This is a genomic window from Prosthecobacter sp., assembly GCF_044227185.1.
In the GTDB taxonomy this organism is placed as follows: Bacteria; Verrucomicrobiota; Verrucomicrobiia; order Verrucomicrobiales; family Verrucomicrobiaceae; genus Prosthecobacter.
In genome coordinates this window covers 227557-285227 of the sequence record NZ_JBGAFO010000004.1, presented here as the reverse complement: position 1 = coordinate 285227, position 57671 = coordinate 227557, and the positions used below count along the sequence as shown (strand labels likewise).

General features: G+C 61.8%; 39 protein-coding genes (2 of these 39 only partly in view). 36 read left to right on the top strand and 3 right to left on the bottom strand.

The genetic code is table 11. The annotated features are described in order from the left end of the window. The 21 genes from ACILSQ_RS11760 to ACILSQ_RS11660 form a co-directional block, all read left to right on the top strand. Window positions 1–2882, top strand: the 3' portion of a protein-coding gene (locus ACILSQ_RS11760; RefSeq protein ID WP_395743822.1) for a S41 family peptidase. Its footprint begins 436 nt before the window's first position; the window shows 2882 of its 3318 coding nt (coding positions 437–3318); its start codon lies off the left edge, out of view; the stop codon is at window positions 2880–2882. Beyond that, entirely contained in the window at window positions 2879–3541 is a 663-nt protein-coding gene (locus tag ACILSQ_RS11755) for a basic secretory protein-like protein (RefSeq protein WP_395743821.1), read from the top strand. The genes ACILSQ_RS11760 and ACILSQ_RS11755 overlap by 4 nt, the downstream gene beginning before the upstream one ends. Before the next feature lie 14 nt (window positions 3542–3555). Continuing rightward, window positions 3556–4140, top strand: a complete 585-nt coding sequence (locus tag ACILSQ_RS11750; protein WP_395743820.1) for a MarC family protein — start codon at window positions 3556–3558, stop codon at window positions 4138–4140. Window positions 4141–4143: 3 nt separating this feature from the next. Continuing rightward, entirely contained in the window at window positions 4144–5175 is a 1032-nt protein-coding gene (locus ACILSQ_RS11745) for an alkaline phosphatase family protein (RefSeq protein WP_395743819.1), read from the top strand. After that, entirely contained in the window at window positions 5175–5798 is a 624-nt protein-coding gene (locus tag ACILSQ_RS11740) for a trimeric intracellular cation channel family protein (RefSeq protein ID WP_395743818.1), read from the top strand. The genes ACILSQ_RS11745 and ACILSQ_RS11740 overlap by 1 nt, the downstream gene beginning before the upstream one ends. Window positions 5799–5828: 30 nt before the next feature. Beyond that, window positions 5829–6878 carry a 6-bladed beta-propeller gene (locus ACILSQ_RS11735; protein ID WP_395743817.1) on the top strand — a complete coding sequence of 350 codons (1050 nt, stop codon included), beginning with the start codon at window positions 5829–5831 and terminating at the stop codon, window positions 6876–6878. A 36-nt stretch (window positions 6879–6914) separates the two neighbouring features. Then, window positions 6915–8297 carry a DUF1501 domain-containing protein gene (locus ACILSQ_RS11730; RefSeq protein WP_395743816.1) on the top strand — a complete coding sequence of 461 codons (1383 nt, stop codon included), beginning with the start codon at window positions 6915–6917 and terminating at the stop codon, window positions 8295–8297. A gap of 10 nt (window positions 8298–8307) precedes the next feature. Next, on the top strand, window positions 8308–9987 hold the full coding sequence (locus ACILSQ_RS11725; protein WP_395743815.1) for a GDSL-type esterase/lipase family protein: 1680 nt from the start codon (window positions 8308–8310) through the stop codon (window positions 9985–9987). A 93-nt stretch (window positions 9988–10080) separates the two neighbouring features. After that, a complete protein-coding gene (locus ACILSQ_RS11720; protein WP_395743814.1) occupies window positions 10081–10668 on the top strand; it encodes an RNA polymerase sigma factor in 588 nt (195 codons plus the stop codon). Further along, the gene (locus ACILSQ_RS11715; protein ID WP_395743813.1) at window positions 10665–10943 is read left to right on the top strand and encodes a hypothetical protein; all 279 of its coding nucleotides are present in this window, start codon (window positions 10665–10667) and stop codon (window positions 10941–10943) included. The genes ACILSQ_RS11720 and ACILSQ_RS11715 overlap by 4 nt, the downstream gene beginning before the upstream one ends. After that, window positions 10940–11308, top strand: coding sequence for a hypothetical protein (locus ACILSQ_RS11710; RefSeq protein ID WP_395743812.1), 369 nt, complete (start codon window positions 10940–10942; stop codon window positions 11306–11308). Before ACILSQ_RS11715 ends, ACILSQ_RS11710 begins: the two co-directional genes overlap by 4 nt. Further along, entirely contained in the window at window positions 11305–14121 is a 2817-nt protein-coding gene (locus tag ACILSQ_RS11705; protein ID WP_395743811.1) for a DUF1549 domain-containing protein, read from the top strand. Before ACILSQ_RS11710 ends, ACILSQ_RS11705 begins: the two co-directional genes overlap by 4 nt. Before the next feature lie 4 nt (window positions 14122–14125). Next, window positions 14126–15472, top strand: a complete 1347-nt coding sequence (locus ACILSQ_RS11700; protein ID WP_395743810.1) for a DUF1501 domain-containing protein — start codon at window positions 14126–14128, stop codon at window positions 15470–15472. Window positions 15473–15514: 42 nt separating this feature from the next. Beyond that, the gene (locus ACILSQ_RS11695; protein WP_395743809.1) at window positions 15515–16165 is read left to right on the top strand and encodes a GntR family transcriptional regulator; all 651 of its coding nucleotides are present in this window, start codon (window positions 15515–15517) and stop codon (window positions 16163–16165) included. Continuing rightward, complete coding sequence (locus ACILSQ_RS11690; protein ID WP_395743808.1) at window positions 16144–18603, top strand: DUF1553 domain-containing protein; 2460 nt, start codon at window positions 16144–16146, stop codon at window positions 18601–18603. The genes ACILSQ_RS11695 and ACILSQ_RS11690 overlap by 22 nt, the downstream gene beginning before the upstream one ends. Continuing rightward, window positions 18600–20000 carry a DUF1501 domain-containing protein gene (locus ACILSQ_RS11685; protein WP_395743807.1) on the top strand — a complete coding sequence of 467 codons (1401 nt, stop codon included), beginning with the start codon at window positions 18600–18602 and terminating at the stop codon, window positions 19998–20000. The genes ACILSQ_RS11690 and ACILSQ_RS11685 overlap by 4 nt, the downstream gene beginning before the upstream one ends. Beyond that, entirely contained in the window at window positions 19997–23965 is a 3969-nt protein-coding gene (locus ACILSQ_RS11680) for a DUF1592 domain-containing protein (protein ID WP_395743806.1), read from the top strand. The genes ACILSQ_RS11685 and ACILSQ_RS11680 overlap by 4 nt, the downstream gene beginning before the upstream one ends. A gap of 7 nt (window positions 23966–23972) precedes the next feature. Further along, on the top strand, window positions 23973–25304 hold the full coding sequence (locus tag ACILSQ_RS11675; RefSeq protein WP_395743805.1) for a DUF1552 domain-containing protein: 1332 nt from the start codon (window positions 23973–23975) through the stop codon (window positions 25302–25304). A gap of 40 nt (window positions 25305–25344) precedes the next feature. Further along, window positions 25345–27156 carry a GMC oxidoreductase gene (locus tag ACILSQ_RS11670; RefSeq protein WP_395743804.1) on the top strand — a complete coding sequence of 604 codons (1812 nt, stop codon included), beginning with the start codon at window positions 25345–25347 and terminating at the stop codon, window positions 27154–27156. 2 nt (window positions 27157–27158) lie between these two features. After that, entirely contained in the window at window positions 27159–27806 is a 648-nt protein-coding gene (locus ACILSQ_RS11665) for a gluconate 2-dehydrogenase subunit 3 family protein (RefSeq protein WP_395743803.1), read from the top strand. Between the two features lie 22 nt (window positions 27807–27828). Next, window positions 27829–28497: an SGNH/GDSL hydrolase family protein gene (locus tag ACILSQ_RS11660; RefSeq protein ID WP_395743802.1), complete on the top strand. Its 669-nt coding sequence runs from the start codon at window positions 27829–27831 to the stop codon at window positions 28495–28497. A 190-nt stretch (window positions 28498–28687) separates the two neighbouring features. Here ACILSQ_RS11660 and ACILSQ_RS11655 read toward each other — a convergent pair whose 3' ends face one another. Then, window positions 28688–29863, bottom strand: a complete 1176-nt coding sequence (locus tag ACILSQ_RS11655) for a hypothetical protein (protein ID WP_395743801.1) — start codon at window positions 29861–29863, stop codon at window positions 28688–28690. Between the two features lie 104 nt (window positions 29864–29967). Here ACILSQ_RS11655 and ACILSQ_RS11650 point away from each other — a divergent pair, with 104 nt between their 5' ends. The 10 genes from ACILSQ_RS11650 to ACILSQ_RS11605 all read left to right on the top strand — a co-directional run bounded on the left by ACILSQ_RS11650 (window position 29968) and on the right by ACILSQ_RS11605 (window position 45674). After that, window positions 29968–33117: a PSD1 and planctomycete cytochrome C domain-containing protein gene (locus tag ACILSQ_RS11650; RefSeq protein ID WP_395743800.1), complete on the top strand. Its 3150-nt coding sequence runs from the start codon at window positions 29968–29970 to the stop codon at window positions 33115–33117. Between the two features lie 386 nt (window positions 33118–33503). Further along, entirely contained in the window at window positions 33504–34907 is a 1404-nt protein-coding gene (locus tag ACILSQ_RS11645; RefSeq protein ID WP_395743799.1) for a DUF1501 domain-containing protein, read from the top strand. An 82-nt stretch (window positions 34908–34989) separates the two neighbouring features. Further along, on the top strand, window positions 34990–36174 hold the full coding sequence (locus tag ACILSQ_RS11640; RefSeq protein ID WP_395743798.1) for a sialidase family protein: 1185 nt from the start codon (window positions 34990–34992) through the stop codon (window positions 36172–36174). Window positions 36175–36195: 21 nt separating this feature from the next. Beyond that, window positions 36196–37446 (top strand): hypothetical protein, encoded by a 1251-nt coding sequence (locus tag ACILSQ_RS11635; RefSeq protein ID WP_395743797.1) that lies wholly within the window; start codon window positions 36196–36198, stop codon window positions 37444–37446. A gap of 37 nt (window positions 37447–37483) precedes the next feature. Continuing rightward, complete coding sequence (locus ACILSQ_RS11630) at window positions 37484–38491, top strand: Gfo/Idh/MocA family protein (RefSeq protein ID WP_395743796.1); 1008 nt, start codon at window positions 37484–37486, stop codon at window positions 38489–38491. Beyond that, complete coding sequence (locus ACILSQ_RS11625) at window positions 38488–39525, top strand: alkaline phosphatase D family protein (protein ID WP_395743795.1); 1038 nt, start codon at window positions 38488–38490, stop codon at window positions 39523–39525. Before ACILSQ_RS11630 ends, ACILSQ_RS11625 begins: the two co-directional genes overlap by 4 nt. A gap of 3 nt (window positions 39526–39528) precedes the next feature. Continuing rightward, window positions 39529–41643, top strand: coding sequence for a PSD1 and planctomycete cytochrome C domain-containing protein (locus tag ACILSQ_RS11620; RefSeq protein WP_395743794.1), 2115 nt, complete (start codon window positions 39529–39531; stop codon window positions 41641–41643). A gap of 57 nt (window positions 41644–41700) precedes the next feature. Further along, window positions 41701–43038 (top strand): DUF1501 domain-containing protein, encoded by a 1338-nt coding sequence (locus tag ACILSQ_RS11615; RefSeq protein WP_395743793.1) that lies wholly within the window; start codon window positions 41701–41703, stop codon window positions 43036–43038. A gap of 5 nt (window positions 43039–43043) precedes the next feature. Beyond that, on the top strand, window positions 43044–44525 hold the full coding sequence (locus ACILSQ_RS11610; RefSeq protein ID WP_395743792.1) for a DUF1501 domain-containing protein: 1482 nt from the start codon (window positions 43044–43046) through the stop codon (window positions 44523–44525). Window positions 44526–44543: 18 nt separating this feature from the next. Next, window positions 44544–45674 carry a lactonase family protein gene (locus tag ACILSQ_RS11605; RefSeq protein WP_395743791.1) on the top strand — a complete coding sequence of 377 codons (1131 nt, stop codon included), beginning with the start codon at window positions 44544–44546 and terminating at the stop codon, window positions 45672–45674. A gap of 323 nt (window positions 45675–45997) precedes the next feature. On the opposite strand, the gene ACILSQ_RS11600 is transcribed toward ACILSQ_RS11605, so the two are convergent. Next, on the bottom strand, window positions 45998–48721 hold the full coding sequence (locus tag ACILSQ_RS11600; protein ID WP_395743790.1) for a PQQ-binding-like beta-propeller repeat protein: 2724 nt from the start codon (window positions 48719–48721) through the stop codon (window positions 45998–46000). Between the two features lie 120 nt (window positions 48722–48841). Between ACILSQ_RS11600 and ACILSQ_RS11595 the strand changes: the two genes are divergently transcribed. Then, window positions 48842–50278, top strand: a complete 1437-nt coding sequence (locus tag ACILSQ_RS11595; protein WP_395743789.1) for a Gfo/Idh/MocA family protein — start codon at window positions 48842–48844, stop codon at window positions 50276–50278. Between the two features lie 301 nt (window positions 50279–50579). On the opposite strand, the gene ACILSQ_RS11590 is transcribed toward ACILSQ_RS11595, so the two are convergent. After that, window positions 50580–52481 carry an alpha/beta hydrolase family protein gene (locus ACILSQ_RS11590; RefSeq protein WP_395743788.1) on the bottom strand — a complete coding sequence of 634 codons (1902 nt, stop codon included), beginning with the start codon at window positions 52479–52481 and terminating at the stop codon, window positions 50580–50582. Window positions 52482–52560: 79 nt separating this feature from the next. Between ACILSQ_RS11590 and ACILSQ_RS11585 the strand changes: the two genes are divergently transcribed. The 4 genes in view from ACILSQ_RS11585 to ACILSQ_RS11570 are tightly spaced (at most 32 nt apart) and all read left to right on the top strand, a layout consistent with a single transcriptional unit that may run on beyond the window. After that, window positions 52561–53472: an aminotransferase class IV gene (locus ACILSQ_RS11585; protein ID WP_395743787.1), complete on the top strand. Its 912-nt coding sequence runs from the start codon at window positions 52561–52563 to the stop codon at window positions 53470–53472. Window positions 53473–53475: 3 nt separating this feature from the next. Beyond that, on the top strand, window positions 53476–54462 hold the full coding sequence (locus ACILSQ_RS11580; protein WP_395743786.1) for a galactose oxidase: 987 nt from the start codon (window positions 53476–53478) through the stop codon (window positions 54460–54462). 32 nt (window positions 54463–54494) lie between these two features. Next, window positions 54495–55922 (top strand): hypothetical protein, encoded by a 1428-nt coding sequence (locus ACILSQ_RS11575; RefSeq protein ID WP_395743785.1) that lies wholly within the window; start codon window positions 54495–54497, stop codon window positions 55920–55922. A gap of 6 nt (window positions 55923–55928) precedes the next feature. Then, window positions 55929–57671: the 5' portion of a DUF1549 and DUF1553 domain-containing protein gene (locus ACILSQ_RS11570; RefSeq protein WP_395743784.1), read on the top strand. It continues 333 nt past the right edge of the window; the window shows 1743 of its 2076 coding nt (coding positions 1–1743); it begins with the start codon at window positions 55929–55931; its stop codon lies beyond the right edge, outside the window.

Genomic DNA, 57671 nt, shown 5'->3' with positions numbered 1-57671 from the left:
GTGAGCGGAAGGCGGAGCAAGTGCTGTTTGATGACTATGGCTTTGACGGTGTGATCTCGCGGGACGGGCAGAAGGTGCTCTTCATGCGCGAGGGCTCCGAGGCGTGGTGGCGCCAGGGGTACAAGGGATCCCGAGGAGGGCAGATCTGGCTTTTCAATCGCACGGATGGCAGCTTCGAGCAGATCATCAGCGATGAAAACGAGAATCGCTGGCCGCTGTGGCAGCCGGACGGCAAAGGCTTTTACTTCGTGAAGAACGGCAACCTGTGGCAGCATAATTTCGGCAGTGGAAAGGCGGCCCAGATCACTCATTTCAAAGATGATCTGGTCGTCTTTCCCTGCATTTCCAGGGATGGCGGGACGCTGGTCTTCCGGGTGCGTTTTGATTTGTACCGCTGGCACCCTGGCGAGCAGGACCCGATGAAGATCGAGATCGAAGCCGCGCAGGATGCGCCCTCGGACATCACGCGTGTCGTGCTCGAAAAGGCCACGGACATCAGCGTGACGCGCGACGGCATGCAGATGGCCTTCATCGCCGGCGGGGATGTGTGGGTGATGGACACCGAGCTCAAGGAGCCGCGCCGCGTTACGCAAACGGCCGAGGAGGAGCGCGATGTGCTCTTTGCGCCGGATGGGAGAAGGCTTGTTTTCATCAGCGAAGCCCAGGGGCAGACGGACCTGTGGCAGGCCACGCCGGCAAATGTACAAAAAGCCTGGTGGGAAAGCAGTGGGTTCACATTGAAAAAGCTCACGGATGATGCGCAGGCGGAGCGGCACCCGAAATTCACGCGCGATGGCAGGAAGCTCGCATGGGTGCGTGAACGTGGCGACCTCTGGATCGCCGATGCGGATGGGAAGAATGCGAAACGAATCATCGAATCGTGGAATGCGCCGAATTACGAGTTTTCGCCGGACGGGACCTGGATTGTCTATTCGCGCGCGGACGAGTGGTTCAACTCGGACATCTGGCTCGTGCCAGCCGATGGCTCGCGGCCGCCGTTCAATCTGTCACGGCATCCTGACAATGACACGCGGCCCGTGTGGTCGCCGGATGGAAGGATGATCGCGTGGACCGGCAACCGGGAGCTGGACGAGTCGGACATCTTTTATGTGAACCTGCTGGCGGAAGATGACGAAAAGACCAGGCGCGAGCGCACGCTGGCCAGGGTGCGCGAGAAGTACAAGAGAGTGGCAAAGCCGGAGCCCAAGAAGGAGGAGCCTAGAACCAACGACAAGTTGCCGGAGCCCGTGAAGAAGCCTGCCGACGACAAGGCCGTGGTGGCGAAGCCCGAGGAAAAAAAGCCGGGCGCAAACTCGCCTCAGGAAAAGAAGCCTGAACCGCCGAAGCCGTTGGAGAGAAAGCCGGAGCCGCTGAAGATCGACTTTGCCGACATTCATGACCGCATTCACCGCATTAAAATCACCAACACGGTGGAGCACTCGCTGGTGTGGTCGCCGGATTCAAAAAGGCTGGTCTTTCAGTCGCAGTTTGAAGAGAGGAAATCGACGCGGAGCGTGGAGTTTCCAGAGGGCTTGATTCCCAAAACACTCAGCCCTGCAGCGCTGACCAACATGGAGTGGCTGAGGACGGATGACCAGATCGTGGGTCTGCTGGATGGCAAGCCCGCGAGCCTTTCCGGCAAAGGCGGCGAGCCAAAGACCTTCGCCTTCCGGGCGCAGCAAAGCTACTCACGGGCTGAAAAGCAGCGGGCCGTCTTTGACCAATGCTGGCAGACGATGCGTGATTCCTTTTATGACGAACGCCATGGGAATCGAGACTGGGATGCCGTGCGCGCCAAGTATCGCGACATGGCGGGGGAGGCGCCTGACATGAACGGCGCGGGTGAATGCGTGTGGCTCATGCTTGGCGAGCTGAACGGCTCGCATCTCGGCTTTACCTGGAATTCCGGCAGCACGCCGCCTGCGGCCTGGCGGGATGAAACTGCGCATCTGGGCCTGCGCTTTGATGCCACGTTTGCCGGCCCAGGCTGGAAGGTGCGGGATGTCATCGCCAAGTCACCCGCGAGCCACAAGAGCAGCCGGGTGGAAGCCGGGGAGATCGTTTTGAAGGTGGACGGACAGCAGGTGATGCCTGACACGGATGTGAGCCGTGTGCTGAACGGACCCATGGACCGCGACATCGTGCTAACCGTGAAAAATGGAGACAAGCAGCGCGAGGTGACGCTGCGCCCGATCAGCTTCATCACCGCACGAAAGCTGCTGTATGATGCATGGATTCATGAAAGCCGCCGTGCCGTGGAGCAGGCCTCAAACAACACGCTGGGCTACCTTCATATCAGCGCCATGGACGACGCCAGCTTCCAGAAGTTTCAGGAGGAGCTGTATGATGCGGGCGCAGGCCGGGACGGCCTGATCATTGATGTGCGCGAAAATGGCGGCGGCTCCACGACGGATCATCTGCTCACCGCACTGCAGCAGCCGCGCCATGCCATTGCCATGCCGCGCGGCAGCAGCACGCCCGGCTACCCGCAGGACCGCATGATCTACGCCACCTGGCAGAAGCCGGTGGTCGTGCTGTGCAACCAGAACAGCTACAGCAACGCGGAGGTCTTCAGCCATGCCATCAAAACGCTGAAGCGCGGCCAGCTCGTCGGTGTGCAGACTGCTGGGGGCGTGATCAGCACGGGCTCGGCGGCAATCATGGACGTGGGCACTCTGCGCCTGCCGTTTCGCGGCTGGTACGTTCTTGAATCCGGCCAGGACATGGAGCTCAATGGTGCGCGGCCCGATCACGTCGTCTGGCCGCAACCGGGCGACAAAAAGGACCGACAGCTCGACAAGGCGGTCGAAGTGCTCAAGCAGGACGTCGCCGCGTGGAAGAAGCGTCCGCAGCCAAAACTCATCAAAGCCTCCGAACGATGAAACTCATTCCATTCCTGCTGCTGAGCCTTGCCCTTGGATTGCATGCGGAACCTCGCACGGTGGTCAAGATCGCCACCGAGGGCGCCACCGCGCTGGTGGACACGAACGACGCGCCCGATTTGAAGGAGTGGGGCAGCAAGGCGGGGACCTTGTGCGTGGAATGGTTTCCCAAAATTGCCGCCTTGCTGCCGAGCGAGGGTTTTACCGCCCCAAAGGAGGTCACGCTTTATTTTGACCCAAAAATGAAGGGGGTGGCGCATGCGGCCGGGGGGAGGATCACGATCTCCGCCGCCTTTGTGCGAACGCACCTCAATGACTGGGGCATGGTGGTGCATGAACTCACCCATGTGGTCCAGGACTATCCGCTTGGAGGGCCGGGCTGGCTGGTCGAAGGCATCGCGGACTACATCCGCATCGTCCATTTTGAGCCGCAGGCGCCGAGGCCAAAGCTTGATCTGGCGAAGGCCAGCTACAAGGATGCCTACAAAACCGCGGCAATGTTTTTGGAATGGATCGAGCTGCATCATACCGCGGGCGTGGTGGTGAAACTGAACGCCGCGCTCCGCGGAGGCACGTATCAAGAAGAGTTGTGGAGCAGTCTCACCGGGAAGACGGTGGACGAGCTCTGGGCCTTGTTTATGAAATCGCTGCAGCCCTGATCCTGATTCCGACCATGGACACCCTTTCCGCCACCCTGCTGCTGATCACCATCATGGACCCGCTGGGGAACGTGGCCACCTTTGTATCCGGTCTGCGCCCTGTGCCACCGGAGCGGCGGCTGCGTGTGATCGCCCGCGAGCTCGTCATCGCGCTGGTGATTCTGGTCGTGTTTTTGTTCATCGGCCCATGGCTGCTGGGTCTGCTGCATCTGAAGCAGGAGGCTCTCTTCATCAGCGGCGGCATCGTGCTCTTTTTGATCGCGCTGAAGATGATCTTTCCACCCTCGCGCCGCGATGCCGAGGAGGCGGTCATCGAGCCCTTCATCGTGCCGCTGGCCACGCCTATGATCGCCGGGCCGTCCGTGCTGGCCACGCTGCTGGTGCTGGTCAGCGCGCATCCGGAGCAGCTCTGGCGCTGGCTCGCCGCGCTGCTCATCGCCTGGTGCGTCACGGCGGCGGTGCTGCTGTGCGCGCCGGCCATCGCCCGCGTGCTCAAAGAAAAGGGCTCCATGGCCGTCGAGCGGCTGATGGGCATGCTGCTGGTCATGGTGGCCGTGCAGATGCTGCTCAACGGCATCGAGCAATACACGAAGCATTAAGTCATGACCTCCCTCATCAAATCCTCCGCAGCCCTTCTCCTGCTTTGTCTGGTCACTCCCCGTCTGCTGCATGCGCAGGGGCCTGGGAAAGACGGCGCTTTTGGCGGCAGACGTGTGCTGTTCATCGGCGTGGACGGCTGCCGCGCGGACGCACTGGCCGCGGCCATGGAGCGAGGCATGGCCCCACAGTTGAAGATGCTGTGCGAATCCGAGCAGGGGCTCTTCACCCGAAAATTTTATGCGGGCGGCGAGATGGACAAGCCCACTCACCAGCCCACCGTCAGCGGGCCGGGCTGGAGCAGCCTGCTCACCGGCGTGTGGGCGGACAGGCATGGGGTGCAGAACAACCGCTTTATCGGCGGCCGCTTTCAAAGCTACTCGCACTTCATGCGCCACCTCAAGGAGGTGCAGCCGCAGGCCTTCTGCGCATCATTCGCCGACTGGCCGCCGATTCATGACTACATCGCGGATGGCTCGCGCATCAACGGCGCTGAGTTTCTGGATGTGAAATTCACCCGCACACCGGATGCCAGCCGCCATTTTGTGGACAATCCTGAAACCGACATCGAGGTGCGCGAGGCGGCCCTCAAAACCCTGCGGGAGAGGAACCCGGACGCCATGTTTGTGTACTTCGGCCAGGTGGATGAGTATGGGCACGGGGCGGTCGATTCGCGGGCCAATTTTTCACCGGACAGCACGCTGTATCTCAATGCCATCAGCCATGTGGATTCGCACATCGGTGAACTCCTGCGTGCGATGCGCGCCCGCCCCAAGTTTGCGGAAGAGGACTGGCTGGTGCTCATCACGACGGATCACGGCGGCCGCGGCAACAGCCATGGCGGAGACAGCGACGAGGAGCGCAACATCTGGCTGGCAGCCCACGGAAAGGGCCTGACGAAAGAGAAGCTGCTCAATGAGGCCACACCGCAAACCGCGCTTGTGCCGATGATCTACGCACATCTGGGCATCACGCCGAAGCCGGAATGGAACCCTGAGCCGCCTGCGGCACCACCGTCTGAACCACCCGCCAAATAATGCCGTCCTGGATCGAATATTTTGCCGTCGCCGTGTGTGCCATCTCCGGCGTGCTGGCTGCTGAAGGGAAGCGGATGGACCTCTTTGGCGTGATGGTTCTTGCCCTGGTGACAGCGGTGGGCGGCGGCACCATCCGTGATTTGTGCCTCGGAGCGCAGCCGGTGTTTTGGATCCAGCAGCCGCTGCATGTGTGGACGGCCCTCGGCGCGGCGGTGGTGACGTTTGTGCTGGTGCGCTTCACGCACATGCCGGGAAAGGCGCTCGCGATTGCGGATGCGTTTGGACTGGCGCTGTTTGGCATTGCGGGAACGGAAAAGGCGCTGGCCTTTGGCACGCCGGGGGTGGTGGCGGTGCTGCTCGGCGTGGTCACCGGAGTGGCCGGCGGCATCATGCGCGATGTGCTGCGCAGCGAGGTGCCCTGGGTGTTTCAGGCGGAGGTGGACTTGTACGCCACGGCGGTGTCCGTGGGAGCGCTGGTGTTTGTGCTGCTGCGGCAGTGGTTTCCGGCTTCGGAAAGCGACCGCTACATCGGCATGGCGGTCATTCTGGTGCTGCGGCTCGCGGCCATGCGCTGGAAGCTGCGCCTGCCCACGTTTTGGACGCGGACGCAGGATTCCCGATAGTTGGGCGGCCGCCGCGGTGTTTCAGAAGGCATGAACCGCCGCCATTTCATCACCACGACCGCCGCCACCGCCATTGCCGCACCCTTTGTGCGAGCGCAGAGCAAGACCTCGCTCAATGGGACAGTCATTGGTCATGGCGAACATCGCTACCGGGTGGATCTGGAATGGTGCAAGGCAAAGCGTGAGGCTCATCCCGTGAAAAACTGCCATGAGATGGTCATGGATGCGCAGAAGCGGCTGATCATGATCACGGATGAGGCGAAGAACAACATCCTCATTTTCGACAAGGAGGGAAAAGTGCTGGATGCCTGGACACTGAAGCTGCGCGGCGGCCACGGTCTGAGCCTGGACACACGCGATGGCAAAGAATACCTCCTGCTCTGCGATCCTGCCGGCGGCCGCGTGGTCAAAACAACTCTGACCGGCGAAGTGCTGCTGGAGCTTCCCCACGCGAAAGAATGCGGCGCGTATGATGCCGTCACCAAATACGCACCCACCGAAGCCGTGGCGGGGCCCACTGGCGACATTTATGTGGCGGACGGCTACGGCTCCCAGTTCATCCTGCAGTTTGATGCCGCGGGCAAATTCATCCGCAAATTTGGCGGCAACAGCACGCAGGCGATGAATGCGGGCAAGTTCATGCAGGCGCATGGGGTCACGATCGACTCACGCGGAGGTGCGCCCCTGGTGCTTTGCACGGAGCGCATCCGCAATGAGTTCCACTGGTATCAACTGGATGGGACCTATTCGCACTCTGTGTATCTCCCAGGTGCCTGCATGAGCCGGCCCGTCATCGCTGGAGATATGCTCCTTTCCGGCGTGTGCTTTGGCATGAAGCCCAATGACTACCGCATGTGGCGCGAGCGCGGATTCATCATCATTCTGGACAAGAACAACCGCGTCATTTCAGCTCCGGGCGGCCAGCAGCCGAAATATGAAGGCGATCAGCTCACCCTCCTGCTGCAGGACCAGCCTGTCTTCCGGAATGTGCATGATGTCTGCGTGGACGACGCGGGTGATTTGTACGGATGCCAGTGGAATGCGGACCAAGTCTATCCCTACAAGCTCCACCGTGTGTGATAGAGCCTCACGGGCTGGGCGTAGTTGATGGAGCCCATGCAGCCCATTCCTACAACCCCTGGCTTCAAGCGCCGCGAATGGCTCCGCGTTGGCGGACTGGGCTGTCTGGGGCTGTCGCTGCCACCCTTGCTGCACGCGAGGACAGCCAGCAAGGAGGCATCATTTGGCCGGGCGAAGAGCTGCATCATCTTGTTTCTCAGCGGCGGGCCCCCGCAGCATGAGACGTTTGATCCGAAGCCGGACGCTCCGCTGGAGATCCGCGGTGATTTTAAATCCATCCGCAGCTCGGTGCCGGGAATTCATGTATCCGAGACGCTGCCGCGCACGGCAAAGGTGATGCAGCACCTCGCGGTGATCCGGTCCATGACCACGGGGATCAATTCGCATTCGACCAGCGGCAGCTTCATGCTCACGGGGTATGCGCCGCAGTCGAAAGCTGAAAATGTGCCGGCGAGCGCGAATGACTGGCCGAGCATTGCGTCCGCTGTTGGCGCCTTGAGACCCAGCGGGCTGTCGCCCCTGTCATCGGTGGTGCTGCCGGAACGTCTAGAAAACAACGGCAACATCGTGTGGCCTGGCCAGAACGGCGGCTTCATGGGAGCGCCGTGGCATCCGCAGCTCATCAAGTGCAATCCCAGTGCCGAGCGTCTGCGCATCGAAGGCATGAGTCTGACCGAAGGCATGACGGATCTGCGTTTTTCCGAGCGGGGCAGCCTGCTCCGGCAACTGGACCTGCAATTCCGCCGCTCGCTGACGAATCCTCTCATGGAGGAGGCTGATGCGATGCAGCAGCGCGCCTTTGATTTGATTCACTCCGAGACCAGCCGCGCAGCGCTGGAAATCGAGCGCGAACCGGCAGCGATGCGGGATCGCTACGGCAGGCATCGATTTGGCCAAAGCGTGCTGCTGGCGCGGCGCCTGGTGGAGGCCGGGGTGCGGCTGGTGCAGGTGAACTGGCCGCGTGAGCCTGGTGATGAGACTGCAGGCAGCCCGCTGTGGGACACGCACCAGCGCAACGGGCCGCGCGTGCGCGAGGTTTTATGTCCGCAGTTTGACCTGGCGTACTCCACGCTCATTGAAGATCTGCATTCGCGTGGTTTGCTGGATGAAACACTCGTGGTCGTCATGGGCGAGTTTGGTCGTTCGCCTGTCATCAACAAAAATGGTGGTCGTGACCACTGGGGCAATGTTTTCTCCGTCGCCATGGCCGGAGCAGGCATCGCGGGTGGTCAGATTATCGGAGCGAGTGACAAGATCGGTGGTTCTCCGGCAGACCGGCCTGTGCGCCCGCCGGACCTTGCCGCGACGATTTTCCACCTGCTGGGCATTCATCCCAATCACGAATTCATGGACGCAGTGCAGCGCCCGCGCACTGTCACAGACGGCGGCGTGCCGCTGCGCGAACTTGTCGGCGTCTAATCTCATTCTCATGCGTCATATCATCCTCTCCCTTCTTTTCACCATCACCGCACTGGCTGCGGAACTTCCCAAAGAACAGCGCATCGTCTTTCTCGGCGACAGCATCACGCAGGGAGGGGCCTACGTTGAGTTCATTGAAGCCGCACTGATCGCCCAGCATCCGGAGGTGAAGAAGGAGATCATTCCACTGGGACTCAGCAGTGAAACGGTGAGCGGCCTGAGTGAAGAGGGGCATGCTGGCGGCAAATTCCCACGTCCGGACCTTCACGAACGTCTCGACCGCGTTTTGGAAAAAGCGAAGCCGGAGCTGGTCTTTGCCTGCTACGGCATGAATGACGGCATTTATCTGCCACTCGGCGCGGTGCGCACGAAGGCCTTTCAGGACGGCATGAAGAAGCTGCATGAAAAAGTCACCGCCACCGGCGCGCGCATGGTGCATCTCACCCCGCCGGTGTTTGATCCGGTGCCGATCAAGGCGCGTGTGGTGCCCGGCGATCAGGTGAAGCCGGGCCAGTTTTACCAGGGCTATAATGAAGTGCTCGACTTTTACAGCGACTGGCTGCTCGACATGCGCAAGCAGGGCTGGGAAGTGCTGGACATCCACGGCCCCATGAACGCCGCCATCGCTGAAAAGCGGAAGACCGATCCCGAGTTCACCTTCTCCAAAGACGGCGTGCATCCCGGCCCGGAGGGGCATCTCGTCATGGCCCATGCCGTGCTCGATGCCTGGGGCCTCAAGGTGAAGCCGGATGGCACTCCCGATCACCCCAATGGTGCCGCCATTCTCGCGCTCGTTAAAAAGAAGCACGCCATCCTGCGCCCCGCATGGCTCAGCTACGTGGGGCACAAGCGTCCGGGCAATCCTCCCGGTTTGCCCATTGAAGAAGCCAAATCCAAGGCTGCCGAGCTCGATGCCCAGGCGCGCAAGTTCGCCACCAGCAAGGAAATCGTATTCCCGAATCAGACCGGCGAATGGAATGGCTATCCCAAGCACGAGCTTACCATCGCCGGCAAATCCGTGACCATCGTCGCGCCGAAAACCGCCGCCCCTGGCCGCCCGTGGGTCTGGCATGGCGAGTTCTTCGGCCACAAGCCCGCACCAGACATCGCCCTGCTCGGCAAAGGCTTCCACATCGTTTACATGAAGATCAACGACATGCTCGGCTGCCCGGATGCCGTGAAGCTGTGGAACCAGTGCTACGCCGAGCTCACCACAAACTATGGTCTGAGCAAGAAACCCTCCCTCGTCGGCCTCAGCCGCGGCGGCTTGTACTGCTACAACTGGGCCATCGCCAATCCCGACAAAGTTTCCTGCATCTACGCCGACGCTCCCGTCTGCGACTTCAAGAGCTGGCCCGGCGGCAAGGGCAAAGGCAAAGGCGATTCGAAAAACTGGGCGCTCGTGCCCAAGCTCTGGGGCTTCAAGGACGAAGCCGAAGCCCTCGCCTACAAGGGCAACCCCGTGGACAGTCTGGAACCGCTGGCAAAAAACAAAGTGCCTCTCCTCCACGTCTTTGGCGATGCTGACGATGTGGTGCCCTGGGACGAAAACACCGGCTTGATCGAAACGCGTTACAAGGCGCTGGGCGGCAGCATCACCCTGATCCGCAAGCCCGGTGTGGGGCATCATCCCCACGGGCTGGAGGACTCGACGCCGATTGTCGATTTCATCGCGAAAAACGCGAAGTGACGTCCTGCAAAGATTTTTTTCGGAAGCTGTAACCGCCCCGCATCCTGCCCGTAGAAGCCGGGAAAGGATGTGTCATCGTGATTCCCAGCTTCCATGATTTTGACCGACAGCGAATCCCGCGCCTGCATGGCAGCGTGGCTGCGATGCAGCGACGAGGGCTCGGCGCGGGCGCTCGTGGAGTCGTTCTATCCCTTCGTGGCCGCTTTGATCCGCCGTCACGTGGCGGATGCTGGCTGCGTGGAGGATCTGGCGCAGCAGACCTTTACGCGCTGCTTTGCCAAGGCCGCGCAATGGGACGCGTCCAAGCCGCTGGAGCCCTGGCTGGCGCGCATCGCCATCAATCAATGCCGCGACCACTATCGCGCACGCCGTGTGCGCCCCGAGCTCCGCTGGAGCGATCTCAGCGAGGGGGAGCAGGAGGCCATGGAGGCCACCCTCACTGCGGCGGAGCCGAAGTCGGAGGCGCTGAACGACGAATCCCGCTCCCTCATGCTGCGCTTGCTGGACACGCTGAGCGCGGACGACCGCATGGTGCTCAGCCTCCTGCACCTGGAAGACAAATCGACCGACGAAATCGCCACCCTCACCGGCTGGAGCCGCACGCTGGTAAAAGTGCGCGCCTTCCGCGCCCGCCGCAAACTGCGCGCGGCCTTTGAACAACTCGAAGCCTCCCACCCATGAACGATACTGACCAACGTCTCGAACAGCTCGCCGCCCGTGCGCGAAACGCGGCTGATCCGCCGCTCACGGAGATGCCCTTCGGATTTGCCACACGGGTGATCGCCGCCGCAGCCCCGGCTTCGGACGCCTCCGCACTGTGGTCGCGGTTCTCGCTCGCCGCACTCCCGGTGGCCACCGTGGCCACTGCCGTCTGTCTCTGGTGGTCGGCCAGCACCATGAGCGCAGACGCGCAGGATCTGGTGCAGGTCTTCATCCAAACCCCGCTCTTTCCATGAAAAAACGCTATATCATCTTGTCGCTCTTTGGACTGTTCGTCCTCGGCGCTCTTTTTGGCATCGGGCTCGCGCTGCCTTTTGCGAAGAAGCTCATCAGCGAAGACCACTTTGTCCAGCAGCGCATGAAGGAGGAGGCCAAGCGCCTCAAGCTCACGCCGGATCAGGTGGAGAAATCGAAACCGATCTATGACCAGCTCAGGCAGGATCTGGCGAAGATCAAAAGCGACACGCTAATGGCGATCGCTCAAGCATCGATCCGACAGTCCACCGATCTTGCCGAACTGCTAACACCCGACCAGATCGAGGAGTTCAAAAAGCTCGGCGACGAGCGCCGGGTAAAATTTGAGAAATTCATGAAGCCATGAAAGCCCGCCTCTTCCTCCTGCTCTCAGCACTCCTCGCCTCGGCATTTGCACAGGATGCCGGAATGCAGCAAAAGCTCGAACAAGGATTCACCACCTTCGACCATGACCATGACGCGGCCCTGAGCGCCGCCGAATTCAACACGCTCAGCGAATACTCGCCCAAGCTGAAGGGCAAACCCCAGGTAGTGGATTACCTGTTTCACACGCTCGATGCCAACCGCGACCGCAAGCTCTCGCATGACGAGTACATGAACATCGTCGCTATCAGCGGCGGGGCAAAACCCTCACCGGAGAAGCCCGCGATCACGGAAGCACCATCCAGCGCGGAGCAGATCGCGTTTTTCGAAAAGAAGATCCGCCCCGTGCTCGCGGAGAAATGCTACAAGTGCCACGCGGAGAACTCCGAAAAAATCAAAGGCGGCTTCGTGCTCGACACCCGCGAAGGCATCCGCCGCGGCGGCGACAGCGGGCCCGGCGTCGTACCTGGAAATCTCGCGAAGAGCCTCGTCATCGAGTCTCTGCATTACACCAACAAGGACATGCAGATGCCGCCGGAAAAGAGCGGCGGAAAACTGCCGGACTCGGTCATCGCTGATTTCGAGCAGTGGGTGCGCATGGGTGCGCCGGATCCGCGCGATGGCGCCGCCAGCGTGGTGAAATCCGAATGGGACACCGAGAAGGCGAAGAATCACTGGGCGTATCAGCCGGTGAAGGCATCCGCCGTGCCTGCCGTGAAGGACGATGCCTGGGCGAGAAGCGACATCGACCGCTTCGTGCTCGCAGGCTTGGAGGCAAAGGGTCTCAAGCCCGTGGGAGATGCGCAGCCGGAGGCGCTGCTGCGTCGCGTCTGCTTTGATCTGACGGGCCTTCCTCCCACCATGGAGCAGGTGGATTTTTTTCTGGCGAACCATGACGTACGGAGCTTTGAAAAAGTGGTGGATGCCCTGCTGCAGTCGCCCCGCTTTGGCGAGCGCTGGGGGCGTCACTGGCTGGATGTGGCACGCTATGCGGAGTCCACCGGCAAGGATGTGAACTGCCTGCTGCCTCATGCATGGCGCTACCGCGACTATGTCATCGAGTCCTTCAACCAGGACAAGCCCTTCAATGAATTCATCCGTGAGCAGATGGCCGGAGACCTGATGCAGGCCAAGGACAGCCGGGACCGTGCGATGAAGCAGATCGCCACGGGCTTCCTCGCCATCGGCGCGCGCAGTCTCAATGAGCGCAACCCGAAGCAGTATGCGCTCGACACCACCGATGAGCAGATTGACACCATGTCGCAGGCGGTGCTCGGCCTCACCGTGGCCTGTGCGCGCTGCCATGATCACAAGTTTGATCCCATCGCGCAGCGCGACTACTACGCGCTCGCGGGCATCTTTCTGAGCACGGAGACCTTGTACGGCACCTCGCCCAATTTCCAAAACCTCAAGTCCACCCCGCTGATCGAACTGCCCACGGACTGCGGGCTGCCACGCATGCCGCTGGTGCTCAGCCCGGAGCGGCGTGCGGAGATCGAAAAGGACCTCACCAAGACCGAGCGCTACGGCACGCTGCAGTTTTATACCACCGCCGCCAAAGGCCTCTTCGGCGGCAAAGGTTTCAACGTGAACAACGACCCGCAGAAGCTGGTGATGTTTGTGGGCATCAATGCGAAGATCGGTGAGTGCAAAACGGAGCTGGCCTCCTACGACAGCGATGGCCGTCAGAAGCTGCTCGCCATGGGCGTGCGCGACTATCCCGCCACTCCTTCCGGCGGACCACCCGCGAAGCCGAAGTCCGTGGAGGAGATCTTTCAAGTGATCGCGGGCCGTCCTGCGCAGTTCAGCTCGATCAATGACAGTCCTCTCTTTGCCCGCGGCGATGTGGACAAAGCCGGCGCCAAAGTGCCGCGTGGTTTTGTGGATGTGATCACCACCAGGGCGCCTGCGATGCCATCGCGGGAAAGCGGCCGCCGTGAAATGGCCGACTGGCTCGTGGCTGAGACCAATCCGCTCACCGCGCGGGTGTTTGCCAACCGTGTGTGGTACTGGCTGTTTGGCCGGGGCATCGTCTCCACCGTCGATAATTTTGGCACCATGGGCCAGCCGCCGTCCGATCCGGCGTTGCTGGATCATCTGGCGCTGCGGCTGAAGAGCGGCTCTTGGTCGGTGAAGTCACTGATCAAGGAGATCGTCATGAGCCATGCGTATCAGCTCGCCGCTACGCATGATGCAAAGAATTTCGAGGCGGATCCTGAAAACACCCTCGTATGGCGCATGAATCCGCGCCGTCTGGAGGCCGAATGCATCCGGGACGCGATGCTGGCCGTCAGCGGCGGTTTGAACACCGAGGCGCCCGTGGGCTCTGCCGTCGCCCGCTGTGGTGACGGGGCGATCGGCGGCTTTCCCATCAAGAGCCTGCGCGCACCGCTGACGGACGAGTCCTTTCTCACCGCCGGCGGTGACATGCGCAGCGTCTATCTGCCGGTGCCGCGCAATGCCGTACCAGACGCCCTCACCGTGTTTGACTTTGCCGAGCCCAGCTCTGTGAATGGCAGCCGCGATGTCACGACGGTGCCATCGCAGGCGCTGTATCTTTTGAACAACGACTTTGTGGCGAAGCAGGCCGGTCGCCTGGCCGAAAAACTCCGCGCCTTGCCTGAGAACATGCGCATCACCGCCGCCTTCAAGCTCGCCTTTGCACGCGTGCCCACGGCTGGCGAGACCAGGGCGGCGCAGCACTTCTTCGCTGATTACCCGAGGCTCGAGAGTGATGTGCTCACGAGTTTCTGCCGTGCGCTGCTCGGCAGTGCTGAATTTCGCTCCATTGACTGACGCCATGAACACACGACGTGAATTTCTCCAAACCAGCGGTGTCGGCTTCGGCTGGCTCGCATTCCAGGCACTGGCACAGGCGGAGGCCGGTGCCCCGCTGGCCGTCAAGCAGCCGCATTTCAATGCCACCGCAAAGCGTGTGATCTTCCTCTGCATGCGCGGTGCGCCCTCGCACGTGGACACCTTTGATTACAAGCCGAAGCTCACCGCTGTGTCCGGCAAGGATGGCCGCGCACCGGGCACGAAGCTGCAGGGCTCCCAGTGGAAGTTTTCGCCGCAGGGGAAAAGCGGCCTTCCCATCAGCGAGTTGTTTCCGCATCTCTCCAAACGTGCGGACGATCTCTGCCTCATCAATTCCATGCACACCGAGCTGCCAGCGCATGCTCAGTCATTTTTAAAGCTGCACACGGGCAATGCTCAGTTCGTGCGCCCCTCTCTCGGAGCCTGGGCGCTTTATGGCCTTGGCTCGGTAAATGAAAATCTCCCGGGCTTTGTCACCATCGCGCCGCCGTCCTTGTTCGGCGGTGCGCAGAACTACGGCAGCGCCTTCCTGCCGGCGATTTACCAGGGCACACGCGTTGGTGTCGATGCCCGGCCGGTGGCAAATGCGCAGATGCGCAACATCGCGCCGCCCGTCGGCAACGTCGCACAGCGTAAGGAGATCGAGCTCGTGCAGGCGCTGAATCGTGAAAAGCTTCTGCGTGACCAGGTCAATCCCGAGGTCGAAGGCGCCATCGAGTCCTTCGAGCTCGCGTTCAAGATGCAGAGCGAGATGCCCAAGGTGATGGACCTCTCGAAAGAGACGAAGCAGACCCTCACCGCCTACGGCATTGGCGAGGGCAATGCCACCGACGACTTCGGCCGCAAGTGCCTCCTCGCACGCCGCATGGTGGAGGCGGGCGTGCGTTTCGTCGAGGTCACGCACAGCGACTGGGATCATCATTTCAAAATCTCCAAAGACCTGCCCGCCACGTGTGAGGCGGTGGATCAGCCGATTGCCGCGCTGCTAGCGGACCTGGCCTCACGCGGCATGCTCAAGGACACCCTCGTCGTCTGGTCCGGTGAATTTGGCCGCACTCCACACGGCCAGGGCGCGGATGGTCGCGACCATAACAGCAAAGGCTTCACCGCCTGGATGGCCGGCGGCGGCGTCAAAGGCGGCATGCGCTACGGCAGCACGGATGATCTCGGCTACGAGGCCGTGGAGGACAAAATGCACACCCACGACTTCCACGCCACCATCCTGCACCTGCTCGGTCTGGATCATGAACGGCTCACCTACCGCTACGCAGGCCGCGACTTCCGCCTCACCGATGTGAAAGGCAGCGTGGCCAAGAAAATCATTGCCTGAGAAAGAAGGATTCATCCGGCCCGTATTGAAACGGTATACCGAATGGATCTCGTCACTTCTACCGCTTCCCGCTCCGACTCAACCGCCACCCGGTTGCGCACGGAAATTCTCAACGGCACCTCTGCGCCGGGCGCCCTGCTCGCCGAATCCGCCGTGGCAAAGCGGCTCGGCGTCAGCCGCGTGCCTGTACGGGAGGCCCTGTTCGCCTTGGAGAGAGAGGGCCTCGTCGAGTTCAGTCCCACCGGCCGCGCCTTTGTCAAAGACCTGACGCCGCAGGACTTCGAAGAGCTCTTCGTCCTGCGTCTCACCCTGGAGCCGCTCGCTTCCCGCCTTGCCGCCCCGGCTCTTAAAGAGGACGTTTCAAAGCTCGAAAAGAACCTCGCCGCCACCCGCCGTGCGCGCTCCGTGCAGGAGGTGACGCTGCTGGACCTGGAGTTTCACCAGATCATTCTCGAAGCCTCGGGCAATGCGCGCCTGCTGAAGCTGTGGCGTTCCCTGCGCGGCGAGCTGGAGCTCTGGCTCGGACGTTTGCACCGCAGCCATCAGCTTCAGACCCGGGAGACCCTCAAGGAGACCGTGGAGGCGCACCAGTCCATCATTGAAAGCTTCCAGTCGCAAGGTGCCGCCGCCTGCGAGCGTCTCATGCGTGAGCACATCCTCGGCTGGCGTGAATGGCTGCCGCTTTTCTCATGAACCGCGTCTTCCAGTGTCTCGGCATCGTCACGCTCGCGCTTTCATCCGTGCGTGCGGAGGAGGGCATGGCCTTCTTCGAGGCCAGGGTGCTCCCTTTGCTGCAAAGCCGCTGCTATGAGTGCCATTCGCACGAGAATAAAATCAAAGGCGGCCTCGCGCTCGATTTGAAATCCGGCTGGCAAACCGGCGGCGACAACGGCCCGGCCCTTGTACCCGGAGACCTCGCCCGCAGCCATCTCATTCAGGCCGTGCGCTACACCACCCCTGAAATGGAAATGCCTCCAAAAGGGAAGCTGCCCGCCGCCGAAGTCGAGATCTTGGAGAAGTGGGTCGCCATGGGGGCGCCCGATTCCCGCGTGAAACAAACGACCGCCAAATCTGCGCGCGTGATCGACATCGAAGAGGGCAAGAAATTCTGGGCCTTTCGTCCAGTGCAGGATGAAAAAGCTCCTGCTGTGAAACACACAGACTGGCCGCTGGGGCCGGTGGATCGCTTCATCCTGTCCAGGCTCGAAGCGAGCAATCTCACTCCAGCACCAGATGCGGACCCCCACACCTGGCTGCGCCGTGTCTCGCTCGATCTCACCGGCCTCCCACCTACACCGCAGGACTTGGCGCTCTTTGATGCCTCGCCCGCATCCCGTGCGGCTGCGGTGGATCGCCTGCTGCAGTCCAGCGCCTTCGGCGAACGCTGGGCGCGCCACTGGCTGGACCTCGTCGGTTACGCAGACCAGATCGGCACCTCGAACAATGTCTTCGCCGAGCACGCCTGGCGCTATCGCGACTACGTCATCAACGCCTTCAATTCTGACAAGCCTTTCGACAGCTTTATTCGCGAGCAGGTCGCCGGTGACTTGCTTCCCGCTTCATCACCCCAGGAACGTGCTGCAAACATCACCGCCACCGGTTTCCTGGTGCTGGGCGATGTCGAAATCGTCGCCGTGGACAAACTCAAGATGGAAAATGACCTCGTGGATCAGCAGGTCAGCAAAATCGGCACCGCCTTTCTCGGCATGACGCTCGGCTGCGTACGCTGCCACGATCACAAGTTCGATCCCATCGCGCAGACCGACTACTACGCCATCGCCGGCATGTTCCGCAGCACCGACGCCACGTATAAAACCGACAACGGCGTCTGGAGCAGCGTTCACAAAACAGAACTCCCGGAGACTGCGGAGCAAAAAGCCGCACGCGAGCAGCTCTTCTCCGCGAATGAGGCCAAAATCCATCAATGGGAAAACGAGCGCGACAGCACCAGCAAGGACAAATCCGCGCTGGAGCAGTCGCTCGCCAGCGCAACGAAGGAGGCGAAGCCCGATCTCGAAAAGAAGCGTGATGAAATCGCGGCACGCATCAAGACACTCAACGGCCAGATCGAGCACGCGAAGTTCTTTGCTCCCGTCGCTCCTAAGGCCTTCGCCGTGCATGATCGCGAACAGCCTGCCGACATGCGCATCACCATCCGCGGAAATCCATACGCGTTGGGGGATCCTGTGAAGCGTGGCGCCCTGCGTGTGGCATCCTGGGCGGAACTTCCTCCGATTCCAGCGGGTCAGAGCGGGCGGGTGCAGCTCGCAGACTGGATCGCAGATGCACGCAATCCTCTCACCGCCCGCGTCACCGTGAACCGCATCTGGCAGAAGCTCTTTGGCGAAGGGCTCGTGCGCAGTGTCGACTACTTCGGCGCGCGCGGTGAGTCTCCCTCGCACCCTGAGCTGCTCGATTACCTCGCCACGCGTTTCGTGCAAAACGGCTGGTCGCAAAAGCAGCTCATCCGTGAACTCGTGCTCAGCCATGCCTATCGCATGAGCAGCGCTCAGAATGCCGTCGCCGCTGCAAAGGATCCGGACAACCGCCTGCTCTGGCGCATGAACCGCCAGCGCCTCGACGCTGAAGCCATCCGCGATTCCATGCTCGCCATCAGCGGCACTCTCACGGCGTCCAGGGGCGGTCCCGCTCTGCCGCTGGAGTTTCCTGAGAACGTCACCAGCCTCAGTCCCAAGGCGGTGAACCCGCCCGCCTTTGCCTTCAAGAAAATGCGTCCGGTGCATGACTTCGAGCGCACCATTTATCTCCCGGTCATCCGCACCGCCGCCCAGCCTGGTTCGGCGAGGTTACGCGATGTTTTTGATTTCACGCAGCCCGCGCAGATCGCCGGCAGACGTGCTGAAACCGCCGTGCCCACGCAGGCTCTGTTCCTGCTCAACAGCGATACCGTCCGCGCCCGTGCCACCGAGCTTGCGAAACATCTCACGGCCACAGAGCCCAATACCGGCGCCCGCCTCGAAGCCCTTTGGCTGCGAGTCCTCAGCCGTCCCATCACCAGCGCCGAACGCGAGGATGCGGTGAGTCTTCTTGAAACCCTCCCGGCCGACAAGGCCTGGATCGAGCTGAGTCACGCACTGCTGTCTTCCAACGAGTTTTTACTTCGCCTATGACCACGCCCACACTCACCCGCCGCACCTGGCTTCAGCGCAGCGCCACCGGCTTTGGCGCGCTGGCCCTGCATGATCTGCTGCAGGCCGCGCAAAGCCCTCTGGCCGTCAAGTCGCCGCGGTTCCCGGCAAAGGCGAAGCGCGTGATCTTCCTCTTCATGTCTGGCGGGCCCTCGCAGCCGGACTTGTTTGATCCCAAGGACTACATCCGGCGCATGCATGGCCAGAAGATTTCCGCGCCAGTCAACACCAACGAACTCCGCGTCGGCACGGACAAATTTCTCGCCCTGGCCACCCACGGCGAGGTACGCCCCCGTGGCCAGTCCGGCATGATGATCTCCGACCTGCTGCCGCACACCGCCAGCATTGCCGATGAAATCTGCCTGCTGCGCGCCGTGCATGCGGACAACAACCAGCACCAGCCCGCCTCATTGCAGTTTCACACCGGTGTCACCGCAGACGTGCGCCCCTCCATGGGGTCCTGGGTCAGCTACGGCCTCGGCGCGGAAAATCAAAACCTGCCCAGCTTCATCAGCATCCATCCGGACAGCGACACTCGCCTCTATGGTTCCTCCTTCCTGCCCGCCGCGCATCAGGGCACCAAGGTGGTCGTGCCCGCCAGCGACAAACAGTCTCCCATCGACTACCTCGCCGACATCTCCGGCGATGTGAAGTCCCAGCGTGCCCGCATCGACTTCACGCAGCGCATGAACAAGCGCCTGCTCGATCAGGCGGGGACCGACGCACGCATGGAAGGCATGATCGAAAGCATGGAGACCGCCTTCCGCATGCAGATGACGGCCCCCGAGCTCGTGGACCTCTCCAATGAATCGGAGGCCACCAAAAACCTCTACGGCATTGGCGGCAAGGACACGGACAAAAACGCCCGCGCCTGCCTTCTGGCACGCAAGCTGAGCGAAGCCGGCGTGCGCTTTGTACAGGTCACCATGGGCGGCTGGGACCACCATGGTGACATCCGCAATGCGCTGCCTAAAAGCTGCGCCTCCAGCGACCAGCCCTGCGCGGCACTCATCAAGGATCTCAAATCACGCGGCCTGCTGGAAGACACGCTCGTCGTCTGGTCCGGCGAGTTCGGCCGCACCCCCTGGAGCCAGGATCTCAGCGGCACGTCCCCCATCGAGAAGCATGGCCGTGAGCACCAGCCGGAGAGCTTCTGCACCTGGATGGCCGGCGGTGGCATCCGGCCCGGCCTCACCTTTGGCGAGACCGATGACTTCGGCTTCCGCCCCGTCTCCGGGAAAGTTCACCTGCATGATCTTCACGCCACCATCCTGCATCAGCTCGGGCTCGATCATGAGAAACTCACGTGGCGCCATCTCGGCCGCGATTTCCGTCTCACGGATGTTTACGGCAATGTTGTGAAGGAGATCCTGGCATGAGGTTCTTCATTTTCACCGGCTGCCTGGTGGCATGCCTGAAACTTCATGCCGATGAGTTTCAAACCTCGATCCTCCCTCTGCTGAAAGAGCGCTGCAACTCCTGCCACTCCACCGAAAAGCAGAAGGGCGATCTCGATCTGGAGCGCTTCACCTCCGTCGCCGACATCAAGCGCGAGCCCATGATCTGGGAGAGCGTGCTGGACCAGCTTCACATGGGCGAAATGCCCCCGAAGAAAGAGACTCAGCTTTCCGCGGAACAAAAGACGCTGCTGACGAAATGGGTCCAGTCCCGTCTCGATGAAGTCGCGCTCGCAAACGCTGGCGACCCCGGTCCCGTGGTGCTGCGCCGTCTCTCCAACATGGAGTACACCTACACCCTGCGCGATCTCACCGGCGTCGAGTCTCTCGATCCTGCCCGTGAATTCCCCGTGGACGGCGCCGCCGGCGAAGGTTTTACCAATGCGGGCGCGGCCCTCGTCATGTCGCCCGCTTTGCTCAGCAAGTATCTCGATGCGGCCAAGGAGGTCTCCTCTCATGCAGTGCTCACACCGCAGGGCATGCGCTTTTCATCCTCCAGCTCACCGCGTGATTGGACGGACGAAGCACTGGCAAAAATCCGCGAGATCTACCGTCGCTACAGTGAATCTGCAGGACAGACTGAACTCAATGTGACGGGTGCCAAAATCGTCGCCAAAGACGAAGGCCGTCTGCCGCTGGCCAAATACCTTGCCGCATTGCAGGGGCAGGGGGGCGCCGAGGGGCTGAGCCCGAAATACCTGGCATTGCTGAGGCAGGCTCTCAGCGGTTCCCAGCCATCCATGTTGCTGGATCCACTGCGCGGCAGGTTCCGTGCAGGAACGCTCACTGCGGCAGATGTAGCAGCCTGGCAGCAGTCCTTGTGGCGCTTTGCCAGTGTGGGGCACATCGGCAAGGAAAACGGCCCCAAAGCCTGGCAGGAGCCTGTGGCTCCTTTGGTGGCCCGGCATGAGATCCGCATGAAGCTCTCGGCTCCCAAGGATGGCGGAGATCGTGCCCTCTATTTCACCACGACAGATGCAGGGGATGGCAGCGAGAACGATTCAGCCGTGTGGGAAAATGCGCGGCTTGTGGCCCCTGGCCGTGCCGATCTTCCGCTCCGCGATGTGCCAAAGCTCATGGAGCGTCTGCAGCAGCGGCGCGCGCAGCTGGTCGCCAGTGTGCTGCCCTGTCTGGCTGCGGTGCATGAGGCGCAGATGAACTCTGAGCGCACCGATGTGACCGCGCTGGCGCAGAAACATGGCGTGGATGCAGCGCTGCTTTCCGGCTGGCTGGATTACCTTGGCGTCGGTTCGGCCAGCCAGGTGAAGCTCGAGCCGCTGCTCACCAAGAAGATCCAGAGTGTTCCGAATTATGATTTCATCAAAGGATGGTCGGGCGAGCAGGCGCTCAGCGTGCTGGCAAACTCTTCGGACAAAACTCCGCGTATTCCGGGCTTGATGCAGGCACACAGCGTCGCCACGCATCCCTCCCCCTCACGTGCGTCGGTCATCGCATGGCGCAGCCCGGTCAGCGGTTCCCTGCATGTCCAGGGAGATGTGGCGGACGCGCATGCAGAATGCGGCAATGGCATCACCTGGGCTCTGGAGGTGCGCCGGGGCCACATGCGGGACGTGCTCGCCTCCGGAGTCAGCAAAGGATCGGAGCGCGCTTCCACAGGAGTCTTTGACAAGGTTCAGGTCATGAAAGGAGATGTGGTCGCGCTGGTGATCGGCCCCAAGGATGGAAACCACAGCTGCGATCTCACCACGGTGAATCTGACTCTCACGGATGGCCGGACGACCTGGGATCTGGCAAAGGATGTGTCTCCAAACATCCTGGCGGGGAATCCCCATGGAGCGTGGCATTTCCTCACCCAGCCTGCGGCTCAGCAGGTGGACTCGGCCATTCCTGATGGATCACCTCTAGCCCGCTGGCGCAAGACCAAGGATGCGGCCGAGCGTGAGATGCTCGCGGGGGAGGTTCGGGCGCTTCTTGAAAAAGATCCTGCCACACTTCCTGCCGGATCACCCGAGCAGGCGCTGCGCCGCCAGCTCCTGTCAGCCACGGGACCTCTGCTCATGGCTGTTCTGAAAGAGCGTGCTTCCAGCACCGCCGCCGCAGCTAACTACGAAGTAAAAGCTCCCTCGGTGGTCGAGATCAAGGTTCCCGCCGAATTGCTTGAAGATTCGGAGCTGGTGGTCACGGCCCGGCTGCTGAACACCGAAGGCAGTGTGCAGATGCAGGTGCATGACGTCAGGCCCGAATCGCTCAAAGGCCTCGCTGTTGACGAAGCGCAAACCGCGCAGTCGAAGGGCCTGTGGTCTGACAACAATCTGCAGACCCATCACAGTGCACCGGTGATCGTGAGCGAGAAAAGCGCCGCCCGCGGCCGCTTTCAGGCGGCCTTTGATGAGTTTCGCAGTCTTTTCCCCATCGCGCTCTGCTACACCCAGATTGTGCCGATCGATGAAGTCGTCACGCTCACGCTCTTTCACCGTGAGGATGGCCATCTGAAACGCCTCATGCTCACCGAGGCCGAAGGTGCCGAACTCGACCGCCTCTGGGATGAGCTGCGCTTCGTCAGTGAATGGCCGCTGAAGCAGGTGGATGTCTTTGAGCAGCTTTTCCAGTTTGCCACGCAGGACGCCAAGCCCAGCGCCTTTGAGCCGATGCGTGCGCCCATCATGGATGCGGCCGCCGCCTTCAAGCGTCAGCTTGTTGAGGTAGAACCAGCGCAGGTGGCCGCTGTGATTGAGTTTGCAGAGAAAGCCTGGCGTCGGCCCCTGAGCCATGGAGAGCGTGAAGGGCTGCAGGCTCTCTACCAAAAAATGCGCCGGCAGGAGCTGCCGCACGCTGTCGCCACACGCATGATGCTGGCGCGCGTGCTTGTTGCTCCTGCATTTCTCTATCGCGGGGAGAAAGCCATGCCCGGCTCCAAAGCCGCGCCGGTCAGCACGCATGAGCTTGCTACGCGTCTCAGCTATTTTCTCTGGTCATCCTGTCCGGACGCCGAGCTGGGCCAGCTCGCAGCTTCTGGAAAGCTGAATGATCCCGCCGTGCTCTCGGCTCAGGCGCAGCGCATGATGAAAGACGCCAAAATACGCCGCCTCGCTACGGAGTTCGGCTGCCAGTGGCTGCACGTGCGCGATGTCGGCACTTTGGATGAGAAAAGCGAGCGTCACTTTCCCACCTTCGTCTCACTGCGCGAAGACATGCAGGAGGAGGTGACCCGTTTCTTCATCGACCTCTTTCAGAACAACCGCAGCGCGTTCTCGCTGCTCGACGCCGATCATACCTTTGTGAATGCCAGCCTCGCAAAGCACTATGCGCTGGAGGTGCAGGGGGATGCCTGGCAGCGCATTGACGGACTGCACACCAAAGGCCGCGGCGGCATCCTCGGGTTTGCGGCCACCCTTGCCAAGCAAGCCGGCGCCTCCCGCACCAGCGCCATTCTGCGTGGCACCTGGCTCAGCGAGGTCATCCTTGGAGACAAGCTTCCCATCCCACCCAAAGGCGTGCCTGTCCTGCCAGAGGAGGCACCCGCAAATCTCACCGAGCGCCAGCTCATCGAGCGCCACAGCCGCGATGAAAACTGTTCCGGCTGCCATCGCCGCATCGACCCCTTTGGCTTTGCCCTGGAGGGCTTTGATGCCATCGGCCGTTCGCGCAAAGCGGATACAAAGACCGTTTTGCCAGATGGCACGGCCGTCGATGGCCTCGCCGATCTGCGTACCTACCTGATCGACAAGCGTGGCGATGACTTCGTGCGTCAGTTCTGCCGCAAGCTGCTCGGCTATGCCCTGGGACGCAGCGTGCAGCTTTCAGACAAGCCCCTGATCGAGTCCATGGTCAAAAGCGACCGCCGCATGGTTTCTCTGATCGACCTCATTATCCGCAGCCCGCAGTTCCAGCAAGTGCGGGGAAAAGACACCCTCGCCCAGCATTGATCCTCCCATGAGCACTCATCACTTTTCACGTCGCGCCTTCCTGCGTGGAGCAGGCGTCTCCATGGCCCTGCCTTGGATGGAATCCTTCAACGTCTGGGGCGACGAACCCAAACGCGACAAGCCCGCCAGCGAGGCTCCCGTGCGGCTCTGCGTCACCTTCTCCGGCAATGGCTTCCACTCCAAGGAATGGTGGGCCAAAGGTGAAGGGAAGGGGATGGAGTTGGGCAAGGTTCTGCAGCCGCTGCATGACTTCCGTGAAAAGCTTCTCTTCGTCCGCGGCCTCTACCATGAGGAAGCCCGCAAGGGAAACATCCACTCCTCGCAGACGGGCAACATGCTCTCCGGCGCGCCCATCGCCTCAGGCGGGGAGATCCGCTCCGGCACCAGCTTTGACCAGGTTCTCGCGCAAACTTACGGCCGCAGCACCAAGGTCCCCAGCCTCGTCCTCGCCTGTGAGAAGTCGAATCCATCGGTGCATAAAAACTACTCCATGCTCTACAGCTCCCACATCTCCTGGAGCTCGCCCACCACACCGACTCCGCTGGAGCTCTACCCGGCGCTGGCCTTTGACCGTCTCTTCAAAGACGAAGCCTCGCCCGCTGACAAAAGCGTGCTGGATGCGGTGCTCGCTGAAGCACGGGATCTCAAGCGTGACATCAGCCTCAATGACCAGCGCAAGCTCGATGAATATCTCGACTCCGTTCGCGATGTGGAAAAGCGCATCGAAAACGCTGGCAAGCGCGGCGAGCTGCAGGGCTGGCGGCCCACGCTCGAAAAGCCAAATATCAAACGTCCCGCAGACGGCATTCCGCAGGACATCGGCGAGCACATGAAGCTCATGATCGATCTCCTCGTGCTTGGCTTCCAGACCGACACCACGCGCATCACCACGCTCAAGCTCAACAACGACCACAGCGCCCTGCGCTTCCCCAATCTTCCCAGCGTGCAGCAGGCAGGACATGGCATCGACTACATGATCCACCATCTGCTCTCCCACAGCGACGCCGAGGACTGGCTCAAGGTGAACCAGTTCTTCATGGAGCAGCTCGCCTACCTCGCGCGAAAGCTGGACGCCATTCAGGAAGGCTCGCGCACCTTGCTGGACAACACCATGCTCATGCATTGCTCCAGCATGATGGCCGGTGCCCGGCATGACAACGATCAGCTCCCCGTCATCGTTCTGGGTGGTGCAGGCGGTCGCCTTCAGAGCGGCCGTGTGCTTGACTATAAAGACAAACCCGAGCGACAGCTCTGCCGTCTCTTCATGTCCATGATGGATAAAATGGACCAGCGCCCGAAAACCTTTGGCGATGCGAAAATGAGACTGGAAGAGGTTTGATATTTCAGCGTTTTGCTTTTCCCTTTTTCGCTTCGCCACCATGCCCATCATCACACCCGACAAGCTCCAGGACTCCTATGATGCAGTGATCGTTGGTTCCGGGGCCGGGGGCGGCCAGACCGCCTACACACTCACCATGGAGGGCCTGAAAGTCCTCATCCTTGAGGCCGGCCGTGCCTTCGACGTGCAGTCAGAGGTCGCCATGCTTCAGCTTCCCAGCCAGGCTCCGCTGCGCGGTGAAAAGACGCCGGACAAGCAATACGGCTTCCACGACTGCTCCATCAACAGCGGCTGGGACATCCCCGGCGAGCCCTACTCCAATGCCAGCAGCGAGCCCGTGGACCAGTTCCGCTGGTGGCGCCAGCGCATGATGGGCGGCCGCACCAATCACTGGGGCCGCATTACGCTGCGAAATGGCCCCTACGACTTCAAGCCGCACACTCGTTTCGGTCTCGGCTTCGACTGGCCCATCAGCTACGACGACATCGCCCCTTATTACGACAAGGTGGAGATGCTCATCGGCGTCTTCGGCACCAATGAAGGCCTGGAAAACTCGCCCAACTCATCCCCCGGCGTCCTCCAGCCAGCGCCAAAGCTCCGCGTGGGCGAGCTCTACGCGCAGAAGCACGGCAAAAAAGTCGGCGCGCATGTGGTCTCCATCCATCGTGCCGTGCTCACCAAGCCGCAGGACACAGAAACCATTCCGGCCAAACTCCACCCCGGCAACACCAAGGCCCAGGGCATCCTGAAGGAGTCCATGGGCACGCGCGCGCCCTGCTTTTGGGCCACCGACTGCCATCGCGGCTGCGCCATCCGAGCCAACTACGATTCCCAGACCGTCCACCTGCGCCCCGCGCTCGCCACGGGAAATCTCGATATCCTCCCCAACGCCATGGCGCGCGAGGTCACGCTGGACAAGCAGGGCAGAGCCACCGGCATCACCTTCATCAACAAGGCCACCGGTGCCGAAGCCCATGCCAAAGGCCGCGTCGTCGTCCTCGCCGCCAGTTCGCAGGAGTCGGTGCGCCTGCTGCTGAATTCCAAATCCGCCGCCTTCCCGCAGGGCCTCGCCAACTCCAGCGGCAAGGTGGGCAAATACATCACCGACTCCGTCTCCAGCAGCCTCAGTGCACACATCCCCGCGTTTGAAGGCATGCCCGTCCACAATGAAGACGGTGCAGGCGGCCCCCACGCCTACGTGCCCTGGACGCGCCACGCGCAGAACTCCAAAGGCGAGCTCGGCTTCCCCGGCGGTTACCATCTGGAGTTCACCTCCGGCCGTCAGATGCCCTCGCTCACCACGCTCAATGGCATCGAATCCAGGCTCGGCCACGAAGGCGTCTTGTTTGGCGCGAAGCTCAAGCAGGAGGCCCGCCGCTACTACGGCTGCCATCTCGGTTTCGGTGCGCAGGGCACCATGCTGCCCAATGACGGCTCCTTCTGCGAGATTGATCCCGCTCTCAAAGACCAGTGGGGCATCCCCGTGCTGCGCTTCCATTGGAAATGGACGGACTTCGAGCTCAATCAGGTGCGCCATCAGCAGCAGCACATCCGCGAGCTCCTCGAAGCCATGGGCGGCAAAGTCGCTGCGAAGGCCGACTCAGATCCGTCTAAGCTGATAAAGAAGGGTGGTGAAGTCATCCACGAAGTCGGCGGCGCCATCATGGGCGCGAACCGCGAGACCTCCGTCACGAATCAGTGGAGCCAGACCTGGGACGTGAAAAATCTCTTCATGGCAGACGGCGCCCCCTTCGCCAGCACCGCGGACAAGAATCCCACCCTCACCATCATGGCCTTCGCCTGGCGCATGGCAGACCACATGATGGATGAAATGAAGAAAGGAAACATCTGACCATGAGCACTCCTCTTGATGACCTCCCCCGCATGGACCGCCGCAAGGCGCTGCAGTGGATGCTCACCGCTACAGCCACCATGGCCATCCGGGATCCGCAGCTTTTTGCCGCCGATGCCGCCCCCGTCAAAGCGCAGGGCTACGGCCCCGACCCCGTGATGGTCAAAGTGTACAAGCCCGGCGATGTCTGGCCGCTCACCCTCACCGAGCCCCAGCGCCGCACCACCCGCGCTTTGTGCGATGTCATCCTCCCTGCCGATGACACCTCCCCCAGTGCCTCCGCCCTCGGTGTCCCCGACTTCATCGATGAATGGATCAGCTCTCCTTATCCCGCCCAGGCCGGCGATCGCCGCGTCATCCTTGAAGGCCTGAAATGGATCGATGCGGAGGCAAACACACGCTTCAGCAAAGCCTTTGCCGATCTCCCGCTCGATCAGCAGACCGCTCTTTGCACCGATCTCGCCGCTCCCAAACCCCAGCCCGCCCTCAAGCAGCCCGCAGCCTTCTTCAAACGCTTCCGCGATCTCACCGCCGGCGGCTACTACACCACCCCCGAAGGCATGAAGGCCATCGGCTACGTAGGTAACATGCCCTCCGGCTCCTTCGAAGGTCCGCCGCTCGAGGCCCTGCAGCACGTCGGCCTCGCCTGATCATTCATCGCATCTCTTCTTCATGAAATCCTCCCGCCTCATCCTCTTCGTTGCCCTCGCCCTCATCGGTTTTGCCGCACAGGCCTCCGCCCAAACAAAGGTCCTTTTCCTCGGCAACAGCATCACCAAGCACGGCCCCAAGGCCGACATCGACTGGAAGGGCAACTGGGGCATGGCCGCCAGTGCCGAGTCCAATGACTACGTGCACCTCGTCACTAAAGGCCTCACGGAAAAAGCCGGCGTCGCACCCGAGGTCATGGTGAAAAACATCGCCGATTTCGAGCGCGCTTACGCAAATTACGACGTCGCCGCCAAGCTGAAGGACGCCATCGACTTCCACGCCGATCTCATCATCCTCGCCATCGGCGAAAACGTCCCGGCTCTGAAGCTCCCCGAAGAAAAGCAGAAGCTGCAGGCCGCCGTGACCACCCTGCTCAAAGCACTGAAAGCCGGCAAAAAGCCCGTCATCCTCGTGCGCAGTTGCTTCTGGGCCAACGCCCCCAAAGACGAAGTCCTCCAGCAGGCCTGCACCGCCGTCGGCGGCATCTATGTGAACATCAGCGCCCTCAGCAAAGACGAGTCCAACTACGCCCGCTCAGAGCGCCCCTACAAACACGCCGGCGTCGCCAACCACCCCGGCGACAAAGGCATGGCCGCCATCGCCGCCGCCTTGGTCAAGGCTCTGCCGTAAGCTTGAATTCCTCACAGCGCGTCGAGAGGGCGCCAGTGAAGTGGTCCGCACAGTCCCTGTGCGGTTCTGGGGCACCGCGCGCGCAACGAACTCGCAAAATACCTGGCGCTGCTTTTTTGCGCCAGCCATCGAGCAACGAGCTCCGCCAAAAGGCAATTTTGCCAACGCCGCTTTCCACAATTGAAGAAGCTTAGTTCCGGCTGAAATACTCCACCGCCGCCCTCCGAAACTCCGCATCCCCCGGCACCTTCCCCGTCCGCGCCTTCCACTCCTTCACAAACGTCCGCGCCCACTCATAGTACCTCCGGTGCGTCTCATAGATCGGCTGCTTCACCCCCTTGTCGTCGATCATCCAGAACCCCCGCTGCCGCCCATCAGCCTCCAGCTCATTGTTATACAGCTCCCAGTACAAAATAAACGGGCAGCCCCACTCTAGCCCTGCCTGGATGGTGATGCGTGAAAGCCGGTCCTGCTCCTCCGGCGAGTGATGCGCCTTGCCTCCATGAAACACGGAGTAGCCATACTCTCCAATGAAGACGCGCTTGCCCGGAACGCCCGGCTTCGGTGCTAGCTGGGACTCAATGTAGCTCAGCACCTTCTGAATCTCTTCCGCCTTCGGCACGTTCGTCACGTCGTACGCGGAGTAGGAGACAAAATCCACCGCCACCTTGGGCAGCACCTGGTTCACCAGAGTGGGCCTTCCTTCCCGCAGGGAGATCGTCGGGTGGTTCAGCTCCGTGTAGTGCCACACCTGCACATCCTCATGCGGCGTGTCACGTTTCGCATCGTCCACAGCCCGCTGGCGCGTTGTCAGCCAGTCGATCATGCCCTGCACCTTCTCAGGCGTCATCTGCGCATCAGCCGCCTTGCTGATGCTGCCCCGCAGCAGGTTGTCCCCTTCCCAGTGCCCGAGGTAAAAACTCTTGCCCGTTCCGTTGTAGGTTTTCAGCAGATGCACCACCAGCGCATGCAGCTCCTGATATTCCTTCTCCGCATCCGCCTTGGAAAAGCCCTTCTTCCAAGAGGTGTTCGCAAAAGGCTCCGCCCAGAGCTGAAAATTCGCAAAAGGCATGTCCAGCACCTGGCGGTGCGCCGGTTCGTCCCGCGCCAGCTCCACCAGCGAATGCGCACCCGGGTATTCTTTCGGTTTGGGCCGCAGGTCAAACTTCATGCAGCTAGCCCCCATGGCATGGATGACCTCGGCAGACTCCACTAAAGAATCACCCTGGGTGAACTGGTACTTGCCGCCGATGGCCTGGGTGCCGAGGACGTAATTGAAGCGGTCCACCGTGGACAGTTCAGCGGCTGGAATGGCGGTCGCTAGCAGCGTCACAAAAGCCAGAAACTCGCGGGGGAAGGGAGGCATAGCGCCCCAGAGAAGCATGCTTTTCCCGGCCGAACACCCAAACAGGCGGGAATTTGCCAATTTTTGTGTCCAAAGACGTACTTCTCAGACCTTTAGATTCTGACATGACCCTGTCCCGCCTTTCAGTCTTCTTTCTTCTCCTCTCCTGCCATGCCGCGGGCGTGTCCTTTGCTGCGGATGATGATGCCACCCGTGCAGCCCTGAAGTTCTTTGAAAAAGAGGTGCGCCCCATCCTGGTGAAGCGCTGCTACGACTGCCACAGCAAGACCAAGCAGAAGGGCGGCCTCCGCGTGGACAACATCGGCTACCTCAAGACTGGTGGCGACACCGGCCCGGCCCTCGTTCCCGGACATCCCGAAAAGTCCGCCATGATCGAGGCCATCCACTACAAGGATGAGGAGTTCCAGATGCCGCCCCGTAACAACGGCGGCAAGATGCCCGATGCCGAAATCGCCACCCTGGAAAAGTGGATCAAGCTCGGCGCCCCCTGGCCGGAAGATGCCACCGCCAAGGTCGTGGTGACCGAAGGCGGATTCACCGAGGAGCAGCGGAACTACTGGTTCTTCAAGCCCGTCGCCAACGTCTCTCCTCCCAAGGTGCCCGGCAAATGGGCGCGCAACGACATCGACCGCTTCATTGCAGCGAAGCAGTCAGAAATGAAGCTCGACCCCGCGCCGGAGGCCGACCGTACGGAACTCGTGCGCCGCGTCTATTTTGATCTCCACGGCCTGCCTCCCACCCGCGATGAGATCGACAAGTTCGTGAACGACAAGGACCCCCGCGCCTATGAAAAGCTCGTGGACGAACTCCTCGCCAGCCCCCGCTACGGTGAGCGCTGGGCCCAGCACTGGCTCGACCTCGCGCGCTACGCGGAGAGCGACGGCTACAACGCGGACGAGTACCGCCCCGCCGTCTGGCCCTACCGCGACTACGTCATCAAGTCCTTCAACTCCGACAAACCCTACGACCAGTTTGTGCGTGAGCAGCTCGCTGGCGACGAGATCGCCCCGGACGATCCCAATGTTCTCATCGCCACCTGCTTCCTGCGCAATCCGGTTTACGAATGGAACCAGCGCGATGTGAAGGGCCAGTGGGACATCATCCTCACGGACATGACGGACACCACCGGCGAGCTCTTCCTCGGCCTCAGCATGGGCTGCGCGCATTGTCACAATCACAAGTTCGACCCCATCCTGCAGAAGGACTACTACCGCCTCCGCGCCTTCCTCGCTCCCGTGCACTGGCGCGATGACCTCAAGCTCGCCACCCCCGCTGAAAAGAAAGCCTTCAATGAGCAGCAGGCAAAGTGGGAGATCGCCACGGCCGACATCCGCACTAAGATGGACGCGCTGACGAAGCCTCTCGTCGAGCCGAAGGTCGAGCGCGCCCTCACCCGCTTCACAGACGATCTCCAGGAAATGGTGCGCAAGCCCGATGCCCAGCGCGAAGCCCTCGAAAAACAGCTCGCCGGTCTGTGCCAGCGCCAGATGCAGCGTGAGCGCAAAACCTTCGATCCCATGAAGAGCCTCAAGAGCGACGAGAAGAAGGCGGAATACAAGGCGCTGGAGGAGGAGCTCAAGAAGTTCGACAACCTCAAGCCCAAGCCCCTGCTGGACGCCTTTGTCGCCACCGATGCCGGCCCCAAGGCCCCCTCCGTTTCTCTGAAAACCCGCAAAGGAGAGCAGGAGATCGCCCCCGGCTTCCTCACGCTTCTTGAGCCCAAGGAGCCCGAGATCAAACCCATCGGCAACTCCACCGGCCGCCGCACCGTCCTTGCCAATTGGATCACCCGTCCGGACAACCGCCTCTCCACCCGCGTCATCGTGAACCGCATCTGGCAGTATCACTTCGGCCGCGGCATCGTCGCCACCGCCAGCGACTTCGGCAAGCTCGGTGAGAAGCCCACTCACCCCGAGCTCCTCGACTTCCTCACCACGAAGTTTGTCGCCAGCGGCTGGCACTTCAAACCCCTGCACCGCGAGATCATGCTCTCCGCCACCTACCGGCAGACCGCCCGTCGCGAGCCCACCACCGCCATCGCCAAAATCGACCCCTCCAATCACTACCTCTGGCGCTTCAATCCCCGCCGCCTCGATGCCGAGCAGGTGCGCGATGCCCTCCTCGCTGCCAGCGGCGAGCTCGATGCCAAGGCCGGTGGCCCTTCTGAAGATGGCAATGGCACCCGCCGCTCCATCTACACGATGAAGAAGCGCAACAATCAGAATGAGCTCCTGCGCGCCCTCGATGCCCCTGCTGGTTTCTCCAGCACTGCGGAGCGCCAGAGCACCACCACGCCCACCCAGGCCCTCCAGCTTCTCAATGGCGACTGGCTCCTCGCCCGTGCTCGCAAGCTCGCTGGTCGCGTCGAAAACATCGATGAGGCCTGGCTCGCCGTCCTCGGCCGCCTCCCCACCAAGGAGGAGCGCGCCACCGCGGAGTCCTTCCTCAAGAAACGCGCAGGCAGCGCCGAGCCGCCCGTGGCCGCCAGCACCGCCTCAGATGAAAACAGCAGCGGCTTCAAAGAAAACAGCCCGCATGAGCGTCTCCTCGTTCAAAGCGGCCAGGAAGAAGGGGACGAGTTCACCGTCGAGACCATCGTCAGCCTGAACAGCATTGATGTAAACGCCTCCGTCCGCACCATCGCCTCCCGCTGGAGCGGCGGAAAGGACAGCCTCGAGTCCTTCGGCTGGAGCCTCGGCGTTACCGGCATGAAGTCCCGCTTCAAGCCTCGCAACGTCATCATGCAGGTCGTCGGCGAGGATGAAAACTCAAACATCGGCTACCAGGTCGTCCCCTCGGACATCCACATCGAGCTCGGCCGTCGCTACCACATCGTTGTCCGCGTGTCTTGCGTGGGTCACACCGTCACCTTCACCGTGCGCGATCTGGACACCCCCGGCGCCGCGCCAGACTCCGTCGTCGTGCCCATGGACATCCGCGCCAAGCTCAGTGCCGGCACCTCACAGCTCGTCATCGGGGGCCTGAACAAGCGCGCCCCCACCCACCAGTGGGACGGCCAGATCGAGGCCCTCCGCGTCGCCACCGGAATCTTGGAGGACAAGTCCCTCAACCATGACGCGGAAAAGTGGAACGCAGGCCTCGTCACCTGGCGCTCCGCAGATCCTCTCACCTCCCAGTTCGCCTGGTCCGGCTCAGACACCAAAACCGTCGAGGCCGACGACCCCTTCCATCAGGCCATGAACGACCTCTGCCAGGTCCTCCTGAACACGAACGAGTTCTTCTACCTCCACTGAGTGCCGCCACAGGCCAGGAGCGCGGGATTTATCCCGCAGCATCTGGCAAACACCCCCACTTCAGTTAATGGCCCCTGCCCGATGCAAACACCAACGCAGTGATCAGCGAAAGGAACGCCTCGGAAGTACGACAGACACTCCTGTCTGTCGACCAGCGCATCCGCTTCTCCCATCACCACCGAAGAATAAAGCGCCCCAACGATCCCCTCACGATGCCCCCAATGTTCTGGGTAGTCCGCAGCCCGGCAGCGCTCTCTCGCAAGCAGCGAGTCCCTCGCCCTGACAAAGTAGGAAGCCCCCTGAAACTTTTTTGTCCAAAACCCACGCCCAAGGGCCTTTTGGGTGAAGAAGAGAGTTTTCATCCACCGTATCAACCTCCTAGAACCATGAGCTGCAACCGCTTCGACATCCCCAGTTCGCGCCGCGAGTTTCTCCAGACCGCTGGCTGCGGCTTTGGCTCCGTGGCGCTCGCCGGTTTGATGGGCGCACAGACCGCCGCCGCCTCTCCGCTGCCGCAGCGCATCGCCAAGGCAAAGAGCGTCATCTTCCTCTTCATGGAGGGCGGTCCCAGCCACCTGGACACCTTTGATTACAAGCCCCTGCTGAACAAGCTCGCGGGCCAGTCGCTCCCTTCCAGTTTCAAGCCGCCCATCACCGCCATGGGGGAGACCAAATCCCCGCTGCTGGAGTGCAAGCGCACCTGGAAGCAGCACGGCCAGAGCGGCCTCTGGATCTCCGATTGGTTCCAAAACGTAGCGCAGCATGCAGATGACCTCGCCGTCATTCATTCCTGCGCGTCCAGCGGTATCAATCACGCCGGCGGTGTCTGCTCCATGAATACCGGCTCTGTCTTTGGCGGCCGTCCTTCCCTCGGCGCCTGGGCCTCGTACGGCCTCGGCACCGAAAACCAAAATCTCCCCGGCTTCGTCGTCATCAAGGACAGCGAGGCCACCGTGGTCAATGGCGTGCGCAACTGGGGCAACGGATTCATGCCCGCCGTGTATCAAGGCGTCGAGTTCAACTCCGACGGCGTCCCCATCAAGTACCTCGACAATCCCAAGGGCGTGGATCGCAAGCGCCAGCGCGACAAGCTCGACCTCCTCGGTGCACTGAACCGCGACTACGGCGCCTCACGTGCCAGCAATACCGAGCTGGACGCCCGCATCCGCGGCTACGAGCTCGCCTACAAAATGCAGGCCGAGGCCCCCCAGGCTGTGGATCTCAGCAAGGAGACCGAGGCCACCAAAAAACTCTACGGCATGGACAACGAGGCCACCGCCGTCTATGGCCGCAACTGCCTCCTCGCCCGCCGTCTGGTGGAAAGCGGCGTGCGCTTCATCCAGCTCTACAGCGGTGCCGGCAGCAAGTGGGACAGCCATAAGGGCATCGAGGTGAACCACTCCCGTCTTTGCAACGCCGTGGACCGCCCCATCGCGGGCCTCCTCTCGGATCTCAAAGCCCGCGGCCTTCTCGACGAAACACTCGTCATCTGGGGCGGCGAATTTGGCCGCACTCCCATGAGCGAGCAGGGTGACGGTCGCGACCACAACCCCACCGGCTTCACCATGTGGATGGCCGGCGGCGGCGTGAAAGGCGGCCAGACCTACGGCGCCACCGACGAGCTCGGCCTCTACGCCGTCGAAGACCGCCTCCATGTGCACGATCTCCACTCGACCATCCTCTACCTGATGGGAATCGATCACACGAAGCTTGTGTACAATCACAAGGGCCGCCCCGAACGCATCGACCAGAACGAAGGACACCCCATGACCAAGCTGCTCGGCGTGTGAGCAGCCCGGTGCTGCTGGTGAGCTGACTGGACCACCGAGATTCCTTTGCAAAGCCCGCGCGGAGTTGCCCGTTTGCCTCCCTATGCATCTCCGCTCCATCGTCCTTCTTGTCCCGCTCCTGCTCACTTCCGCTTTTGCCCAGAATGGGTTGCAGAAGAAGGACGTCACGCTGACTCCGCCGAAGAATCTTAAAACCAAGCTCCCTCCTGGCTACACCATTCCCGTGGTGGACATCAGCGGCGAAAAGGAGCGCCAGGTCATCGTCGATCAGGAGAAAGGCCAGTACCTCGGCCACCCGACGACTTTCCTTCTTGAGGACAACAAGACGATGCTCATCGTCTATCCGAAAGGCCACGGCCGCGGCCCCATCGTTTACAAGCGCAGCACAGACACCGGCCTCACCTGGAGCGATCGCCTCCCGACTCCCAAATCATGGGAGACATCGTTGGAAGTTCCCACCCTCCATCGTGTGGTCGATGCGAACGGCAAAAAGCGCATCATCATGTTCAGCGGCCTTTATCCCATCCGCATGGCCGTCACAGAAGACGATGGCGCAAACTGGAGCGAACTCGCGCCCATCGGCAACTTCGGCGGCATCGTCACCATGGGCACCGTGATCGATCTCAAAACTCCCGGCCACTACCTCGCCTTCTTCCATGATGATGGCCGTTACATCCGCGGCACTCCGTCCAAGGCCTGGCGCTTCTGGGTTTACACCACGCTCTCCAAGGACGGCGGCCTCACCTGGAGCGCCCCCACGCCCGTCGCCATGCTGCCAGACGCCAGCCTCTGCGAGCCCGGCGCTCTGCGCTCTCCCGATGGCAAACAGATCGCCGTCCTCCTCCGCGAAAACTCCCGCAAGTACAACTCCTTCGTCATCTTCTCCAACGACGAAGGCCAGACCTGGACCGAGCCCAAGGAACTTCCCGCCGCCCTCACCGGAGACCGCCACGTCGCCAAATACACCCACGACGGCCGCCTCTTCATTAGCTTCCGCGACACCACCCACGTCAGCCCCACCAAAGGTGACTGGGTCGGCTGGGTGGGCAAATACGAGGACATCGTCAATGGCACCGAAGGCCAGTATCGCGTGCGCATCATGGACAACACCAAAGGCGCCGACTGCACCTATCCCGGCATCGAGCTGCTCCCGGACGACACCATCGTCACCACCACCTACGGCCATTGGACGGAAGGCGAGTCGCCCTACATCGTCAGTGTCCGCTTCAAGCTGGCAGAGCTGGATGCAAAGCTCGCCAAAAAATAAAGCATCAACATCTCAGTCGTCATGACATCCCTTCCCACCCGCCGCCAGTTCCTCTCCACCCTCGCCCTCGGCTCCCTCGCCGCACGTGGGCAGGGGCAGGAGGCTCCAAAGTACCCGCCCGTCCGTGTCATCACCAAAGGCCCCGGCTTCCACTGGTTCGGCTACTACGACAAGCTCCAGTTCTCCCCGGACAACCGCTTCGTGCTCAGCAACAAGGTCAGCTTTGAGCACCGCTCTCCCACCGCTGACGACGAGATCGAAGTCGGCATGGTCGATCTCCAGGACAACGACAAATGGATCCCCCTCGGCAAGACCCGTGCCTGGTGCTGGCAGCAGGGCTGCATGCTGCAGTGGATCCCCGGCACCGAATCCAAAGTCATCTGGAACGACCGCGAGAAAGACAAATTCGTCAGCCACATCCTCGATGTGAAAACCGGCGAAAAGCACACCATCCCCAGCCCCATCTACGCCCTCGCTCCGAATGGCAAAGAAGCCGTGAGCTGCGACTTCGCCCGTGTTGCCGACTGCCGCCCCGGCTACGGCTACGCCGGCATCAAAGACCGTTTCTTCAACGACATGGCCCCCGCAGGCAGCGGCGTCACTCACGTCAATCTCGAAACCGGCGCATCCAAGCTCATCGTCTCTCACGAGACCCTCGCCAAGACCGGCGAGGTCATTCAGAACCTCCCCGACTCCAAGCACCACGCCTACCACCTCCTCGTAGGCCCGGATGGCAAACGCTTCATCATGCTCCACCGCTGGACGCAGCCGAAGAACGGACACCTCACACGTCTGATCACAGCAAACATGGACGGCAGCGATCTCCGCATCGTCATCCCCAATGGCTACGCCTCCCACTTCATCTGGCGCGATGCCACCCACATCCTCTCCCAGGCCAAAGACTGGCTCGGCAACAAGGAGTGGGGCGACTTCCTTTTTGAAGACAAAGACAGTGGCATCGTCTCGGAGATCGGGCACGGCGTGCTCGACAACGGCGGCCACCTCACCTACCTCCACCACAACGAGTGGATTCTGAACGACACCTACCCCAAAGGTGTCCGCCGCATCCAGACCCCGCACATCTACCACATCGCCACAAACAAGCGCATCGACCTCGGCGAGTTCCACTCCCCCCGCGAATACACCGGCGAATGGCGCGTGGACAATCACCCCCGCTCCAGCCGCGACGAGCGCTGGGTCTGCATCGATGCTCCTCAGGAGGGGCACGGCCGCCAGCTTCATCTCATCGACATTCAGGGTCTGATCACCTGATCAACCGCAGTCCTTCACAACGTAACTGTCAGTCACGATGAAACACGTTTTCCCTCTCGCCACCGCGCTCTTTCTCAGTCTCGCAGCCTCGGTCTTTTCACAAGACACGCTCAAGCCCCTTCGCGCCGGCATCATCGGCCTCGATACTTCGCACGTGCCCGCCTTCACCAAACTCTTCAACAACCCCAAGGCCGATGGCGATCTCGCGGGCATCAAAGTGGTGGCAGGTTATCCCGGTGGCACCGACATGCCCGCCAGCAAGGACCGCGTGGCCAAGTTCACCGAGCAGGTACGCGGCATGGGCGTGGAGATCGTGGACTCCATTCCGAAGCTGCTCGAAAAGGTGGACGTCGTGCTCATCGAAAGTGTCGATGGCCGCATTCATCTCAAGGAGGCGCGGGAGGTTTTCAAATCCGGCAAGCTCGTTTACATCGACAAACCCATCGCCGGCACACTCCCGGAGGCCATCGCTCTCTTTGAACTGGCGAAAAAACACAACGTCAAAACCTGGTCGAGCTCATCCTCACGGTTCAGCCCCGACCTGGTGCCTTTGAAGGGCAACGCTGAAGTTGGCGACATCCTCGGCGTCACCACCTGGGGGCCCTGCTCCTACCAGAGCGGCACGCCGGATCTGTTTTTCTACGCCATCCATGGCATCGAGTCCCTCTTCATGCTCATGGGCACCGGCTGTGAGACCGTCTCCCGCACAAAGGGCGTGTCCGGCGATCAGGCCACCGGCACGTGGAAGGACGGCCGCGTCGGCACCTACCGCGGCATCGTGAAAGGCAAGGCAGAGTTCGGTGCCACGGTCTATGGCAGCAAGAGCGTCCAGCAAGGCGGCAAGACTGTGAGCTATGAGGCGCTCTGCCGTCAGATCGGCAAGTTCTTCCGCACCGGCGAGCCTCCAGTGAGCGAAGCCGAAACCATCGAAATCTTCACCTTCATGGAGGCGGCGGATGAAAGCCTGCGCCAGGGCGGCAAACCCGTCGCGCTCGCAGAGGTGCTGGCAAAGGCAAAAGCGGAAGCGGCGAAACTGGTGCCATGAATTCTTCTCACGCCCCGCTCTCCGGCCTCAACAGCCGCCGCCGCTTCTTGGCGGGCCTTCCCGCCATCGGCTTGCTCGCCGCCCACGCCGCCGAAGAACCGCCCTTGCAGGACATCGTCTTCGGTTCCTGTCTGGACACACACGAGCACCCCATGCTCGATCGCACGCTCGCTCTGCCGCGTGATCTCTTCATCTTCATGGGAGACAATGTCTATGCCGACAAAGGCGGCATTCCCATGATGCAGGAAAAGTACGCCCTGCTCAAAAACAGCCGCTTTTTCAAAGGCCTGCAAAACAAGCCCCTGCTCGCCACCTGGGACGACCACGACTTTGGCGAAAACGACGGCGGTGGCAGCTACCCGCACAAAAAAGAGGCGCAGGTGGAGTTCTGGAACTGGCTCGATGAGCCCGCCGCCTCGCCCCGCCGCAAACAGGAGGGCGTGTATCACGTGCAGACGTTCGGCCCCGCCGGAAAGCGCGTGCAGATCGTCATGCTGGACACACGCTACTTCCGCAGCCCGCTCAAAAAAGTCTCCAAAGACAAGGCCATGCTCGGCGGCTCCTGCGTGCCTACGGACGACACCTCCACCACCATGCTCGGTGCCGCGCAGTGGGCCTGGCTCGCGCAGGTCCTCCAGCAGCCCGCAGACCTCCGGCTCATCGTCTCCAGCGTCCAGTTTGCTCCGGAGGCCCACGGTGGCGAATGCTGGGCCAACATGCCCCACGAGCAGCAGCGCCTCCTCGGTCTCCTGCGCGGCCACCACGCCGTCATTCTGAGCGGCGACCGCCACTGGTGCGAGTTTTCGAACAACGGCGTGTTCGACTTCACCTCCAGCTCCATGACGCAGAAGCACCCGCGCGGCTCGCCCACGCCCAACAAGCTCCGCTGCGTGCCCCTGACCTACCATCTGCCCAATGTCGGCCATCTCCGCATCGACTGGACCGCCGCCACCATTACCGCAAAAATCTTCGGTGAGGAAAATGAGCCAAAGATCACTCAGACCCTGGCGTTCACGGAACTCAAAGTGACCTAACGCATGCGCCTTGTTGTTCCATTCGTGTTTGCAGCTTCCTGCGGCGCCTTCGCCGCGGAGCCACGGGTGGAATTCAATCGCGACATCCGCCCCATCCTCGCCGCCAAATGCTACGCCTGCCACGGCCCGGATGAAGACAAGCGAGAGGCCGACCTCCGTCTCGATATCCGCGCCGAAGCCGTGAAGTCCGCCATCAAGCCCGGCAAGCCCGAGGCCAGCGAACTCTGGAAACGCATCACGCACACGGATCCCGCGGATGTGATGCCGCCGCCCTCGTCACCCAAGCAGCTCACCAAAGTGGAGCGCAGTCTCTTCCGCCGCTGGATTGCCGAAGGCGCCGAATACCAAAACCACTGGGCCTTCGAGCCCATCAAGCGCCCGCCAGTCCCCGCATCCAGCAGCACCAATCCCATCGATGCCTTCATCCAGGCCCGTCTGAGCGCGCACGGCCTCCAGACCGCCCCCGCTGCCACGCCCATCGCATTGCTGCGCCGCATTTACCTCGATCTCACCGGCCTGCCTCCCACTCCTTCAGACCTCGCGGTGCTCTCCCACTGGTCAGACAAAACCTACGAGCAGGTCGTGGACCGCCTCCTCGCTTCGCCTGCTTTTGGAGAGCGCTGGGCCCGCCACTGGCTCGACATGGCCCGCTACGCCGACTCCAACGGCTTCCTCGGCGATGGCCTCCGCCCCAATGCTTACATCTATCGTGATTGGGTCATTCAGGCCTTCAATTCCGACCTCCCTTTCGATCAGTTCACCATCCAGCAAATCGCTGGCGACCTTCTGCCAGATCCCACGCGGGAGCAGCTCACCGCCACCGGTTTTCATCGCAATGCTGCGCTGAATACCGAGGCCGGCGTGGACAAGGAGGAGGCCCGCTACCAAAACCTCGTGGATCGCGTCAATACCACCGGCCGCGTCTGGATGGGCCTCACTGTCGGCTGTGCCCAGTGCCACACTCACAAGTACGACCCCATCACCATCCGCGACTACTACAGCTTCTACGCCTTCTTCAACAACACTGAAGATCGCGATGCCCCGGAGACCAAGGCCCAGGCCCTGGCTGAAGTCACCAAGGACCGCCGCCAGACCTACGTGCACATGGCGGGCGACTACACGCGCCGCGGCCCGGATGTCATTCCCGCCAGCCTTTCCGCCCTTCCTTCCATGGCCAGGCCCGCGTCACCCGAGCCTGGCCGTCTCGATCTCGCCCGCTGGCTCGTCTCACCTCAGCATCCGCTCACCAGCCGCGTCGCGGTGAATCACATCTGGAGCAAGTTCTTTGGCTTCGGCCTCGTCCGCACGCCGGATGACTTCGGCACCGCGGGCGAGTCCCCCTCGCATCCGGAGCTCCTCGACTGGCTCGCCTCCGAGTTCATGCGCAAAGGCTGGAGCCGCAAGCAGCTCATCAAGCTCATCGTCATGAGCCACACCTACCGCCAGTCCTCCGCGCATCGCGAGGACATCGTCGAGATTGATCCTCTGAATTGCCTCCTCTCACGCCAGAACCGCATCCGCCTCGACGCCGAAATCCTGCGTGACTCCGCCCTCGCCGTCAGCGGTTTGCTCAAGCGCACCGTCGGCGGCCCCAGCTTCCGTCCGCCGCTGCCGGAGGACGTCTTTGATGTCGGCCGTTCTTCCAATTGGAAAGCCAGCCCAGGCGATGAGATCTACCGTCGCAGCCTCTACATCATCACCCTCCGCAGCGTCCTCTATCCCACGCTCACCACCTTCGACTCTCCAGATGCCGCGGACGCCTGCATCCGCCGGGACCGCAGCAATACGCCGCTCCAGGCCCTCACCATGATGAATGACGGCGTCTTTGTGGAGGCCGCCCGCTCGCTGGCCCTCCGTGCCTTGTCCGAATCTCCTCCGGACACCGCCTCCCGCTTGGGACACCTCTTCACGCTCACGCTCAATCGCGCCCCGCGTGCTGAGGAGCTCCGGCGCCTTACAGCCTTCTACGCAGAGCAAAAAGCCTCGGTAAAAAAAGGCGGCGCATCCGCCCTGCAGATCCTCGGCGGCGTCGCCTCATCAGATCAGGTGGAAGCCGCCACCCTCGTCACCGTCGCCCGCGTGCTCATGAATCTCGATGAGTTCATCAACCGCGAATAACCCCGCATCCTCGCGTCGCCTCAGCAAAACCTCTCGTCCGGCCGCCGTATAGACCCCATGTTCACTCTCTTCTCCCGCCAGTCTTCCAGCCGCTGCTGCGATGGCCTGTCCCGTCGCTCCTTTCTCCGTGTCGGCGGGCTTGGGCTGGGCGGGCTGAGCCTGCCCGGCCTCCTGCGCGCAGAGTCAGAGCTCGGACGCGGAAAATCACAGAAGGCGCTCATCCTGGTGTATCTGCCCGGCGGTCCGCCGCATCAGGACATGTACGACCTGAAAATGGACGCGCCCTCGGAGGTGCGCGGCCCCTTCAAGCCCATCGCCACCAATGTTCCGGGCATCCAGATCAGCGAGCACCTGCCGCGCATGGCAAAAATGGCGGACAAGCTCACCTTCATTCGCAGTGTGGTGGGGGCCAAGGACCGGCACGAAAGCTTTCAGTGCGTCACCGGCCGCCTCAGCAACAACGCACCTCCCGGCGGCTGGCCGGAGATTGGCAGCGTGGTGTCAAAGCTCAAAGGCGGCGCTCCCACCATTCCCGGTTATGTGAATCTCTCGCAGCAGATGAAGCACACGCCCTACAATCAGGGGCGCCCCAGTTTCCTCGGTGTGGCCCACGCGCCCTTCATGCCGCTGGAGCGCGGCAAAGAGGACATGTCCCTCAATGGTGTCACGCTGGAGCGCCTGGACGACCGTCGCGGACTGCTCTCCGCCTTCGACAATTTCCGCCGCGAGACAGATGCCTCGGGCACCATGGCTGGCATCGATGTCTTCCGCCAGCAGGCCTACGGCATCCTCACCTCCTCGCAGTTGGTCGATGCACTCAATCTCTCCAAGGAGTCCCCCAAGGTCCGCGAGCGCTACGGCAAAGGCACTGCAAAAATTCAGGGCGATGCAGCGCCGCGTCTCAATGAGCAGTTCCTGCTCGCACGCCGTCTCGTCGAGGCCGGTGTGCGCGTGGTCACTCTCAGCTACAGCTTCTGGGACTGGCACGGGCAGAATTTCAAAAACGCCCAGGAAAACCTGCCTGACTTTGATCAGGCGATCTCAGCTCTTGTGGAGGATCTGCATGAGCGTGGCATGGACAAGGATGTGACCGTGCTCGCCTGGGGCGAGTTTGGGCGCACGCCGCGCGTCAATGACAAAGGTGGTCGCGACCACTGGCCCGCTGTTTCTTGTGCTCTCCTCGCTGGAGGCGGCATGCAGAATGGCCGGGTCATCGGCGCCACGGACCGGCTCGGCGCGGAGGCCTCGGACCGTCCCGTGCATTTCCAGGAGATCTTCGCCACGCTCTACAACAATCTCGGCATCAATCCGCACACCAGCACGGTGTCGGACTTCTCCGGCCGTCCTCATTACCTCGTGGATAACGAGTTCCAGTCGATCAAAGAGCTGGCCTGACACCCATGTCTCCTCAGGAACTCATCACCCAGACCCGCCGCGATTTCCTCGCCACCAGTTCCTGCGGCCTCGGCACCCTCGCCCTCGCTTCGCTGCTGAAGCAGGATGGCCTCCTCGCCGCTGAGGCCACGCTTCCGGCCAGTCCGCTCGCCACGCGCATGTCCCACTTCGCGCCCAAGGCGGAGCGCTGCATCTTCATCTTTCTTGAGGGCGGACCCTCGCAGATGGATCTCTTTGATCCCAAGCCCCTCCTCAACAAATACGACGGCCAGCCCTTGCCCGACTCCATCGTCGGAAATGCCAAGTTCGCCTTCCTGCAAAAGGAAAGCGCCACCGTCATGGGCACCAGCCGTGTCTTCAAAAAGCACGGCCAGTGCGGCATGGACATCAGCGATCTCCTCCCCCACATCGCCACCTGTGCGGATGACATCGCCCTTGTGCGCTCCATGCACACCACTCAGTTCAATCATCTCCCCGGCCAGCTCATGCTGAACTGCGGCGAGTCACGCCTCGGCCGCCCCAGCGTCGGCTCGTGGGTCACCTATGGCCTGGGCAATCTCTCGCAGGACCTGCCTTCCTACGTCGTCATGGTCAGCAAGGGCCGCGGCCTCCCCGGCGGCAGCTCCACCTGGTCCAGCGGCTTCCTTCCGTCTTCCTACGCCGGCGTGATGTTCCGCAACGGCGCCTCGCCCGTTTTAAATCTGGACAATCCAGATGGCATCACCCCGCAGATGCAGTCCGCCAGCATCCGCGCGCTCAATGACCTCAACCGCCTCCAGCACAAGCACATTGGCGACCCCGAAATCGCCGCCCGCATCAACAGCTACGAGCTCGCCTTCCGCATGCAGAGCGCCGCGCCGGAACTGGTCGATCTCAAAGGCGAATCCCAGGCCACGCTCGATGCCTACGGCGTGAACCGCGTCGAGCCTCCCATCAAGAGCAACCTCGGCGGCATCGGCAATTTCCAGACCTTCTCCCGCCACTGCCTCAATGCGCGCCGCATGGTGGAGCGCGGCGTCCGTTTCGTAAACATCATCCACGCTTCGTGGGATCACCACAGCGCCCTCGATCCCCAGCTCGCGCACAATTGCCAGATGGTCGATCAGCCCATCGCCGCCCTCCTCAAAGACCTCAAGCAGCGTGGCCTGCTCGATACCACCCTCGTCGTCTGGGGCAGCGAATTCGGCCGCACCGCCCTCGGCGAAAACCGCAAGGGCTTCAAGAAGGTCACGGGCCGCGATCATCATCCCTACGCCTTCAGCCTCTGGATGGCCGGCGGTGGGATCAAGGGTGGTCAGGTCTATGGTGAGACGGACGACTTCGCCTGGCACGTCGCACGCGACCCCGTCTCCATCCACGATTTCCACGCCACCATCCTCAATCTCTTCGGCCTCGACCACAACAAGCTCAGCTACCGCTTCCAGGGCCTCGACTTCCGTCTCACCGGCGTCAATCCCGCCAAGGTGGTGAAGGGCCTGCTGGCGTGATCTCCTCCTCCATCCCTCATGCGCAAGCCCGCCTCATTTCTTCTCGCAGCCCTCTGCATGACTTCGCTCACGCTCTTGAGCGCTGAGCCCCTGGTGTTCATCTCCGCCTTCGCTTCGGGAGAGAAGGCCGGCATCCACGCCTTCAGCTTTGATTCGAAGACCGGCGCTTTGCGGCCGCTGCACCGCACCACAGGCATTCAAAATCCGTTCTTCCTCGCGGTCTCGCCCGATCAACGTTTCCTCTACGCGATCAATGCCGAAAAGTTCGGCGGTGCGGACGATGAGTTCGTGGCGGCCTACGCTCTGGAGCGTAACTCCGGTCAGCTGAAGCGCCTGAACCAGCAGTCGGCACGCGGGACGGCCTCGTGCTACCTCGATGTCGATGCCACGGGCAAAACCGTCGCAGTGGCAAACTATGCGTCGGGCAGCGTGGCTTCCCTGCCGGTGAAGGAAGACGGTTCGCTGGGAGAGGCCGCGTCGTTCGTGCAGCACAGCGGCTCAGGCGCAGATCCCGCACGCCAAAAAGGACCAAATGCCCACAGCATCGTCTTCAGTCCGGACAATCGCTTCGCCCTCGCCGCAGATCTGGGCATTGACAAAATCCTGGTTTATCAACTCGATGCCGCCACGTCCAAACTGACGCCAAACGAAGCCCAGCCCTTCGTGAAGATGCAGCCCGCATCGGGTCCGCGCCACATCACCTTCCATCCGAACGGCAGACACGTGTATGTGATCAACGAACTGGCAAACACGGTGACGTGTTTTGATTACGCCGCCGCCTCCGGCACCCTCGCCGAGCGCCAGACCATTTCCACGCTTCCCACCGGCTTCACCGGCAAGAGTTACACCGCAGACTTGAAAATCACCCCCGATGGCAGCTTCCTCTACGGCACCAATCGCGGCCACGACAGCATCGCGTCCTATCGCATCGCTGCCGACGGCACGCTCTCGCTCCTCTCCATCGACCCCAGCCTCGGCAAAGGACCGCAGAATCTGCTCATCACACCAGACGGCCAATGGCTCCTCTGTGCCAACATGCCGGGAAACAGCGTCATCGTGTTTCGAATCGATGCCACGAGCGGGAAAATCACCTCAACGGGCGCTCCCATGGAGATGCCCATGCCCTCCTGCATTCGCTGGGTGAAGTAATACCACGACCTCTTGAAAACGAGGCGATTCTCCACACGCAGACCGCCCCAAACCGGCACCAGCCCCAAAGGGGCGGCGGAGCCAGCCCAGGGCGCAGCGAGGCACGAGCAAGCCCTGGGTCACCCACGCGAAATCCGGTCAGCAAACCCATCGCTCCTCAACACCCGCCAGGTTCCAGCAGCGTCTGCAGTGTGTCCCGCCGCGCTCCTCTTGCGCAATCACCCGTCACTTTCATCTCACCATTCACCGGCGAAAAACCTCAGCACGTGTCTGAATGGACTGCCACTCGCGCGGACTCATTTTCAACTGCGTCTGGTATAACGTCATTTCGTGGCAGAAGCCCGCACTTCCCACGCAGGCGGCAGTTCCTTGGACTCCGGCCCATACGTCTGCGAGACGACAAAACCACTGGCCTGCGAAGTGTAGAAAATGCGTCCATTGCTCACCACGGCACCGAGACACTCGCGTGAATCGATCGCAGGTCCCGTGGAGACGAGTTTGCCCTCCTGCGAAAGGTCGATCATGTCCATGTTCGCTCCGAGCACATACGGTTCGCTCAGCGTGAACCGGCAGCAGGCGTAGTTCGTGAGGATGCTGTAGGTCACCTTGCCCGTGTTGCGGTCAAAGATGTTGCCCTTGCCACGCAGGGCATTGGAGAAGATGAATTTTTCACCCACGCTGACCACATTCAGCGCCGAGGTGACCGCGTCAGATTTCCAGACGAGCTTGCCCGTGTTCGCATCCAGGCACCAGACAAAGCGGTCTTCCGTGCCTGCGTTCGCCTTGTTGTAGCCACCCAGGTAGAGCTTGCCATCGCGTGCGCTGAGCGTGCACTTGGCAGTGACGTAGTACTCATTGGTCTGCCAGAGGATTTTCCCGGACTTCGGATCAATGCAGACCGTCAGGCCGTTGTTGCCCACAGGCTGGCCGCGGCGCGCGCGCTGATCGGCGTCGTAGCCGAAGAACACCGAGTAATAAAGCTTGCCGTCGAGAATGCAGATGCCGCAGTCATTGCCGCCGCGGCCTTGATCAGAGAAATCTTTTTCCCAGACAACTTTGCCGGTGTCGAGATCCCAGGCCCAGACGCGCGGGTGGTGGTTCGTCGGGTAATAGGGGTTGTCATTGGAATAAATGAAGCTCATCACGTCGCGCCCATCGTCGGCTTTGACCGGCGCGCCGCCGAAAGTCCACGGTTTCTCGCTGCCTTGCGGCGCGTAGTCGCCCGTGCCACTCGCATAGATCGCGATTTTACCGGCGACGACCGGCGGAAACTGCCGGCTCCAGCTTGGAGAGCCGGTAAAAGGCGCCTCCCACAGCATCTCTCCCGTCGCCGCATCCAGACAGCGCACGAATGATTTGTTCATTCCTGCCTGCGGAACCAGGAGCTTGCCGTCGATGTAGAGAGGAGAGGTGAAGGACAGGTAAACATCCGGCCACCATTTCCGCCACAGCAGCCGCCCGGTGTCTTGTTCGCACGCAATGATCTGTCCCTCCGCGGTGTGCGTGTAGAGCCGCCCGCCCCCGCAGACCGGCAGATGCTTCACCGTGCCTTCGAGACGCCGCGCCCAGCGCATGCGCAGCGGTGGCGCGATGCCTTGGTTGTTCGAGTTCTGCCCCGCGAAGTTGCCGTAGTTCGTGTACCAGTCATAGGGGGTGGTCGCCAGCTTGCCGGTGAGCGGACTGCGAATTTTGGCGATGTCATCGCGGTCATGCCGTTCGTATTGGGCATCCCCTGGCCCATAGACATAGACCCGCCCATCCTCGCTGGGCACATAGATCCGTCCATCGGCCACGGCAACCGGGGCTGAGATAGGCGCGGCAGATGCTCCGATGGAGCTGGCACGCGAAAGATGTTCAGCGATGGGTTCAATGTGCAGATAGCCATTAAGATCGCCGACGATGACATGATTTTTGAGGATCACCGGCGGAGCGATATAACCTCCCATCGTCAGCACCACGCCCTTGTCCTCCTTGCTGTCCAGCCGGTGCCGCATGAGCCCGCGTCCACTTTCCGGGCGCACCCGGTAGACGTCCTTCCCACGCACAGCCACGGGTGCAAAACTCAGCAGGCCGTCCATGCGGATGTTGGTGTCGGTTCCGGACACAAAATCGCCAGTTTTGAGCGTGTCACCTTCCAGGCGCATGATGTCCACCCGGCCGGCATTGTCGCGGCGGTGCCATTGCACATACACGTTGCCATCATCATCCGCGCTTTGGCCAAAGGTCGCCGGAAATTCTTTTCCCGACCACTCAGGAATCTCGCCCGTGGCTTTCAGCTTCGGCGCAGCGCCGGTGTCTTCGATGAACAGCGTGCGTCCCCCCGCGGGTACGACGACGGTGTTGCCCTTGATGAGGCAGATGTCGCGCGAGCAGACGAAGTGATCCTTCCACGTCACCCGGCCGTCGCTGGAGGTTGGTTTGGTGCCGGGTTTGAGTGTGGCAAGCATGCGCTTCTCGCAAAACTTCGCCCACTCCTCCCCGCTCCAGCGGTTGCCGTCGAAACCCACGACCTCCTTCACGAAATCCCACTGCCATTTCATCTCACCCTTGTTCGTGATCGCATGCACCTTGGCGCCGAGCGTGGCGAAATAGACCCTGTCTTTGCCGATCACAGGCGTGCTGAAAATCGGCTCGCCGCAGTCGATCTCCTTCACCACCGCACCGGTCGCGAGATCCAGCACATAATAAATGCCAGCGGTGGTGCCAAAGTGCAGGTAGGAGCCCACGATGGCCGGCGAGCTCACGTTGTTTACGTTCTGTTTCCCACCTTTGCTTTGAAAATGCCACACCTCTTTGAGTGTGGCGGCATCAAAACACGCCACATAGCCCGAACCATCAACGACACACACCTTGCCACCCGCGACCACTGGCGCAGTGTAGATGCCATCGGTCATCGAAAGCCCGCCCTGCAGGCGGAGTTTATCCGCATCGATATCGCGATCCACCGCGTTGCCGGAGTGCGCCGAGTTAAACATGAACTGCGGCCAGTCTTCGGCGGACGCATTCAGGGCAAAAACGAAAGTGGCTAGGGCGAGAAACCGATTCATGACCGGTGAATACGGCGGCGGTGGCCCGAACTCGCAGCGAGATCACATCTTCGTGTGGGGGCAGATCCATTTTCGTGAAGCAGCAAGCCCGGGGCATTTTTTGCGTATGCCTTTTCCACGATGTCCAACCTCACCCGCCGCCGCTTTTTCGAAGACTCCCTCATGGCCGCCGCAGCCGTGAGCCTGCCTGCACCTCTTTTTTCCGCAGATCCAAAACCGGTCAGCGCCAATGACAAGATCACCGCGGCCATCATCGGCTGCGGCATCCGCGGCAAGGCACACGCCAAAGAACTGGTGAAGATCCCCGACTGCGATGTGGCCTATGTCTGCGACCCGGATCTGGACCGTGCGGATGAGGTGGGCGAGATCCTCGTGCAGGCCAAGCGCCCGATGCCAAAAAAGGAGCAGGATCTGCGGAAGGTGCTGGAGGACAAATCAGTAGACGTCGTCTTCATCGCTTCGCCAAATCACTGGCACTCGCTTTCGGCCATCTGGGCCATGCAGGCAGGCAAGGATGTTTACGTGGAAAAGCCGGTGAGCCACAATGTCGTCGAAGGCCGCCGCATGGTGCAGGCCGCACGCAAGCTCGGCCGCATCTGCCAGGGTGGTACCCAAAACCGCGCCCGTGGCCCTCTGGCCGAAGCAGTGAAGTACATGCGCGATGGCAAGCTTGGTGAAGTGAAGCTAGCCAAGAGCATCATCTACGGCGGCCGTGGCTCCATCGGCGGACCTGCCGAGTGCGAGATGCCTCCGCGCTGCGACTACAATCTCTGGGCCGGGCCTGCGGCCATGCCAAAACTGAATCGCCCCAAGTTTCACTACGACTGGCACTGGTTCTGGAACACCGGCAGCGGCGAGATCGGAAACAACAACGTGCATTCGCTCGACATCTGCCGCTGGGGCCTCGGTGTCACCGGGTTGGGCCGCAGCGTGCTCAGCTACGGCGGCCGCCTCGGTTACACCGATGTCGCGGAAACGCCAAACTCCCAGGTGGGCATCTTCGATTTCGGCGACAAAACCATCATCTCCGAAACGCGTGGCCTGAAATCCGCCCCCTTCCATCCCACCATCAAGTCCATGTGGTTCTTCTACGGCAGCGAAGGCATCATTGCCGATACCAACCTCTATGACCCCAAGGGCAATCTCGTCCGCGCCTTTGAAGGCAAATCGGAAAACCATTTCGCCAACTTCCTCAGCGCCGTCCGCAGCCGCAAGCAGGGCGATCTCAAAGCCGAGATCGAGGAAGGTCATCAAAGCAGCGCCCTCTGCCACATCGCCAACATCTCCTACCGCCTCGGCTCGCAGACCTCGGTCAATGACATCTCAAAGAGTCTCGCCGAAATCAAAGTCCATGACGACGTCCAGGAGACGCTCGAGCGCACCCGCCATTACCTCAGCGATGCCGGTGTCGATCTCGACAAGACAAAGCTCACGCTCGGCCAGCACCTCCGCGTCGATGGTGGCAAGGAATCCTTCCTCGACAACGCCGCTGCAAACGCCCTGCTCGGTCGCGAATACCGAGCGCCCTTCCTGCTGCCCAAAGAGTCCGAGATCTGACTTCATACCACGCGCCATTGAAAACGGGTCTGTATGAGCACCAAAGGTGCGGCCTATCGCAGCCCAGGGCAAAGCGAGCCTCAGCGAGCGTCGCCCTGGGTCCCCGCCATCACCTCCTCCGGAAAAGCAAACCCATCGCTTTCTTCACACACCGCGCCTTCCAGCAGCGTCTCACCGCCCCACCGCCGCAGTCACTGCGCGCCGTCACACACAGACGCTGTCCCGACGACGACAAGGCATGAGGGATCTTTGAAAGACGGGCATCGGCCCTGTACAGACCCCTTTTCAACTGCTGATGGTATCAGTCCCGTTTTTGCGCCAGCGCCTTCAGTTGCGGCACATCAAAGGACTCCAGCAATCCGAAGCAAAACATCTCCGGTTTGTCGGCCACAGTCCAGTTGTTGAGCAGGATGCCGTGCAGGCTTTCGATGTGTTCGGAAGGCAGCAGCTCGCCCACCTGCTTTGGCTCCATCGCCCGGGCCACGAGTGCCGCAAGGCTGCTGCGTGTGCCGATGGTTTGCACCGCAGCTTTGCTGCCAAACTGCTCAGCACCCCACCGTGAGACCGCGGCGATCTGCCCTGCTTCAATGCCTAGAGCACGATCTCCCACGGCGGCAACCAACAGCGCATACAGGTAGGTGCGGCCGCCCGCTGTGAGTTCACCAAAAGCGAACGGATCCACCGCCAGCACGCGCTGGCCGGAGGCAAGCAGGGCCTCAATGTCTTTGGCGGCAGCTTTGCGTCCTTGGTCGGCAATGACGATCGCCGTGCCCTTGGCATCACCACGCGTGAGTTCGACCACCGGCACCGTCCAGGTGTCGCTCAGGCGCAGCTTCCAGAACACGGCCTTGGTGCCATCCCGCGTCTCTTCTCCGGCCTGCGTTGCGGCTGCGGTGAAGGTTTTGTATTTCACGATCTCGCCCAGCTTCCCACGAGTCGCCTTCGCAGGATCACGCGGCAGATCTTTCCCCGCTGCCACCGCCAGTTGATGCACATCCAGATTGTCCGCAGGCAGCGGCACGTCGAGCTCCGCCTTCTCCTTCACCTCCTTTTCGCAGGGGATTTCCGTTGGGTTGAAGCTCGCGTCATTGGCAAAGAAAGTGTCGCCGATCATGCGGTAAAAAGCCTGCCGGTTGTCGATCTCGTAATTGTGCGTGCCTGGATCAAAGTTCTCGTGGGAGCGCAGGCGCTCGGGATGTCCATGCAGTTTGAAAATCGGCTGGGCCGCATCCAGCAGCGGCTGCAGCGCGTGGTCAGAGGCAAAGCAGCAGTTGTCCTTCGCATTGAAGGTCAGCAGCGCCGCGCGCCCTCCCAGCATCGCGGTGAGGTGCGTGTAGTCCGCCACCGTGGCCAGATCATTCGGCGTCTGTTCCGAATCACCGAGATCAGTGGGGAACTGCGCCCGCGTGCGGAAGCTGGAGTAGCCCGCCACGGGGTTGCATAGCGTCACCCGTGGATCCAGTGAGCTGATGATGATTGTCTGCCAGCCACCGCCCGAGAGTCCGCTCACGGCCACGCGTGCGGAATCCGCTCCCGGCAGCGCCAGCAGCACATCCAGCGCCCGCGACATCGCCAGGTAAAACGGCGCCAGCCCGCTCACGCCGCAGAGATCCAGCTGGTTCATGCGCGTGTGGACGAAGCCATCCGTGCGCAGCTGCCCCATCCCCAGCCACTCCACATTCAGGCTCGCGATCCCGCGCTTCGCCAGGTTGATGCAGCGGATCTGCTTGTAGGGCGCGGCCTTGCCGTTGCCATCGTGTCCGTTCACCGCCAGATGCACGGGCATCCTGGCCGCAGGCTTGTCCGGCTGATACAGCAGCGCAGGAATCCACAGGCCCGGCAACGCCTCATAGCGCAGCTTCTTGATGTGGTATCCCTCTCCGCCTTCCAGCGTGTCAAACCATTCGACCTTGGTTTTCGCATCACGCCACTGCTGCGCCAGCGCGCCCCGAAACACAATCTTGTCGAGCACATCACGCCGTGTCTGGTTCTCAATCGCCTTCCATTCCTCCAGGGTCGTCACCTTGGGCATGCGCGGCACCTTCGGCTCACAGTAGCCCTGCACCTCAGTGAGAAAAAGATCCTTGGGCAGGATGGCATGCTGAAGCAAAGCCTCGAGCCCGGTCGGTGCCGCCGGTGCCGGTTTTTGCGCCCACAGCGGCAGGCTCAGTGCTCCCAGGAGAAGAATGAAGGTCGGTTTCATCAGCCTCCAGTACGCCGCCATCCTCCAGCTTTGGTCGAGAAACACCGCATTCGGTCCGTATGAAGTCTGCGCTCCTCCCATGACCGAACCTCTCGTCTATCTCAATTCCGGCTTCGTCCCCGCCTCGCAGGCAAAGCTAAACATCTACGATCTCGGCATCGTCCTCGGCGCTACGCTCACAGAGATGACGCGCACCTTCCGCCACCAGCCCTACCGCGCCGCGGACCACGTCGCGCGTTTGTACCGCTCCCTAAAATACTCGGGCATCACCGTGCCGCATTCGCCGGAGGAGATGCTCGCCATCACCAACGAACTCGCCGAGGCAAACTGCCGCCTCATTGGCCCGCAGGAGGACCTCGGCATCGTGCACTTCATCACTCCAGGCGAAAACACCCTCTACGCAGGCAGCGCCGGCGCCGCAGGGCCGCTCACACCCACCATTTGCATTCACTCCTTCCCGCTGCGGTTCAGCATGTGGCGGCATCTGTTCACCGAAGGCACCCACGTCGTCACGCCGTCGATCCGCCACATCCCTCCGCAGTGCGTGGAGCCCAAAATGAAAAACCGCAGCCGCCTGCATTGGTGGTTGGCAGACAAGCAGTCCCAGGCCGTCGATCCCCGCGCCGTCACCCTGCTGCTCGATCTCGATGGCAACGTGACCGAATGCGCCGGTTCAAACTTCGTCATCGTCAAAGGGCGCACGATCATTTCTCCCACCACCCGCAACATCCTCTGGGGCATCAGCCTGCAAACAGTGAAGGAGCTTGCGCCCCAGATCGGCATGGAATTCATCGAAAAGGATTTTCAGCCCTACGACGTCGTCACCGCCGACGAAGCCTGGCTCACCACCACCCCCTACTGCGTGGCTCCATGTACCAAGATCAACGGCACGCCCATCGCCGATGGCAAACCGGGCCCATGGTTCAAAAAGATGATCGCCTCATGGAGCCAGCGCGTCGGTCTCGACATCGAAGCCCAGATCATGTCCTGAGTTATGAAGCACTTTCTTCCGCTGCTCATCGGCATCCTCAGCCTGAATGCCCGCGCTGCAGAGCCCGACTGGATTCTTGAATTCACCGCTCCCTGGCAACCCCGCGATTCCCAGGCCGAGTGGGTCTTCAAAGGTCAGCTCTGGATCGCCGGCGGCTGGTTTCAGTCCTTCGAAGACCCTCCACGCGATGTCTGGTCCTCCGCCAACGGCCGCGACTGGAAGCTCGCCACCTCCAGCGCCCCCTGGCTGCACAGCGATCTCGCCATGAGCCTCGCCTTCCGCGATCGCCTGTGGATCATGGGCGGCTGGTACAAAGGCCGCCTCCCCGGCCACTCCGCCAGCAATCAAGTCTGGTCCTCCGCAGACGGCGTGCAGTGGGATCAGCTCACCCCGCACGCCTCATGGTCTCCACGCCTCGCCTCCGGTCTGGTGGAGCATCGTGGCAGGATGTGGCTTCTCGGCGGCATTGAGGACTACTACTTTGGCAACGACACCAGCCTGAAAAACGACGTCTGGTCATCCGCCGATGGCAAGGAGTGGAAACTCGAAACCTCGCACGCCGCATGGTCCCCACGCGCCTACCACCAGGCCGTGGTATTGAACGGCAAAATCTACGTCCTTGGCGGCGGCAACTACGTCCCGAGCTACCAGTCAAAAAACGACGTCTGGTCCTCGGCTGACGGCGTGAGCTGGACCTGCGAAACTGCATCCGCCCCCTGGGCCCCGCGCCTGTGGTTCAGCGCCGCAGCCTATCGCGGCCGCATCTGGGTCCTCGGCGGCTGGTCCAAAGAGAAGGACAATCACGGCGACGTCTGGCACAGCGCCGATGGCAAAAACTGGCAGCGCCTGGAGACCAAGACCTGCTGGAAATCTCGGCACGAGCACTCCGCCCTCGTGTTTCAGGACAAGCTCTGGCTCCTCGGCGGCCACGCCCGCCCGCTCTCCAATGAAGTCTGGTCGCTCACCCTTCCCGCAGATTGGAAGCCGTGACAAATTCCCCGCAGAACCTCTGTATTGCTCCCATGCGCTCCCTCCTCCTCGCTCTCTTCGCCGCCGTATCTCTTCACGCTGCGGATGCTCCCAAAGCCCCGCTCATGGCGGGCGCCGCCACCAGCAACATCACGCCACCGCTTGGCAGCGAGGTCGTTGGCGGCTTCCTCCCATATCCCTGCACGCATATTCATGACGAGCTCCACGCCCGCTGCCTCGTGCTCGATGATGGCAAAACCAAGCTCGCCCTCGTCATCTGCGATCTCCTCGGCATGCATCGCAGCCTCTGTGTTGCGGCGCGCGAGTTGGTCGAAAAAGAAACCGGCATCCCCGCCGCCAATGTCCTCATCTCCGGCACTCACACCCATTCAGCGGCCAATGCCATCGGCGGTCCTGTGCGCTTCTACACCTCAGACATGGAGCTCACCGATTTCCAAAAATTTGTCGTCCGCCGCATCGCAGACGGCGTGCGCCGCTCCATCACCCTGCTGCGCCCTGCGGAGATCGCCTTCGGCACCGTCAGCATTCCGGAGCACGTGAATATTCGCCGCTGGTTCCTTCAGCCGGACAAGATGCCGCCCAATCCCTTCGGCAAGATCGACAAGGTGAAAATGAACCCCGGCGCTGGCAATCCCGCTCTCATTGAGCCTGCGGGCGAGCCCGATCCCATCGTCTCCTTCATCGCCCTGCGCGAGCCCGGCGGCCGCATGATCTCCGTCTATTCCGCCTACTCCCTTCATTACGTCGGCGGGGTGAAAGACGCGGACATCTCCGCGGACTACTACGGCTTGTACTGCGAGGCGCTCGAGCGCCTCCAGGCCGGCGGCACCGAAGACCCGCCCTTCGTCGCCCTCATGGCCAATGGCACCAGCGGCGACGCCAACAACATCAACTTCCGCAATCCCCAGCCGCGCAAAAAGCCCTACGAGCAGATGCGCTACGTCGCCGAAGACGTCGCCACCAAGGTAAACGATGCCCTGGCCAAAGTCACCTGGCAGAGCAGCGCCCCGCTTGCTGCCCGTTATCGCGAGCTCCCCATCGCCTGGCGCAAGATCGACCCCGAGCTCATCGCCTGGGCAAAGGACGTCGAAGCCAAAACCCCGCGCATCCAGGGCAAGGCCGATCTCCCGCTCGCCTACGCCGGTCGCGTCCAGCGCCTCGCGCAGGCCAGTCCGGAGACAAAGGCCCCCGTGCAGATGTTCCGCATCGGAGACATCTGCATCGGCACCACGCCCACCGAGACCTTCGCCGAAACCGGCGTCGAATTCCGCAAGCGCAGCCCCTTCGCCCATTCCTTCATGGTCGAGCTCGCCAATGGCTACTACGGCTACATGCCCACCCCGCGCCACTTCGAGCTCGGCGGCTACGAGACCTGGCCCGGCACCAACAACCTCGAGCCTCAGGCCTCCGTGAAAATGATGGACGCCCTGCTGGAAATGGCGGCCGAGCTCAAGCAATAGTACGTCGTGCGTTCTCTCGCTCCGCTCTGTCTGCTCGCCGTGGGCTTTGCTCACGGCGCGGGCATGAGCATCGAGGAGGGAAAAAAGCTCTGGTCACTCGTCCCGCCGCAATCACCGGCCCAGGTCACCATCGACAGTCTTGTCGCGGCCAAGCGCGCGGAACAGAAGCTCACGCCGAATGGCGAAGCCGACGCAGCGAGCCTCATTCGCCGCCTTTATCTCGATCTCACCGGCCTGCCACCTGACCGCACAGATCAGACAGATATCCCCGCGCTTGTGGATCAACTCCTAGCCTCCCGGCATTTCGGCGAGCGCTGGGGCCGTCACTGGCTGGACGCCGCGCGCTATGCGGACAGCAACGGTCGCGACCGCAATATCATCTTCTACCACGCCTGGCGTTATCGCGACTACGTCATCGCCTCGTTCAATGCCGGCAAACCCTACGATGTGTTCCTGCGCGAGCAGATCGCCGGCGACCTGATGCCAGCAAAAAACCAGGCGCAGCGCGATGAGCAGCTCACCGCCACCGCCTTCCTGGCGCTTGGCTCAAAAGCCTATGAAGAGTCCAAGCCGGAGATCTTCCGCATGGATGTCATCGACGAGCAGATCGAGACCATCAGCCGCAGCGTGCTCGGGCTGTCCGTAGCTTGCGCCCGCTGTCACGATCACAAGTTCGATCCCATCCCCACGGCGGACTACTACGCGCTGGCCGGCATCCTGCGCAGCACCCAGCCGCTCTACGGCTACGGCCCCCGCGGCATCAAGGCCACCGCCTATCACCACACAGAGTGGCATGCGCTCGGCACATCTGCCGAATCTCTCGCCCCTGCAGCGCTGGAATATTTCCGCAAGCTCGACGCCGAGACGCTGACCATGCACGAAGCGCGCTCCTCCCGCTACGGCATCTCCAAGCGCATCCCGGAAATGAAGCGCCGCCTCGGCACACTGAGCGGAGCGGAGAAAGATCAGCTCGCCGCGGAAATCGCCAGCATGGAGGCCAAAGTGGCCGACTGGAATGTCAAAGTCACGGCGCTGGAAAAATCCGTCGAAACCATGCAGGACGCCGCGCCGCCGCAGCCTGCATGGACCATGGGCGCGCGTGATCGCGAGAAGATCGAAAACTGCCGCATTCACGTCCGTGGTGAGACAACCAATCTCGGCTCTCCTGTGCCCCGGGGCTTTCTGCAGGTCATCTCACTCAAAGACGCGCCGCCTCCCGCGCAGAAACAAAGCGGGCGCCTGGAACTCGCGCAGTGGCTCACGCACCGCGACAATCCGCTCACCGCCCGCGTGTATGTGAATCGCATCTGGCAGAAGCTCTTCGGTCGTGCGCTCGTCACCACGGTGGATGACTTCGGTGTGAATGGCTCAAAGCCCTCGCATCCCGAGTTGCTCGACTACCTCGCCGTCAGGTTCATGGACAGCGGCTGGTCAGTGAAGGCGCTCATCAAAGAGATCGTCCTCTCCAAAACCTATCGCATGAGCAGCGCTGCCTCATCCGCCAATCTGGCGAGCGATCCTGACAATATTTATCTCTGGCGCATGAGTCCCCGCCTCGTCGAGGCCGAGGTGCTCCGCGACTCCATCCTCGCTCTCAGCGGCCAGCTTGATCCTTATCCGCCGCAGAAGCAGTTCCTGGAGCGCTTCCACCCGCAAAAAAACGCCGAGCTCTCCTCCTTCAAACCCTTCGTCATCCCGGCCGCCATGGTGGACACCCATCGCAGCGTCTATCTGCCCGTGGTGCGCGGC

Bases quoted from the DNA above. Each gene is read 5' to 3' on its own strand.
- ACILSQ_RS11755 (WP_395743821.1), top strand. From the start codon at position 2,879: ATGAAACTCATTCCATTCCTGCTGCTGAGCCTTGCCCTTGGATTGCAT.
- ACILSQ_RS11750 (WP_395743820.1), top strand. From the start codon at position 3,556: ATGGACACCCTTTCCGCCACCCTGCTGCTGATCACCATCATGGACCCG.
- ACILSQ_RS11745 (WP_395743819.1), top strand. From the start codon at position 4,144: ATGACCTCCCTCATCAAATCCTCCGCAGCCCTTCTCCTGCTTTGTCTG.
- ACILSQ_RS11740 (WP_395743818.1), top strand. From the start codon at position 5,175: ATGCCGTCCTGGATCGAATATTTTGCCGTCGCCGTGTGTGCCATCTCC.
- ACILSQ_RS11735 (WP_395743817.1), top strand. From the start codon at position 5,829: ATGAACCGCCGCCATTTCATCACCACGACCGCCGCCACCGCCATTGCC.
- ACILSQ_RS11730 (WP_395743816.1), top strand. From the start codon at position 6,915: ATGCAGCCCATTCCTACAACCCCTGGCTTCAAGCGCCGCGAATGGCTC.
- ACILSQ_RS11725 (WP_395743815.1), top strand. From the start codon at position 8,308: ATGCGTCATATCATCCTCTCCCTTCTTTTCACCATCACCGCACTGGCT.
- ACILSQ_RS11720 (WP_395743814.1), top strand. From the start codon at position 10,081: ATGATTTTGACCGACAGCGAATCCCGCGCCTGCATGGCAGCGTGGCTG.
- ACILSQ_RS11715 (WP_395743813.1), top strand. From the start codon at position 10,665: ATGAACGATACTGACCAACGTCTCGAACAGCTCGCCGCCCGTGCGCGA.
- ACILSQ_RS11710 (WP_395743812.1), top strand. From the start codon at position 10,940: ATGAAAAAACGCTATATCATCTTGTCGCTCTTTGGACTGTTCGTCCTC.
- ACILSQ_RS11705 (WP_395743811.1), top strand. From the start codon at position 11,305: ATGAAAGCCCGCCTCTTCCTCCTGCTCTCAGCACTCCTCGCCTCGGCA.
- ACILSQ_RS11700 (WP_395743810.1), top strand. From the start codon at position 14,126: ATGAACACACGACGTGAATTTCTCCAAACCAGCGGTGTCGGCTTCGGC.
- ACILSQ_RS11695 (WP_395743809.1), top strand. From the start codon at position 15,515: ATGGATCTCGTCACTTCTACCGCTTCCCGCTCCGACTCAACCGCCACC.
- ACILSQ_RS11690 (WP_395743808.1), top strand. From the start codon at position 16,144: ATGGCTGCCGCTTTTCTCATGAACCGCGTCTTCCAGTGTCTCGGCATC.
- ACILSQ_RS11685 (WP_395743807.1), top strand. From the start codon at position 18,600: ATGACCACGCCCACACTCACCCGCCGCACCTGGCTTCAGCGCAGCGCC.
- ACILSQ_RS11680 (WP_395743806.1), top strand. From the start codon at position 19,997: ATGAGGTTCTTCATTTTCACCGGCTGCCTGGTGGCATGCCTGAAACTT.
- ACILSQ_RS11675 (WP_395743805.1), top strand. From the start codon at position 23,973: ATGAGCACTCATCACTTTTCACGTCGCGCCTTCCTGCGTGGAGCAGGC.
- ACILSQ_RS11670 (WP_395743804.1), top strand. From the start codon at position 25,345: ATGCCCATCATCACACCCGACAAGCTCCAGGACTCCTATGATGCAGTG.
- ACILSQ_RS11665 (WP_395743803.1), top strand. From the start codon at position 27,159: ATGAGCACTCCTCTTGATGACCTCCCCCGCATGGACCGCCGCAAGGCG.
- ACILSQ_RS11660 (WP_395743802.1), top strand. From the start codon at position 27,829: ATGAAATCCTCCCGCCTCATCCTCTTCGTTGCCCTCGCCCTCATCGGT.
- ACILSQ_RS11655 (WP_395743801.1), bottom strand. From the start codon at position 29,863: ATGCCTCCCTTCCCCCGCGAGTTTCTGGCTTTTGTGACGCTGCTAGCG.
- ACILSQ_RS11650 (WP_395743800.1), top strand. From the start codon at position 29,968: ATGACCCTGTCCCGCCTTTCAGTCTTCTTTCTTCTCCTCTCCTGCCAT.
- ACILSQ_RS11645 (WP_395743799.1), top strand. From the start codon at position 33,504: ATGAGCTGCAACCGCTTCGACATCCCCAGTTCGCGCCGCGAGTTTCTC.
- ACILSQ_RS11640 (WP_395743798.1), top strand. From the start codon at position 34,990: ATGCATCTCCGCTCCATCGTCCTTCTTGTCCCGCTCCTGCTCACTTCC.
- ACILSQ_RS11635 (WP_395743797.1), top strand. From the start codon at position 36,196: ATGACATCCCTTCCCACCCGCCGCCAGTTCCTCTCCACCCTCGCCCTC.
- ACILSQ_RS11630 (WP_395743796.1), top strand. From the start codon at position 37,484: ATGAAACACGTTTTCCCTCTCGCCACCGCGCTCTTTCTCAGTCTCGCA.
- ACILSQ_RS11625 (WP_395743795.1), top strand. From the start codon at position 38,488: ATGAATTCTTCTCACGCCCCGCTCTCCGGCCTCAACAGCCGCCGCCGC.
- ACILSQ_RS11620 (WP_395743794.1), top strand. From the start codon at position 39,529: ATGCGCCTTGTTGTTCCATTCGTGTTTGCAGCTTCCTGCGGCGCCTTC.
- ACILSQ_RS11615 (WP_395743793.1), top strand. From the start codon at position 41,701: ATGTTCACTCTCTTCTCCCGCCAGTCTTCCAGCCGCTGCTGCGATGGC.
- ACILSQ_RS11610 (WP_395743792.1), top strand. From the start codon at position 43,044: ATGTCTCCTCAGGAACTCATCACCCAGACCCGCCGCGATTTCCTCGCC.
- ACILSQ_RS11605 (WP_395743791.1), top strand. From the start codon at position 44,544: ATGCGCAAGCCCGCCTCATTTCTTCTCGCAGCCCTCTGCATGACTTCG.
- ACILSQ_RS11600 (WP_395743790.1), bottom strand. From the start codon at position 48,721: ATGAATCGGTTTCTCGCCCTAGCCACTTTCGTTTTTGCCCTGAATGCG.
- ACILSQ_RS11595 (WP_395743789.1), top strand. From the start codon at position 48,842: ATGTCCAACCTCACCCGCCGCCGCTTTTTCGAAGACTCCCTCATGGCC.
- ACILSQ_RS11590 (WP_395743788.1), bottom strand. From the start codon at position 52,481: ATGAAACCGACCTTCATTCTTCTCCTGGGAGCACTGAGCCTGCCGCTG.
- ACILSQ_RS11585 (WP_395743787.1), top strand. From the start codon at position 52,561: ATGACCGAACCTCTCGTCTATCTCAATTCCGGCTTCGTCCCCGCCTCG.
- ACILSQ_RS11580 (WP_395743786.1), top strand. From the start codon at position 53,476: ATGAAGCACTTTCTTCCGCTGCTCATCGGCATCCTCAGCCTGAATGCC.
- ACILSQ_RS11575 (WP_395743785.1), top strand. From the start codon at position 54,495: ATGCGCTCCCTCCTCCTCGCTCTCTTCGCCGCCGTATCTCTTCACGCT.